The sequence below is a fragment of the Endozoicomonas sp. Mp262 genome (genome assembly GCF_025643335.1).
Taxonomy (GTDB): Bacteria; Pseudomonadota; Gammaproteobacteria; order Pseudomonadales; family Endozoicomonadaceae; genus Endonucleibacter.
Window position 1 is genome coordinate 4,144,417 of the sequence record NZ_CP092489.1, and the last position, 55,204, is coordinate 4,199,620.

General features: G+C 47.0%; 67 protein-coding genes and 4 tRNA genes (2 of these 71 running past the window's edge). 17 read left to right on the top strand and 54 right to left on the bottom strand.

Going from position 1 to position 55,204, the window contains the following annotated elements:
* The 4 genes from MJ595_RS18185 to MJ595_RS18200 form a co-directional block, all read left to right on the top strand.
* Positions 1-600, top strand: partial view of an IS630 family transposase gene (locus tag MJ595_RS18185; RefSeq protein WP_263322482.1) — the 3' portion only. The gene continues 228 nt to the left of window position 1, outside the view; 600 of the gene's 828 nt are visible here — the last part of the coding sequence; the start codon falls outside the window, past its left edge; its stop codon occupies positions 598-600.
* Positions 601-1,083: 483 nt separating this feature from the next.
* Positions 1,084-1,761 carry a hypothetical protein gene (locus MJ595_RS18190; RefSeq protein ID WP_263079462.1) on the top strand — a complete coding sequence of 226 codons (678 nt, stop codon included), beginning with the start codon at positions 1,084-1,086 and terminating at the stop codon, positions 1,759-1,761.
* A 58-nt stretch (positions 1,762-1,819) separates the two neighbouring features.
* Positions 1,820-2,887, top strand: a complete 1,068-nt coding sequence (locus MJ595_RS18195) for an IS4 family transposase (RefSeq protein WP_263079463.1) — start codon at positions 1,820-1,822, stop codon at positions 2,885-2,887.
* A 90-nt stretch (positions 2,888-2,977) separates the two neighbouring features.
* The gene (locus MJ595_RS18200; protein ID WP_263079465.1) at positions 2,978-3,286 is read left to right on the top strand and encodes an ETS domain-containing protein; all 309 of its coding nucleotides are present in this window, start codon (positions 2,978-2,980) and stop codon (positions 3,284-3,286) included.
* A gap of 121 nt (positions 3,287-3,407) precedes the next feature.
* On the opposite strand, the gene MJ595_RS18205 is transcribed toward MJ595_RS18200, so the two are convergent.
* The 45 genes from MJ595_RS18205 to MJ595_RS18425 form a co-directional block, all read right to left on the bottom strand.
* Positions 3,408-4,061, bottom strand: a complete 654-nt coding sequence (locus tag MJ595_RS18205) for a DUF2799 domain-containing protein (protein WP_263322540.1) — start codon at positions 4,059-4,061, stop codon at positions 3,408-3,410.
* Between the two features lie 559 nt (positions 4,062-4,620).
* Complete coding sequence (gene clpX, locus MJ595_RS18210; protein WP_263079466.1) at positions 4,621-5,913, bottom strand: ATP-dependent Clp protease ATP-binding subunit ClpX; 1,293 nt, start codon at positions 5,911-5,913, stop codon at positions 4,621-4,623.
* Between the two features lie 166 nt (positions 5,914-6,079).
* Positions 6,080-6,727: an ATP-dependent Clp endopeptidase proteolytic subunit ClpP gene (gene clpP / locus MJ595_RS18215; RefSeq protein WP_263079467.1), complete on the bottom strand. Its 648-nt coding sequence runs from the start codon at positions 6,725-6,727 to the stop codon at positions 6,080-6,082.
* A gap of 218 nt (positions 6,728-6,945) precedes the next feature.
* The gene (gene tig / locus MJ595_RS18220) at positions 6,946-8,316 is read right to left on the bottom strand and encodes a trigger factor (RefSeq protein ID WP_263079468.1); all 1,371 of its coding nucleotides are present in this window, start codon (positions 8,314-8,316) and stop codon (positions 6,946-6,948) included.
* Between the two features lie 638 nt (positions 8,317-8,954).
* Positions 8,955-9,377, bottom strand: a complete 423-nt coding sequence (locus MJ595_RS18225; protein WP_263079470.1) for a hypothetical protein — start codon at positions 9,375-9,377, stop codon at positions 8,955-8,957.
* 88 nt (positions 9,378-9,465) lie between these two features.
* Positions 9,466-10,374, bottom strand: a complete 909-nt coding sequence (locus tag MJ595_RS18230; RefSeq protein WP_263079471.1) for a hypothetical protein — start codon at positions 10,372-10,374, stop codon at positions 9,466-9,468.
* Positions 10,371-10,727: a hypothetical protein gene (locus tag MJ595_RS18235; protein WP_263079472.1), complete on the bottom strand. Its 357-nt coding sequence runs from the start codon at positions 10,725-10,727 to the stop codon at positions 10,371-10,373. Before MJ595_RS18235 ends, MJ595_RS18230 begins: the two co-directional genes overlap by 4 nt.
* On the bottom strand, positions 10,724-15,685 hold the full coding sequence (locus tag MJ595_RS18240) for a host specificity factor TipJ family phage tail protein (RefSeq protein WP_263079473.1): 4,962 nt from the start codon (positions 15,683-15,685) through the stop codon (positions 10,724-10,726). Before MJ595_RS18240 ends, MJ595_RS18235 begins: the two co-directional genes overlap by 4 nt.
* Positions 15,660-16,082: a hypothetical protein gene (locus tag MJ595_RS18245; protein ID WP_263079475.1), complete on the bottom strand. Its 423-nt coding sequence runs from the start codon at positions 16,080-16,082 to the stop codon at positions 15,660-15,662. Before MJ595_RS18245 ends, MJ595_RS18240 begins: the two co-directional genes overlap by 26 nt.
* A gap of 18 nt (positions 16,083-16,100) precedes the next feature.
* Complete coding sequence (locus MJ595_RS18250; protein WP_263079476.1) at positions 16,101-16,643, bottom strand: DUF1833 domain-containing protein; 543 nt, start codon at positions 16,641-16,643, stop codon at positions 16,101-16,103.
* Positions 16,644-16,775: 132 nt separating this feature from the next.
* The gene (locus MJ595_RS18255) at positions 16,776-17,363 is read right to left on the bottom strand and encodes a hypothetical protein (RefSeq protein ID WP_263079477.1); all 588 of its coding nucleotides are present in this window, start codon (positions 17,361-17,363) and stop codon (positions 16,776-16,778) included.
* 12 nt (positions 17,364-17,375) lie between these two features.
* Positions 17,376-18,947, bottom strand: a complete 1,572-nt coding sequence (locus MJ595_RS18260; RefSeq protein WP_263079478.1) for a LamG domain-containing protein — start codon at positions 18,945-18,947, stop codon at positions 17,376-17,378.
* Between the two features lie 9 nt (positions 18,948-18,956).
* Complete coding sequence (locus MJ595_RS18265; RefSeq protein ID WP_263079479.1) at positions 18,957-19,808, bottom strand: hypothetical protein; 852 nt, start codon at positions 19,806-19,808, stop codon at positions 18,957-18,959.
* A complete protein-coding gene (locus tag MJ595_RS18270; protein WP_263079481.1) occupies positions 19,805-20,287 on the bottom strand; it encodes a hypothetical protein in 483 nt (160 codons plus the stop codon). The genes MJ595_RS18265 and MJ595_RS18270 overlap by 4 nt, the downstream gene beginning before the upstream one ends.
* Complete coding sequence (locus MJ595_RS18275; RefSeq protein ID WP_263079483.1) at positions 20,280-20,642, bottom strand: hypothetical protein; 363 nt, start codon at positions 20,640-20,642, stop codon at positions 20,280-20,282. The genes MJ595_RS18270 and MJ595_RS18275 overlap by 8 nt, the downstream gene beginning before the upstream one ends.
* Positions 20,639-23,470: a hypothetical protein gene (locus tag MJ595_RS18280; RefSeq protein ID WP_263079484.1), complete on the bottom strand. Its 2,832-nt coding sequence runs from the start codon at positions 23,468-23,470 to the stop codon at positions 20,639-20,641. The genes MJ595_RS18275 and MJ595_RS18280 overlap by 4 nt, the downstream gene beginning before the upstream one ends.
* Entirely contained in the window at positions 23,460-23,705 is a 246-nt protein-coding gene (locus tag MJ595_RS18285; RefSeq protein ID WP_263079485.1) for a hypothetical protein, read from the bottom strand. Before MJ595_RS18285 ends, MJ595_RS18280 begins: the two co-directional genes overlap by 11 nt.
* A 65-nt stretch (positions 23,706-23,770) precedes the next feature.
* Positions 23,771-24,142 carry a hypothetical protein gene (locus tag MJ595_RS18290; protein ID WP_263079486.1) on the bottom strand — a complete coding sequence of 124 codons (372 nt, stop codon included), beginning with the start codon at positions 24,140-24,142 and terminating at the stop codon, positions 23,771-23,773.
* A gap of 41 nt (positions 24,143-24,183) precedes the next feature.
* Positions 24,184-24,603 carry a phage tail tube protein gene (locus MJ595_RS18295; RefSeq protein WP_263079488.1) on the bottom strand — a complete coding sequence of 140 codons (420 nt, stop codon included), beginning with the start codon at positions 24,601-24,603 and terminating at the stop codon, positions 24,184-24,186.
* A gap of 62 nt (positions 24,604-24,665) precedes the next feature.
* Positions 24,666-25,274: a hypothetical protein gene (locus tag MJ595_RS18300; protein ID WP_263079490.1), complete on the bottom strand. Its 609-nt coding sequence runs from the start codon at positions 25,272-25,274 to the stop codon at positions 24,666-24,668.
* A gap of 67 nt (positions 25,275-25,341) precedes the next feature.
* Positions 25,342-25,809, bottom strand: coding sequence for a hypothetical protein (locus MJ595_RS18305; RefSeq protein WP_263079491.1), 468 nt, complete (start codon positions 25,807-25,809; stop codon positions 25,342-25,344).
* Positions 25,806-26,372: a phage tail protein gene (locus tag MJ595_RS18310; RefSeq protein WP_263079492.1), complete on the bottom strand. Its 567-nt coding sequence runs from the start codon at positions 26,370-26,372 to the stop codon at positions 25,806-25,808. The genes MJ595_RS18305 and MJ595_RS18310 overlap by 4 nt, the downstream gene beginning before the upstream one ends.
* Before the next feature lie 9 nt (positions 26,373-26,381).
* Complete coding sequence (locus tag MJ595_RS18315; protein ID WP_263079493.1) at positions 26,382-26,693, bottom strand: hypothetical protein; 312 nt, start codon at positions 26,691-26,693, stop codon at positions 26,382-26,384.
* Complete coding sequence (locus tag MJ595_RS18320) at positions 26,686-26,901, bottom strand: hypothetical protein (protein ID WP_263079494.1); 216 nt, start codon at positions 26,899-26,901, stop codon at positions 26,686-26,688. The genes MJ595_RS18315 and MJ595_RS18320 overlap by 8 nt, the downstream gene beginning before the upstream one ends.
* Positions 26,902-26,937: 36 nt before the next feature.
* Positions 26,938-28,794, bottom strand: coding sequence for a phage major capsid protein (locus tag MJ595_RS18325; protein WP_263079496.1), 1,857 nt, complete (start codon positions 28,792-28,794; stop codon positions 26,938-26,940).
* A complete protein-coding gene (locus MJ595_RS18330) occupies positions 28,757-30,319 on the bottom strand; it encodes a phage portal protein (RefSeq protein ID WP_263079497.1) in 1,563 nt (520 codons plus the stop codon). Before MJ595_RS18330 ends, MJ595_RS18325 begins: the two co-directional genes overlap by 38 nt.
* Positions 30,319-30,567, bottom strand: coding sequence for a hypothetical protein (locus MJ595_RS18335; RefSeq protein ID WP_263079498.1), 249 nt, complete (start codon positions 30,565-30,567; stop codon positions 30,319-30,321). Before MJ595_RS18335 ends, MJ595_RS18330 begins: the two co-directional genes overlap by 1 nt.
* Positions 30,558-32,393 carry a phage terminase large subunit family protein gene (locus tag MJ595_RS18340; protein ID WP_263079499.1) on the bottom strand — a complete coding sequence of 612 codons (1,836 nt, stop codon included), beginning with the start codon at positions 32,391-32,393 and terminating at the stop codon, positions 30,558-30,560. The genes MJ595_RS18335 and MJ595_RS18340 overlap by 10 nt, the downstream gene beginning before the upstream one ends.
* Entirely contained in the window at positions 32,326-32,880 is a 555-nt protein-coding gene (locus MJ595_RS18345) for a terminase small subunit (protein WP_263079500.1), read from the bottom strand. Before MJ595_RS18345 ends, MJ595_RS18340 begins: the two co-directional genes overlap by 68 nt.
* 152 nt (positions 32,881-33,032) lie before the next feature.
* A complete protein-coding gene (locus MJ595_RS18350; RefSeq protein WP_263079502.1) occupies positions 33,033-33,326 on the bottom strand; it encodes a hypothetical protein in 294 nt (97 codons plus the stop codon).
* Positions 33,319-33,834, bottom strand: a complete 516-nt coding sequence (locus MJ595_RS18355) for a hypothetical protein (RefSeq protein ID WP_263079503.1) — start codon at positions 33,832-33,834, stop codon at positions 33,319-33,321. Before MJ595_RS18355 ends, MJ595_RS18350 begins: the two co-directional genes overlap by 8 nt.
* 1 nt (position 33,835) lies before the next feature.
* The gene (locus MJ595_RS18360; RefSeq protein WP_263079505.1) at positions 33,836-34,267 is read right to left on the bottom strand and encodes a glycoside hydrolase family protein; all 432 of its coding nucleotides are present in this window, start codon (positions 34,265-34,267) and stop codon (positions 33,836-33,838) included.
* A 178-nt stretch (positions 34,268-34,445) separates the two neighbouring features.
* Complete coding sequence (locus tag MJ595_RS18365; protein ID WP_263079506.1) at positions 34,446-35,291, bottom strand: hypothetical protein; 846 nt, start codon at positions 35,289-35,291, stop codon at positions 34,446-34,448.
* Positions 35,288-35,524 (bottom strand): hypothetical protein, encoded by a 237-nt coding sequence (locus tag MJ595_RS18370; RefSeq protein WP_263079507.1) that lies wholly within the window; start codon positions 35,522-35,524, stop codon positions 35,288-35,290. The genes MJ595_RS18365 and MJ595_RS18370 overlap by 4 nt, the downstream gene beginning before the upstream one ends.
* An 11-nt stretch (positions 35,525-35,535) precedes the next feature.
* The gene (locus MJ595_RS18375) at positions 35,536-35,757 is read right to left on the bottom strand and encodes a hypothetical protein (protein ID WP_263079508.1); all 222 of its coding nucleotides are present in this window, start codon (positions 35,755-35,757) and stop codon (positions 35,536-35,538) included.
* Positions 35,758-35,770: 13 nt separating this feature from the next.
* Entirely contained in the window at positions 35,771-36,562 is a 792-nt protein-coding gene (locus MJ595_RS18380; RefSeq protein WP_263079509.1) for a hypothetical protein, read from the bottom strand.
* A 324-nt stretch (positions 36,563-36,886) separates the two neighbouring features.
* A complete protein-coding gene (locus tag MJ595_RS18385; protein WP_263079510.1) occupies positions 36,887-38,092 on the bottom strand; it encodes a site-specific DNA-methyltransferase in 1,206 nt (401 codons plus the stop codon).
* Position 38,093: 1 nt separating this feature from the next.
* The gene (locus tag MJ595_RS18390; protein ID WP_263079511.1) at positions 38,094-38,777 is read right to left on the bottom strand and encodes a hypothetical protein; all 684 of its coding nucleotides are present in this window, start codon (positions 38,775-38,777) and stop codon (positions 38,094-38,096) included.
* Between the two features lie 7 nt (positions 38,778-38,784).
* Positions 38,785-39,045: a hypothetical protein gene (locus tag MJ595_RS18395; protein ID WP_263079513.1), complete on the bottom strand. Its 261-nt coding sequence runs from the start codon at positions 39,043-39,045 to the stop codon at positions 38,785-38,787.
* A gap of 7 nt (positions 39,046-39,052) precedes the next feature.
* Complete coding sequence (locus MJ595_RS18400; protein ID WP_263079514.1) at positions 39,053-39,229, bottom strand: hypothetical protein; 177 nt, start codon at positions 39,227-39,229, stop codon at positions 39,053-39,055.
* Entirely contained in the window at positions 39,226-39,651 is a 426-nt protein-coding gene (locus MJ595_RS18405) for a VRR-NUC domain-containing protein (RefSeq protein ID WP_263079516.1), read from the bottom strand. The genes MJ595_RS18400 and MJ595_RS18405 overlap by 4 nt, the downstream gene beginning before the upstream one ends.
* Positions 39,652-39,693: 42 nt before the next feature.
* A complete protein-coding gene (locus tag MJ595_RS18410; RefSeq protein WP_263079518.1) occupies positions 39,694-40,302 on the bottom strand; it encodes a replication protein P in 609 nt (202 codons plus the stop codon).
* Positions 40,256-41,224, bottom strand: coding sequence for a helix-turn-helix domain-containing protein (locus tag MJ595_RS18415; RefSeq protein ID WP_263079519.1), 969 nt, complete (start codon positions 41,222-41,224; stop codon positions 40,256-40,258). Before MJ595_RS18415 ends, MJ595_RS18410 begins: the two co-directional genes overlap by 47 nt.
* Positions 41,221-41,409, bottom strand: a complete 189-nt coding sequence (locus tag MJ595_RS18420) for a hypothetical protein (protein WP_263079520.1) — start codon at positions 41,407-41,409, stop codon at positions 41,221-41,223. The genes MJ595_RS18415 and MJ595_RS18420 overlap by 4 nt, the downstream gene beginning before the upstream one ends.
* Complete coding sequence (locus MJ595_RS18425; RefSeq protein WP_263079521.1) at positions 41,409-41,669, bottom strand: hypothetical protein; 261 nt, start codon at positions 41,667-41,669, stop codon at positions 41,409-41,411. Before MJ595_RS18425 ends, MJ595_RS18420 begins: the two co-directional genes overlap by 1 nt.
* Before the next feature lie 133 nt (positions 41,670-41,802).
* On the opposite strand from MJ595_RS18425, the gene MJ595_RS18430 reads away from it, so the two are divergent.
* The 10 genes from MJ595_RS18430 (at position 41,803) to MJ595_RS18475 (ending at position 46,212) form a co-directional block, all read left to right on the top strand.
* A complete protein-coding gene (locus MJ595_RS18430; protein ID WP_263079523.1) occupies positions 41,803-42,531 on the top strand; it encodes a helix-turn-helix domain-containing protein in 729 nt (242 codons plus the stop codon).
* 159 nt (positions 42,532-42,690) lie between these two features.
* On the top strand, positions 42,691-43,095 hold the full coding sequence (locus MJ595_RS18435) for a helix-turn-helix transcriptional regulator (RefSeq protein WP_263079524.1): 405 nt from the start codon (positions 42,691-42,693) through the stop codon (positions 43,093-43,095).
* Positions 43,092-43,304, top strand: coding sequence for a hypothetical protein (locus MJ595_RS18440; RefSeq protein ID WP_263079525.1), 213 nt, complete (start codon positions 43,092-43,094; stop codon positions 43,302-43,304). Before MJ595_RS18435 ends, MJ595_RS18440 begins: the two co-directional genes overlap by 4 nt.
* The gene (locus tag MJ595_RS18445) at positions 43,294-43,554 is read left to right on the top strand and encodes a hypothetical protein (RefSeq protein ID WP_263079526.1); all 261 of its coding nucleotides are present in this window, start codon (positions 43,294-43,296) and stop codon (positions 43,552-43,554) included. Before MJ595_RS18440 ends, MJ595_RS18445 begins: the two co-directional genes overlap by 11 nt.
* A 2-nt stretch (positions 43,555-43,556) precedes the next feature.
* A complete protein-coding gene (locus MJ595_RS18450) occupies positions 43,557-43,691 on the top strand; it encodes a hypothetical protein (protein ID WP_263079527.1) in 135 nt (44 codons plus the stop codon).
* A 2-nt stretch (positions 43,692-43,693) separates the two neighbouring features.
* On the top strand, positions 43,694-44,035 hold the full coding sequence (locus tag MJ595_RS18455; protein WP_263079528.1) for a hypothetical protein: 342 nt from the start codon (positions 43,694-43,696) through the stop codon (positions 44,033-44,035).
* A gap of 85 nt (positions 44,036-44,120) precedes the next feature.
* Entirely contained in the window at positions 44,121-44,294 is a 174-nt protein-coding gene (locus MJ595_RS18460) for a hypothetical protein (protein WP_263079529.1), read from the top strand.
* Positions 44,295-44,559: 265 nt separating this feature from the next.
* Positions 44,560-44,868 (top strand): hypothetical protein, encoded by a 309-nt coding sequence (locus MJ595_RS18465; protein WP_263079530.1) that lies wholly within the window; start codon positions 44,560-44,562, stop codon positions 44,866-44,868.
* Between the two features lie 88 nt (positions 44,869-44,956).
* Entirely contained in the window at positions 44,957-45,175 is a 219-nt protein-coding gene (locus MJ595_RS18470; RefSeq protein ID WP_263079531.1) for a DUF4224 domain-containing protein, read from the top strand.
* 2 nt (positions 45,176-45,177) lie between these two features.
* The gene (locus MJ595_RS18475; RefSeq protein WP_263079532.1) at positions 45,178-46,212 is read left to right on the top strand and encodes a tyrosine-type recombinase/integrase; all 1,035 of its coding nucleotides are present in this window, start codon (positions 45,178-45,180) and stop codon (positions 46,210-46,212) included.
* A 93-nt stretch (positions 46,213-46,305) separates the two neighbouring features.
* Here MJ595_RS18475 and MJ595_RS18480 read toward each other — a convergent pair.
* The 4 genes from MJ595_RS18480 to MJ595_RS18495 all read right to left on the bottom strand — a co-directional run bounded on the left by MJ595_RS18480 (position 46,306) and on the right by MJ595_RS18495 (position 46,748).
* Positions 46,306-46,390 (bottom strand) — tRNA-Leu (locus MJ595_RS18480).
* 50 nt (positions 46,391-46,440) lie between these two features.
* Positions 46,441-46,516: transfer RNA gene (locus tag MJ595_RS18485), tRNA-His, on the bottom strand.
* A gap of 65 nt (positions 46,517-46,581) precedes the next feature.
* Positions 46,582-46,658 (bottom strand) — tRNA-Arg (locus tag MJ595_RS18490).
* Between the two features lie 13 nt (positions 46,659-46,671).
* Positions 46,672-46,748 (bottom strand) — tRNA-Pro (locus tag MJ595_RS18495).
* 302 nt (positions 46,749-47,050) lie between these two features.
* Between MJ595_RS18495 and folD the strand changes: the two genes are divergently transcribed.
* Entirely contained in the window at positions 47,051-47,902 is an 852-nt protein-coding gene (folD, locus tag MJ595_RS18500) for a bifunctional methylenetetrahydrofolate dehydrogenase/methenyltetrahydrofolate cyclohydrolase FolD (RefSeq protein WP_263079533.1), read from the top strand.
* A gap of 265 nt (positions 47,903-48,167) precedes the next feature.
* Here folD and MJ595_RS18505 read toward each other — a convergent pair whose 3' ends face one another.
* The 4 genes from MJ595_RS18505 to MJ595_RS18520 all read right to left on the bottom strand — a co-directional run bounded on the left by MJ595_RS18505 (position 48,168) and on the right by MJ595_RS18520 (position 53,671).
* Positions 48,168-50,282 (bottom strand): Sip1-related alpha-galactosidase, encoded by a 2,115-nt coding sequence (locus tag MJ595_RS18505; protein ID WP_263079534.1) that lies wholly within the window; start codon positions 50,280-50,282, stop codon positions 48,168-48,170.
* A gap of 75 nt (positions 50,283-50,357) precedes the next feature.
* Positions 50,358-51,740 (bottom strand): cysteine--tRNA ligase, encoded by a 1,383-nt coding sequence (gene cysS / locus MJ595_RS18510; RefSeq protein ID WP_263079535.1) that lies wholly within the window; start codon positions 51,738-51,740, stop codon positions 50,358-50,360.
* Between the two features lie 14 nt (positions 51,741-51,754).
* Positions 51,755-53,428 carry a glutamine--tRNA ligase/YqeY domain fusion protein gene (locus MJ595_RS18515; RefSeq protein WP_263079537.1) on the bottom strand — a complete coding sequence of 558 codons (1,674 nt, stop codon included), beginning with the start codon at positions 53,426-53,428 and terminating at the stop codon, positions 51,755-51,757.
* Positions 53,429-53,473: 45 nt separating this feature from the next.
* Positions 53,474-53,671: a hypothetical protein gene (locus tag MJ595_RS18520; protein ID WP_263079538.1), complete on the bottom strand. Its 198-nt coding sequence runs from the start codon at positions 53,669-53,671 to the stop codon at positions 53,474-53,476.
* On the opposite strand from MJ595_RS18520, the gene MJ595_RS18525 reads away from it, so the two are divergent.
* Both MJ595_RS18525 and MJ595_RS18530 read left to right on the top strand, forming a co-directional pair.
* A complete protein-coding gene (locus tag MJ595_RS18525; RefSeq protein ID WP_263079539.1) occupies positions 53,657-54,148 on the top strand; it encodes a peptidylprolyl isomerase in 492 nt (163 codons plus the stop codon). The two genes, MJ595_RS18520 and MJ595_RS18525, sit on opposite strands and share 15 nt — an antisense overlap.
* Positions 54,148-54,888 (top strand): UDP-2,3-diacylglucosamine diphosphatase, encoded by a 741-nt coding sequence (locus tag MJ595_RS18530; protein WP_263079540.1) that lies wholly within the window; start codon positions 54,148-54,150, stop codon positions 54,886-54,888. Before MJ595_RS18525 ends, MJ595_RS18530 begins: the two co-directional genes overlap by 1 nt.
* Positions 54,889-55,023: 135 nt before the next feature.
* Here MJ595_RS18530 and MJ595_RS18535 read toward each other — a convergent pair whose 3' ends face one another.
* A protein-coding gene (locus MJ595_RS18535; RefSeq protein WP_263322541.1) for a tRNA isopentenyl-2-thiomethyl-A-37 hydroxylase MiaE crosses the window boundary here: on the bottom strand, positions 55,024-55,204 show its 3' end. Its footprint extends 431 nt past the window's final position; the window shows 181 of its 612 coding nt (coding positions 432-612); its start codon lies off the right edge, out of view; its stop codon occupies positions 55,024-55,026.

Here is a 55,204-nt window from a genome sequence, read left to right on the forward strand (position 1 = left end):
CCACTGCTATCGAAAGCCATGTTCCAGAAACGCCTACTGGTTTACATTGATGAGGCTCATATACATCAGGAGACGGACATTGGATATGGCTGGTCTCGCAAAGGCGAACGCTTCTGGGTCAGCTCTCACTCGCCAAAACTGGCTGATAAGATTACGTTCTATGGTATTTATTACTACAACCTGGGACAGGTTAGAATCTGGCCTTATCCCTGTGGACGAAAAGAGCACACAGTCAATGTACTGGAACGCATCAGGCAAGAACATCCTGACAGGGAGATTGATATTGTTTGGGATGGTGCCTCCTGGCACACCACTCATGTTGTGAGAGGTGCAGGGCTTCGCCTCAACCTGAATATTATCCAGATGCCGGCGTATAGCCCCGACTTTATGCCTGTGGAAGCACTGTGGCGCTGGTTACGAGAAGATATCACTTATCACCATTGCCACAAAACGGCAGAAGACTTACTTAAGGCAGTCAATAGCTTCACTCACCGTATCAATCAGAACCCTGAAGAAATTGCTGATAGATTATGGGTCAAAGACAGCCTGAATGATGAGGAGGAGTCCATGAGGTCAGTCAGGCTGTCAGCCATTCCATAAAAGTCCGGTTTTCTAAATGGTTGGGGTTTAGTATTTGAATTATTGCTATTTTCATCCATTACTTTTACTGAAAAATCATCAAGAGACTTTTGAAAATGCCTTTTTAATTTTGGTATTTTATTTTTTTCATCAACATCCTGTTGTTTACTCTCGTCACTAAATTTAAAACACCCATAACTGTCTGCAAAATCAGAAATAGTTGTATTCATAATCGCCCTTTAAAAAAGTAGATACCCTATATATTTCAAATAACTATTTTCATAAGACTATTTCATAGAAAAAAAGTTGCACTTAATAAAAAAGGCTTTGGCAAATATTTTACCCGCGCATTATTTATTAACCCTAACAAACCAGCAAGTAAAAACAACAATATTTACTTTATGGATAAAAACCATAAAATTCAAAGCAGCAATTTCACAAATCAAGGAACTTTTCATTAAAAAAACAAACAAAAGATTAAAATTAAAATAGAGAATCAAAAAAATGACCCCTATACAGCAACAATCAGATCAATATCTACAAAATCAGAACAGCCTTCCAATCAGTGTTGATCCCGCATATTATTTATCCCTTCCAGTCACTCCAGTGACTTATCAAGAGACAACGATACCTCCTGCATTTAACCAACACGCCCCTGCAAATAATAAACTATCATCTCACAGTATTTCCAATTACAGCATAGTCCCTTATCTATCCCAGTCACATAGTGAAATTGATCAGGGTGATTCAGAGGATACTCTCCTCAGCGAAGTTCTTGAAGTGATAGCGTCAGCAGAGTGGGATCAATCAGCGAAAAATAAAGAATGGACACAACCAGGTGAAAATATAGAGGGTCTATCGCAATACTTTGAACAACCCTCCCTTACGTATCTCAATACAAACGAGCAAAGCCAGGATCAACTCCAAAAAAGTGACCACTACCATTTAGAAACCAGCACTAATCAAAATAAAATTCCCGCAACGGTCACTGACTTAATAGACTCAGATGATTCCGTAGAAATACCCCTTGATATTAGCAAGCTAAGCCAGGATCGAGCAGTTAGTAGCCATACATTCACAGGACTGAACCAATTTACAAACGCACAGTTTACTCCAGCCACAAGCACGCTGTGTACGGGACAAAAATCAGGAAAGCTAGAAAAACCAAGGGGTATGAGCTGACGCCCATGTAGAGTAACCTGTATGGTCTCTAACCTCCGTACAGTTACCGTAGTCGTACATGGAAGACGTCAGCTCATTAGCCCAAGAGCTTAAAGCTCATCTCCCCTGGCATCAAGCCCGGATTATATTTCTTGCCCAGTTCATACTTGCTCTCATAAGGGCACGCTCCTGCAACCTTTGCCGTGTGGCAGAAGAGTTCCAGAGCAAAGCGCTGGAAGACTCCAGCTATCGGCGCATAAAACGATTTTTTTCAGGCTACACATATTGCTATGAGCAGCTCGGACGGTTGATTTTACATTGGCTGAGTCTCACCACCTACACACTCTGCATGGATAGAACTAACTGGAAATTTGGCTCTCATCACGTCAACTATCTGGTGGTTTCAATTGCCTGGCAGGGTGCTGCCATTCCTATCGCCTGGGTATGTCTGGATAAGTCAGGCGGCAACTCTAATACCGCCGAGCGCATAGCCATCATGAAGAGAGTGCTGGCGTTGATCCCGGCAGACAAGATTGATGAACTGCTCGCCGACCGGGAGTTTGTTGGCCGTGATTGGTTTAAGTGGCTGGATGAGCAAGGCATTATCTGTCGGCTTCGAATAAAGGAAGACACTCCTGTTCTTGGTAGCTGTGGTAAAGACATTAATGCCAAACAACTATTCAGGAATGTAAAACTCAATCAGACAGAAACTTGGTTCACCAAGCGTAAAGTATCTGGTGTCTGTTTATATATCGCTGCCAGACGCACGATAAAAGGTCTTTTGATTGTAGTGGCAACGAAGAAACCTGAAACTATGATCGAAGACTATTATAAGCGCTGGTCTATTGAGACTCTGTTTGGCTGCCTTAAAAGCAGGGGATTTGACCTTGAATCGACTCATATGACTGAGCTTGACCGTATGGATAAGCTGATGGGGGTTCTTGCACTGGCATTTGCCTGGTGTCTGATAGCAGGGCATTGGAAATACGGGGAAGCGGAAGGGCTGCCTCTCAATAAGCACTGGCGACCAGCCAAAAGCCTGTTCCGACTGGGGTTGGATATGCTCCGAAGAGTTTTGAAGAATGGATGTTCAAAAAGCGATCAGATTGATTTTCAGATTTTACTTAAAGTTTTGTCCCGTACATAGACAAGCACGTACACCACCGACTTAGCTCAAAGATATATTTCAGAGATAGACACTGAAACAACGGGTTATTTTTGCAATAGCAATATTCCTATGACCACCAAACCTCTGAGGAGAAAAAGGTCTGGAGGAATAATTGACTTTATTCGAACAGCATTAAATGATCATAATTGCCATTACTTAAAATGGGTTGATAAAGATACCGGTTTATTTGAAATCACTAATTCAGGAGCCTTTTCGCAGGCATGGTCTAAAGCAAAAAGACGCAGAGGAAATAATATTATCTCCTACGAGAATATTGCCAGAGCCTTTAGACAGCACTATAGTACGGGTGAAATGACTCACTTGGATCCACAAGGTAAACAATTAGAAAGATTGCACTACAGAATCCTAAATGCTTAGTGAAGCAATCATAACTTTCCGGGCATATTAAGCAGGAGACCTTAAGTTATAGTAAACTCCAAGCCAGAATACGACGGCTGCATTGTTAACCAGCCCCCTTGAGCTGGTTAACACTACTCATCTAATAACTGATCGCACTATTTAGATGATCCCTGGCCTTTTCATTTTGCCTTTCTAACTGATGAATCTCTCTTCTAAGCTGTGCAGCTTCGCTTCGCCATATATCCAAATCATACTTATCGTAATGCGAGTCATTAAGGCGAGGCTCCAGATCATTGAGCCTATTTCTTTTAAAGCTTAAACTCATGTCATTGAAAAAAATCTTATCTTTCAGACTGCTTATTTGCATTTTTATATCTCTTTCACGCCTTTGTTCTTTGTCCTGCTGTAATTTATGCTCTTCCTCCCGACGTTTTTGTTCTTTTTCCTGTTGGTTATAGGATAATCCCAGCTGGTACTGCTCAAGAAAAGCTGGCTCACTGCTTGCCGGGCAAACACTCTTGTAATTATGGCCAGCCCGGCCTTCAGTAAACCCCTTTCCCGGCGTACAATATCTGGAAAGACCTGCCCTGTAACCCTCTTCATAACGGTTATAGTCAGGATAAACCCCATACCCGGAGCACCCCCTGCCATGCTTCGCGGGTTGTGGCGACACCCCATTGGCTCCATCCTTATACCCAACACTTTGCCAGTTGATAGCAGTACACTGCTCTACCGTTAAACTTGAGCAACCAGATATCAATAAGACACCAATTAACCCTACAAACCTAATCATCACCAGTAACCTCAAACACATCCATTTTCAGCTATTTCATTTGAGGTCAACTATGCTGGTTAGACCAATAAAAGGCTATAAGTAACTATTCACAGAGCAGCACATGCTTGATATTAGATAATGGTATGAAAAGTTTTGGAAGCGTACATGAACAGGTTTCACCCTGTTCCCAGGAATCCCCCCAGTCCCCTTTATCCCTTTGAGCTGTAGATGCAATTCCCTCCTCCAAAATAAGAACAACGTATACCTCTCCATTGGTCGCTGAATTTTTTTCCGCAGAGGTATGAATATCAACCTGAAAAACATCAGAAACAGATATATCACCCCGCTCGCTGTTATTAATTTCGATAAGTACCCAGCCTGATGAAATCCTATATTTCTGGCTGATTGATTAGGTGTGATGCAAGGCGCAACGACGGGCGCATAGTTGGCCTATGTAACCAGAGTTGCAACGAAGCAGCGCATCTGAGCAAGTAGTCAGAAATATAGGATTTCATCAGGCTGGGTACTTAGCATAAAAAAAGACCCTACAGGGCCTTTTTTATCAACAAGGAAAATATCAACCTTTGTCAGGTAGCGCTTTGGGCGCATCGGTATTTTCATAAATCAGCAGCGGATCAGCATCACCGTTGATGACAGAGCCATCCACAACAATCTTGGAGACTTCCTTCTGTGATGGGATTTCATACATTGAATTCAGAAGCACTGATTCAAGGATAGACCTCAACCCACGAGCCCCGGTCTTGCGATCCATTGCTTTCTTGGCAACAGCCTGTAGGGCGTCATCACGGAAGTCCACATCAACCCCTTCCATCTCAAACAGTTTATGGTACTGTTTGGTCAGGGCATTCTTGGGTTCTGTGAGTATGCGAACCAGCGCTTCTTCATCAAGTTCTTCCAGAGTAGCCAGAACAGGCAGTCGCCCAACAAACTCAGGAATAAGTCCAAACTTGACCAGATCCTCAGGTTCTACCTCTTTAAAGGTCTCACCCAGATCCTTGCTGCTTTCTTTACTCTTAACTTCAGCAGAGAAACCAATGCCGGATTTGTCGGTTCGATCCCGTATTACCTTATCAAGACCAGCAAACGCACCACCACAAATAAAGAGAATATTGGAGGTATCAACCTGCAAAAACTCCTGTTGTGGATGCTTACGGCCACCCTGGGGAGGCACAGAGGCTACCGTTCCCTCGATCAGTTTCAGCAGCGCTTGCTGTACGCCTTCGCCGGATACATCACGGGTAATGGATGGGTTATCCGATTTACGGGATATCTTGTCAATCTCGTCAATATAGACAATCCCTACCTGAGCCTTCTCAACATCGTAATCACATTTCTGAAGCAGTTTCTGGATGATGTTCTCAACATCCTCACCCACATAACCCGCTTCAGTGAGTGTTGTGGCATCAGCAATGGTAAAGGGAACGTTCAGCAGCCGTGCCAGTGTCTCTGCCAGGAGTGTCTTGCCACTGCCAGTGGGGCCGATTAGCAGGATGTTACTCTTGCCAAGCTCAACATCATCCTTCTTCTTGCCACCATGACGAAGACGCTTGTAGTGATTATATACCGCCACAGACAATACTTTTTTCGCCCTTGGCTGGCCAATCACATATTCATCAAGAATCTTTTTGATTTCCAGGGGGGTTGGTAGCTTGTCAGATGACTCTTCTGTATCACTATCCTGAATTTCCTCACGAATGATATCGTTACACAGGTCGACACATTCATCACAAATAAAAACGGAGGGGCCTGCAATCAGTTTTCGAACCTCATGCTGACTTTTTCCACAGAAAGAGCAATACAGCAGCAATTTGCTGTTATCTTCACCCTTACCGCTTGTTTCGTCGGTCATTCGATTATCCCGTTATCTAGGACAACACCTGAACTGAGCAAGATGCAGGCATTGGAACGCGTTTTCAAGTGTTATATCTAAAACAAGTCTGGCTGCCTGCATACCATCTAACCTAGCATGAGGCGACCCTTTTTGCAGCCTTCATTTGCCGCAAGATTATGACTGTTTATTTTTTAGTTGCCTTACCGGAAGGCCGACGGTCCATAACCTGATCTACCAGGCCATACTTCACCGCTTCTTCTGCATCCATGAAGTTATCACGATCAGTGTCGCGCTCAATAACTTCAAGGGGCTGCCCGGTATGATGAGCCAAAACGTTGTTTAGCTTATGCTTAATGGTCAGAATTTCCTTGGCATGGATCTCTATATCAGAGGCCTGTCCCTGGAAACCACCCAGAGGCTGATGAATCATCACCCTGGAATGGGGAAGAATATAACGTTTACCCGCAGCACCACCTGCCAGCAAAAGTGCTCCCATACTGGCGGCCTGACCAATGCACATAGTGGACACATCAGGCTTGATAAACTGCATGGTATCATAGATTGACATGCCCGCTGTTACTGATCCACCAGGGGAGTTAATATAGAGATGAATATCCTTGTCAGGATTTTCAGACTCAAGGAACAGCAGCTGGGCAACCACCAGGTTCGCCATGTGGTCTTCAACCTGGCCAATCATAAAAATGACCCGCTCTTTTAAAAGGCGAGAATAAATATCGTACGAGCGCTCACCTCGGGCTGATTGCTCAACCACTATAGGCACCAGCCCAGAGTTAGTTATCGCCACAGCCTGTGCATCTGTCAGTATGGACATATCCTGTCTTAACTCCTTGCCTAGTCGAAGAGTAGCAGCCTCTAACTTATCAAACTTACGATAATCAGAACCTGAAATCCAGAGGATAACGCTTTAAATTAGCAGACCTCCATCAAACTCCAGGAAAGACCAGGCAAGTGAAATATATATAGACTGCCTTGCACGCAACGATCCGGTAGCTTCAGGCTACCGGATTCCCGGGAGCAAGCTTCTTATACTCAGGCTTGCTCAGCGTTTTTGTCAGCTTCATCAGCTTCTGTTGATGCAACGTCCTGCTGTTCAGGTGCTTCTGGCTTGATAGCATCCTGATAGCTGCAAGATTTTTCACTGACTTTTGCAGACTCAAGAATAGTATCTACCACCTGCTCTTCAAGAACAACATACTTCACCTGGGAAAGCTGCTGCTCATTGTTGTAGTACCAGTCGATAACGTGCTGTGGCTCTTGGTAGGCAGAGGCCATTTCCTCAACCATAACACGAACGCGGTCATCATCAACCTTGACTTCGCGCTGCTTAACCACTTCACCCACCAGAAGGCCCAGGGCAACACGCTTCTTGGCATCCGCTTCGAACAGCTCGGCAGGCAGCTGCTTTGGATCGAAACCGCTTTGGGCACCACCCCAGCTCTGTACCGCCTGCTCACGCATACGGTCAATTTCCTGGGCAACCAGGGCAGAAGGCACTTCAAGTTCATGCGTGTTCAGCAGACCTTCCATAACCTGATTCTTGATCTTGCCTTTCACCGCCTGACGCAGTTCACGATCCATATTCTTGCTGACTTCTGAACGGAACGCATCGAGACCGCCTTCTTTCACACCAAAGCGTTCAAAGAAGCTGTCATCCAGCTCTGGCAATTTAGCTTCACTCACCTGATGTAACTTGCAGGCAAACTCAACAGCCTTACCAGCCAGTTCTTTGGCGTGGTAATCTTCAGGGAAAGTCAGCTCAAGTACTTTTTCTTCACCGGCAGACAGGCCAACCAGGCCGTCTTCAAAGCCAGGAATCATTCGACCGGAACCCAGCTCCAGCTTGGCGTTTTCGGCAGAACCACCATCAAAGGCTTCACCGTCAAGGGTTCCCTTATAATCAAAGGTCACCTGATCTCCCTCGGCCGCTGCACGCTCAACGTCTTCAAACGCCTTGCTCTGCTGACGCAGGGTGCTGATCATTTCATCAACATCCGCATCACTGACATCTGCAATCGGGCGCTCTACTTCAATACCAGAGAAGTCATCAGACAGTTTGATTTCGGGATACACTTCGAAAGTGGCCACAAAACTGAAGTCCTTGCCTTCTTCTTCAGCTTTAGGCTCGACACTTGGCGCACCCGCCGGGTTCAGTTTTTCCTGACCAATGGCTTCAATAAAAGAAGCCTGCATCATTTCACCCAGCACTTCCTGGCGGGCACCGGCACCGTAACGGCGCTTCACCACCTTCATAGGCACCTTGCCTGGACGGAAGCCATCAAGGCGAACGCGGCGGGACAGATCCTGCAGGCGCTTGTTGATCTCTCCTTCAATTTTTTCAGAAGGAATAGTGATGGTCAGGCGACGCTCCAGACCAGAAGCCGTTTCAAGTTCGACTTGCATTTTTGTTCCTCAATATAAGCCTGGGTTACCCATAGGCAGAAAGGCGCATAGCCTAACAAATGTTGTTACCACTTTCATACTCCCCACTCTCACTCCCCTCCAGGATGTAAACAGCCTGAGTGAAGGACTAGCAGGGAGGACAGGCAACTCCAGGTATTTTTCCCATACAAAAACGGGGATAAGCATGCTTATCCCCGTGAACAAAATGGTGCGGAAGGAGAGACTCGAACTCTCACGCCTTTCGGCACTGGAACCTAAATCTAGGAAAAAATCGTTATTTTTCATCTAGTTAGGCTCTTATTTCCTAATATACGAGAAAATAAATCTTCCGCTAAATCAACTGCTTATAAGCGACCGAGGACTGTATATTAGGAAGTAAATATAGTCAAGGATAGCTGATTTAGCGGGCAGGAACGGCAAGAAATGACAATATTTTTAAGGAGGGTATGATTGAATCGTGTAACACGTTTTGTGTTACACTGGTGCCCGTCTTACTGATCACCGCTTAAACACGGTTACCAGGGGGCACCATTTTTCATGTCAATGATCAATGAGCTAATCAGGACAGACGGATCTATGCCGGGTGTCCTGGGAAATAATCTTCGGAGAATACTCAGGGGGCCGCTTGGTAGGTCTGTTTAAGCACCCGGCACCCTTCTCCGACTTTCTTCATCTTCCAACCTTCCAATCAGCTCTTTCACATCATTTTTTATACTATCAATATCCTTAACGATCAACGCATGGCCTTTAGCTGTACTATCACCGCTGCCACGTTTGATATCTGAGATAAAATTCAGATAGGCATCCAGCGACTTCAGGAATGTAAAACACACCTCCTGTGCATCCACCAGACTAAACTGCTGGTCATCCTTTAACGCGGCATAGGTCATGTTACTAACCCTCGCCACATTGATCGTGAGCTGATTAATCTCTTTCTTAACTCTTGGCCACACATCACGTATTTCAGAGTCGCTACTGCCTTTTGTATGCAACTTCTCAACCAGATAATAGCTTCGCACTGCCGCCTGTATCTTGCCCGATAATGATAGGATTTCATCCAACTATCGTTCCTGTTCACTAATAAAATCATTAATAGTAGACCAAACAGGCAGGCAGGCAGGCAGGCAGGCAGGCAGGCAGGAGTAGAGCTTAATCTTTTACTAAAAGCACAGTACCTTTTAATCCTAAATTAAATCCACCTGCCCCAGCCATCATCATCGGTTCAGAAGGAATATATAAAGGATAATGGGCATATTTAGAATATTTTATTAAAGCAAAATGATAACCTGTGATTATGGTATTACCACTAATACCTATTAACGGGGTTCCCCTTGTCCTACCACGCGGAGGTGGATAGTCACCCCGGCCTTTTAACCCGCCATAACAACCAACGCCTGGGAATTCAAGAGCATAACTGGGCTTATTCCTTATTTTATCAAGAGTATATGCCCCATTAACTATTGCCCAGCAACCATTAACTAATGCTTTTTCATTGTATTCGACTATATCAGCGCGTAGTCCTGTTAAGCCGTGATAGTAGAATCTTTGATCGTTATACCCTACTTTAAATTTAGTGGGTTTTGGGAAGTTCTTGGTGTAATAGATAACCATCACTGTACTTTGAACATAAGCAAAGCCAAGACTAACAGCATCATCTAATTCTATTGTTTGTGTTAGATTTAAAACCGGATATTGAGAATCATATTTTAATTCGCCTTGCTCATTGTATATAGCCAGCCCCCACTTTGATTTATCTGGAATCCAACCTGCCGTATAGATTCTATAAGATACTTTAGAAAAACCTTCACTTAGATCAGCACGTACAGCTATTTCTATTTCAGTATAAATATCACCTGTTTTTTTAACATCAACTATGGCTCCAGTCCCATTCTTTACGGCCAAAAGCGGGTAATAACGACTAGATATAGCGTGAACAATAGTATTTTTCGGGTCATCGTCCACTTCTCTCTCAATAGTAGCAAGGTATGAATATTCCCCAATATCGGTATCCAATTGTATTGACGAATCATCCTTATAAAAACGAACACCTATACTCATGTTGTTATAAGCCTAACGGAAAACTTCAAATAATAATCTACAGGGTATCTATGCCATTCAGGGGGATTAACCCATTTTACTATTAAGTATGGGTGTTCATATCTTAAAGTTAATGGTGAATTCCATTGTTCACGCGAAATATAAGATGAATTTTTTAAAATAATATCCATGTCTATTATTTCAAACAAAGCGCCTACGGTTAAATTGCCAGACGGGATATGACTGGACATATTTATACGCTCGTCTGGCGAGGTTAACTCATAAACGGCTTCATAAATACTGGTAGCAACTGAGGTTGTTGAATCGAGCAAAATTTTACCTGATTCACTATAAACCTTTATTCCATTACTCATGTTAGCTCACCAATTTCTACACGCAGTCTATTGCTTTCGTCATACACTCTTATATAGTCATTTCTTATTTCCAATCTGCCCCCTGTTTTAGCTGATTTAATATCCAACTGCCCTTTGTAGGTTAATGACTTATCACGCTTGTCATAGTAAAGCAGACCGTTTGTATCATTAACCGCCCCCTCCCCGATCCAGATCGGATAGTAACCCTGACTGGTCATCACAACCCTTGGGCCAACAAAGGCATCCGTTTCAAATGTACCGGCTACAGCATGACCAAGGTTTGCAGAAATCGAGGTAAGATTATCAACATTCATTTTTTCAGCAATGATGCTGCCATCCTGAATACTGACACCAGGCATCACAACTTTTCCGTCCTGCACGGCAAAACTTAAAGTAGATTTACCCGGCGCACCCACACCAAAGGTATCAACACGGAATAAGGCATCAGCCCTTTTTCCGTCATTGTTCATTGCCAGCCCGGAGCAATAGCCGTCCACATCCATTGTGACACTCCACTGGGTTTGCAGTTTTTCAACGCCTCCCTCAACAGTGGCTATGGCTGTGGCGTTTTGCTGTATGGATGACTTGGTGCCATTCAGATCGGCTTGAACAGTTGATATTTGCTCACTCAGCGCCTTTTCAGTATCAGCAATGGTTTGATTGGTCGTTTGTATTGCTGACTTGTTATTGCCCACCTCGCTGGTTAATGTGGTGATTTTCTGAGTAAGACTCTCATCCTTTTCAGCACTCACCTTTTCTACATTGTCAATATGCGCCTTATTGCCATCAACTTCGGCTTTCAGATTAGTAATTCTTAAACTAAGAACCTGATCTTCATCAGCAGACGTCTTTTTAACATCCTGTATGGTTGCCTTATTGCCATCAACTTCAGACTGGACGGTTGTTATTCTCTGGCTTAACGTCTTTTCAGTATCAGCTATTGTGTCATTGGCTACCTGAATTGCGGATTTATTACCAGCCACTTCAGCATTCAGGGTAATAAGTTGCTTACTAAACGCTTCATCCGCTTCAGCACCGGTCTTCTCAACCTTTTCTATTTCTGCCTTGTTATCATCAACCTCCGCTTTCAGATTAGTAATTCTTAAACTCAGCGCCTGGTCTTCTTCAGCCGTGGTCTTTTTAACATCCTGTATGGTTGCCTTATTACCATCAACTTCAGATTGAACAGTTGTTATTCTCTGGCTTAACGTCTTTTCAGTATCAGCTATTGTGTCATTGGCTACCTGAATCGCTGATTTATTACCATCCACTTCAGATTTAATGGTGGTGAGCTGCTTGCTAAACGCTGCATCCGCTTCAGCACTGGTTTTTGCAACGTCCTGAATGGCTGCCTGGTTAACCCTGTCCGCTTCTTTGTAATCAGAAACGACAGTTTCCAGCTTTTGTGCTGTTGTCTTATTGGCATCCGATACCGTTTCAATCTCTATTGAAACCTTACTTTCCAGCGCCTTGTCAGCATCTTTATAGCCTGCCTCTACTTCCTTAATCCAGATAGAATGGCTTCTGTCATTGGTTGACTGTGCGGTTTCAAGTACCTTGATACCCGATAAAAGCAAACTATCACCAGACTCTGCTTCTGAAATGGCCTCTTGCCTGAAATTCTCAACATCAACCTTGATATTATCTGTTTTTATATCCAGATCAGATAAATCACTGCTGACTTTGTTTAATTCATCCTTGGTTTCCTTCTCTAAATTATCCAGCGATGTATTAACACCAGACAAACCGCTATCAACTTTGCTATCGACACCTGATAAATCATTGCTGATTTTATCCAGCTCATCCCTGGTATCTTTCTCTAACTCATCCAGTTTCTGGTTTGTAGAGCCAACATTTTTATTGACCTCATCAATACCGCTATTGATTTTGTCATCAAGATCCTTGATATCCTTTTCAATATCGCTCATATCCACTGATGCAGTCTTGCCTGACACTTCACCGGATAAATTAACCTCAGCCACACCCCAGACATCCACCCAGGCTAAACGGAAATACCACTGGCCTTTCAGGTTCAGGTCAAAACGGTTGGTAGTGGTGATTTGCAGAAGATTATCAGCACTGGCAGTAAAGCCTGTTGTCTGGCTTCCCCATACCCGTAAGTCCCTTAAATCCGGGTCATGCCGTCCATTACAGGTGATAATAAAGGCATCCACCAGGGGAGCCACGTTGATATTGTCCGGCACGGCTGGCGGTTCATTACGAACCCCTAATTCAGCAGGTACACCCGGCACACCTCGGGCATTGACGGGTGTTACCCTGACAGTGAAGGCACGGCCAGAGCCATGATTATTCCCCTGTTCAGCAGAGTATTCCCACTGGGTATCCGGGTATTGCTTCACCTGATATAAGACAGTGCTGTTCTTTACTACCTCAACGGTATAGTACTCAGCACTTAACACCGTATCCCATTTAACTTTCAGCACAGGGCCATTAAAAGGCTCTACCAGCTTAATGACGGTTGCCGGGGGCTTTTCAAAGTCCTTGCCGGTCAGTTCAATATGGCCGTATTCCCAATCCCCCTGAGTATCAGCGACGCCTGCAATCCGAAACCAGTTGTTGCCGTTATATAAACGGGTAGACCAGGTGTTCATAGTGACAATAGCAACCCTGGCCCACTCTTTATTATCAATACTGTGTTCCACAACAAATTCACGGACACCGGCTGATGACTGCCAGCTTAATGTTGCGGCCTGCGGATCGGTAACGTCCTGCACAATCACCAGCTTGGAGATAACAGGCTTGACCGGCCTTGGCAGAACATCACCCCCTTCACTGGGGGGAGGCGCAGGGAGAGACTCAAAGGTATAGACGGTCGGGTTATCCCAGACAGCCGTCACATTGACATCATTACCGGATGAGCCAGATATCTCTGTTACCAGGAAGTCTTTGCAAAACGCACCATCGGTTCCCACCTGGTAAAGCGTCCGCTGCCGACGGTCACCGGTATAAGGCTCGAAATCCAGCTTATCCGATATCAGTACCCGGTCCGGGCCTGCACTTTCGATTTTGTAGGGGCCAGCAAACGTGCCATCTTCCCGGCACAGGGCAATAAAATTCTGTTTGCTTGGGTGCAGCTCTACGTCATCACTCAGTGTTGCCCTGAGTCCATCCCATTCAAGCAGTTCCCCACTCTGTCCCCAGCCTCTCAGCCAATAGGAGACACCGACCTTATCACCCCAGATTGAGTTAAGGGCCTGCATTTCTGTTGTGAAAGAAATCTGCATCCTGCGATAGAGCATTTTGGCGCATTCAAAAATACCGATACGCCACGCATGGTCACGGCTTGGGACACCTCTCAGGGTGATTCGCTTAGGATTTTCCGCTGGATGGTTGGGCAACTGGCACAGGATTTCATCATTGTCCCAAATGGCCTGGTTGTAATACTCAATAATGATTGAGTCGTGCTCATCAGACTGGATAAAAGACCGCTCTACCGTAGGGGCAGATTGCATCATAAACGGGTGATACATATGGCGGCGAATCATCCGCTGCATATCCCGCACCACCATAAACTTGCCATTGTGCGGAATCACCGTACCACGACCACAGGCAACAATTTCCTGTAGCGCACCTAAAAGTGTGCCTCTTGTATCAAAAATCCGGCAAACTGTTTCACCATGTAGCTGCCACTGTTGGTGCAGGGACAGAATATTATCCAGGTCAATCAGGTCTTCAGATAACCGGCCACCGTGAGCACTCCGGATAGCATTGCAAAATGCCCAGGCAATATCTCGAGTTTTTTGTGGGGCTGACCACTGCTTGCCATTCCATACCGGCACCAGGGCAGTACCCTTGATATTAAATTGTGTTTCAGACTGCTGTGATAGATTGTTAGATGCCCTGACCCTGACCGCCAGCTTCGTTATACCGGGGTAGTCCTGCTTGCTTGGGTAGTATGCCTTGGCCCCTTCCCAGTGCATGCTGTCTTTTGTGCGAGTATCGGTTCCGGCATTGTTGACCCGCTTCACCCGTACCTGATACCGGCCTTCTTTCACTTCCCAGCGATGTGACCAGCGTTGCGGGGTTGTGGTGGCTCCTGAATAGTTCAGGGGAATAGGGATAAAAGCACTGACCGGGTTATCTTCTTCATCAATCTCCTGGTATTGAATTTCGATGGCGGCTGTACGGCCATACAGATCACCATCATCATCCATGCCATAAATGCCAGCTCTGGCGGCAAAGTCACAGGCAAGATAATTGGCTTTCTGTTGCCGTTTTACCAGCACATAGGGGCCTGTCCAGCCGTCGTGCTCTTCTTCATTTGGGCCAAACAGTTCAATACCCGCTACCTCATCGCTGGTATCAACATTATCCGGAAACAGTGTTACCCGGTCATCAGGGCCATAAACCTCATACTCAATATCCTGATAGGAGCTGTAGACCGTCTCCCCGATTTGGAGCGGTTCAAGATCAATAGCCCCATAACAGATTGAAAAAAGCTGGTACAGGTACTGATCATTGCCCACATACTCCCGCCAAGGCTCGGTCAGCATATCCATCCAGTGTCTGTTATAGCCACAGGCAAACGGGATAGGATTCATTAACCGGGCCTGGTTCCCTCTGGCAGTGGCATCATAAGCAGGGCTGGCATTGGGCAGTACGGACTCAGACGGGGGAGGAGGCATGGCACTAATGGCAACAGCCGCTGCTACCAGTGCTACAGCCGCATAAGCCAGCATTTCCCAGCCAAAGGGACGCACAGCAAGCACAACGGTTAAGCCTTCCCTGAGTTCTAGTGACGGCCATCGCTCAGGTTCAATCACCTTGCCATTAACCAGGCATTCCACCGGCTGGCTTTTGCGTTGCTGGCTGTAACCCGGAACATTGGCCGTCATCCATTCATGGAGTGTCTGCCCTGCCTCAACCTGATTAATAACTTCATTTTCCCTTGGGCGTAAGATGTTCGGCCACTCAATGATCCAGGCTACTTTGTTCATAGAATTCTATTTTCGGAAATTTACGCTGAAGGGTTGCAAGATGATCGAAACGGACACCGGCAAAGTCACGGCTATGGAGCACACCACCGCCATCACAGGAAAGATAAAGACCCACATGGCGGACTAATAACTGGCCGTCCTGCTCTATCCAGCAGACAACCACTGACCCATGCTTGGCCGATGGCGACTGTTGCCAGCGACCGGCCCTGATCTCGTCATAAAACGCCTGGGTGATTTCCTCCCGATTATCGGTTGTGACCTCATCATGGGAGTCAATAGGCTGGCTGTTAAAGTGATTTTTCAGGACGCTAATCACCAGCCCCCAGCAGTCATAGGCATGGGGGCCACGGGCATAGGCTACCCAGGGTTTATTCAGATAGTTATTAATCCAGTCCATTGTTGTAAATGCTCTGTGTTAACGCACCAGACCCGGTGCAAATGCGGGGGTATACAAAAAATACGGGAAGGGTTTATTGGCAATATCCACCAGGGTTGCGGTTGCCGTCATAACACCGTCTTCACAGCTTGCACCCTGTAAGCTCCATTCAAAGGGGACGTTTTCAGGGCCTGTGATAGTGCCGGTATCCACATCCAGCACATACAACCGGTAAAAGGTTTTCATCTGCCCTGGTGAATTCACGGCATTATCAAGCTGTTCTTCTACTTCCATCGTGACATCAGCCAGCGTTATCTGCAGGTCAGAGTAACCGTTATCCGTTTTTGACGGGGGAGTAATAGCAAAAGGCCCTGGCTCAAACGTCACGGTTTTACCGGCATCAATGGGGGCTGTGGCTTCCAATGGACAATCAACAGGGGTTATGGAGGAATTACTGGAAACAAACCGGAACGGCTTATTAAGGCCCTGCTGATCGACAAATGCCGGGTGGTGAAACTCGATGGTTTCCAGAATGATGTTGTTAACCGGGTTACTGGCATAGGCTGCCTGAAGAATTTGCATAGTATAGAAATGAAAAAGCCGCTCAATGGCGGCTATGGTTTGGGTGGGTAGTCAGGATAGAGTGGCTTCATCCAGTCAGGCATTTCCGGCCACTCATAATCTATATCTTTACTCATAACACACCTCAGTTGATTATGATCCTGCTTTAAACGACTCAGGCATATCACGCAGGCTTTGCCGCCATATCAGAGTCGATTTAAAATCATCATCGGAAAGGTTGGTGGATATCCCCAGTTCTTTTTGTTCAAGATGCCGCTGAATTGTCCAGTCTGTCTGGTATAGCATCTTGGTTCTGTACGCTATCATATCGTTATAATCCTGCTGTGGGTCTTTAGCAGGCAAAGCAAACTCAGCAAAACGGTCTGGTGGCGTGTACTTGTGCTTCTCTCCGGTTTCAGGGTCTGTCCATGACTGTTCAGATCGGTCATAGACGCTGTCGTAAATTGCCAGCTTTGACGGATCAGCAAAGATTTCCTCATAAGTCCCCAGCACAGACAAACAGGCAATAGTATTAACTTGCTTTTCCTGCTCATCCGTCAGCAAAACACAGATTAAACTTTTACCGTTTTTTTCTACTGTCTGGCCTTCAGCCTCAACAGGCAGCAATGGGGTTTTAACTTCTTGCTGGTTTTCGTCAGTGTCTGACGCAAAATAACCAGCATTAATTAATTGCTCTGATAACTGTGTTGTATCACTGCAATGGATGATTTTCTGTTTCATATTTAATTCTCCTTACAGTGCGGATATTTGCGATCCAGTTAGTACTTTATTCCATATTCTTAAGTTTTTAATATGCCCATTAATGTATGCTCTACCATCTCCAGAACCAACACTCAAATACTTACGTATGTCACCAACCACAGAAAGAACTGATGAGCTTTCTCCCCACAATTGACCGTTATAGTAAAAGTTAGTTTTATTTTTGCTAAGAGAGATAGCAATCTTTCCTTTTAAATCTGTTAAAGGTTTTACCAACTCAGCAGACATCCATGTTCCATCAAGATTATGAACTTTATACGCTCCTGTTTTACTCCCTGATCTAAGATAAAAATAAGTTCTTGGTTCATCTATAAAATGCGTATATGGCTCTACAGGCTTGGCGTCGAAATCAAGAACGATAGTAGTTTCATGCTGCCTGCTATATGGAGAGTTTATTTTTAAACTATCAGCACCTCGCGTCATCGAACTTCCATCAGTAAGAATATAGCTCGATGAAAATGGCAGCTCTTCTATTTGTATCCGGTCAATATAAGTTGTATTTAAATCTGTTGACCCATACCCTTTTGCATATATTGCATTAAAAACATAGCCAATATCAGATTTGTCTTTGTTTGGCATGTAATAAGAAACTCGCCACCAACCATTAGAAATATATTCTGACCGAGAAACCCAATCAGGCTGGGAGTTTCCAGTTGTGATTAGAGACGGCTCATTATCATTCCAGGTTAAAACAATATCCGATCCCTGATTTCCAATACTGCCATCGCCCAAAACCTGTCTTGTGCTTATTTGTATATTAAATCCAGTACCTTTTTTTACAAAAAGTGAAATAGTGGGATTGCTGGCTTTAACGCTACCTAAACCGACGTTACTATTTACATTGGGATCTGCCGATGATCTTATAGTCATTGCATTGGTAATGCTATCTGGCGAAATCATAGGATCATCTGAAACAATCGCACTCCCGGTTAGATTTCTGCTTTTTGCAAGCAGATTAGTACTTCCCCCCTCAATCAAAATCCCATCTTTTTCAAACCGAGGCTCATTAGTCCCTGCCGTTCGCAAAACCCCGCTTTTATCAATATAGGTTGCTGTTGTTGCCCGACTAAACTCTGCCGACTTGGTAGGCAGATCAATCATCTTAGAGCCATCTTGTGCCGTACTGACATCTATCTGGTCATGTTTACCCTCACCGGCCAGTATTTGCAGTGAATCATTCAATGGGAGCCAGAAGTCTGGAAATGGAATGCTCTGATCTGGGAGCCAGCCATGATGAATCTTTCCTTCAGCATCAGCCAGTGGGATTTTTCCACCTTCTGGGTCAAGCGTAGCTGTGCCGCCCGTAACAACTTTCGCTGCGTTGTCTGCTGATTTCTTTGCATTCTGTTCGCTGGTCTTGGCTTCTGCTGCTTTTGTTGTGGCTGTTGCTGCATCGGTCTTGGCGCTGGCCGCTGATTCAGTGGCGGTTTTCTCGGCATTATCCAGTTTGGTCTTACTGACATTGACCTCACCCAACAACTCAGTAGTAGCGCTGGTTAAGTCTCCGACCTTCTCGACCAGATCACTAATATCTTGTTCTGCCATGTTAGTTCCTTATTTAAAAGCGTGGTGTTGGGTAAAGAGGGTTTGGGTTTTGATCAGGTTGGTTGATAACGGAATGATGGTTTCTGCTACCTGGTTCAGGGCATTAACGGATTCATCCCGTGCCTGTTCTGATTTGCCCTGGGCATCAATCGCCTGTGTTTTTGCTGTAACGGCTGTTTCTCTGGCTGATTCTGCCCCGGCTTGTGCGGTAACGGCCTGATTCTTGGCTGTAACGCTGGCATCCCTTGCCGATTCTGCCCCGGTTCGGGCATTAACGGCCTGTGTTTTTGCTGTAACGGCTTCATCCCTGGCTGTTTTGGTTTTGCCAAGGGCATCTTCTGCCTGCTTTTGGGCGTCAATACTGGCATCCATAGCCGATTCTGACTGCCCCATAGCGGCTACTGACTGCTGCTTTGCGGCTTCAGATTCATTCTTTGCCGTTATACTGGCATCTCTGGCCTGTTCTGATTTGGCCTGCGCTGTCTCAGAAAGGTTTTTAGCGGATACGCTCTGATTCTTTGCGGCTTCTGAGTCATTCTTTGCCGTTATGCTGGCGTCTCTGGCCTGCTCTGACTTGGCCTGTGCTGCTTCTGATGCCTGCCTTGATGACTCTGACTTGTCAGCCTCCGCCTTTGACCGGTCACTTTGTTGTTTTGAAAAGTCATTGGCTGTTTTCAGATCGTGGATGGTGGGATCAACCTTATTCCACATCTGCTTTTGCACTTTACGGACAGACGGGATTGACCCGCCGTCTACGGGTACATCAGTGTTTTCATCACCGTCCAGCACCTGCTTGTGCTTGTTTGCTGATTGTTCGGCCAGTGTTGCGGCCTGCTCTAATTGTTGTGATACCGTACTCATTGCAAGATCCGTGGTAATCGGGTGTTGATAGTGGCGTGATAACGGCTGGCCGCCTTCACAATGGCAGCGATTTCAAGACCACCCCAGTTCATAATGATGCTGGCTGTATCATCATCAATTACAAAGCGGTTCGGGCATTCCAGTTTCAGGGTGACTTTCCAGTAAATGCCCTCCCTGTTGGCTTGCTGGACTTCAAACAGCCTCACGGTTTGTTCTACCCGGTCAGCCCCCAGCTTCAGTGATTGCTTAAACCATGACTGCATATAGTGGGTATCTGTGACACAAAACCTTTGGAACCGGGCCAGTTGCTGGTCAGTCCAGAGATAGCTGCAACTAAACAGGGTATTGTGCTTTGATCGCTGGTTACGGCTTCGGGAAGGCCCAACCACTGCACTGGAATTTTCGGCACTGCCCAGGGTGTAGCTGTAACCAGACCTTAACGGCTTACCCAGGGACTCGGGCCAGATAATATCAGTCATACAATTCAAGCTTTGCTGTCACTGGCCAGTGCAAACCTGACAGAGCATTGACCGTTAGATTGATGATTCTGATACGCTTCTGTTCAAGCGCCTCAGCTCGCTTGACCGGTCCCTGAAACCACAGTGCCCCGTGATACAACTTTCTGATATAGAACCAGTCAAATAGAGACTTGCTCACCTCATCTAGCAGCAGTTTTCCATTCACCAGCTCAGGTGGCTTTTTCTGTCGTATACGAACACCGGGGGAATAACCAAGGTTTTCATCTGGCCTGACCAGTTTAAGGTTCTGGTCATACTGATAGCCTGACAGCTGCCAGACCGGAAACACATCTGGCCAGGTAACAATGTCAGTCATCGTGAAGGATTCCTTTGCCAGTTAAGGTGCTGCTGGCCAGCTTTGGTGATAGGCCCACCCCGCCGGATCTGGTTAATTGTGTTTTCTTCAGATTTTTTTACGGCAATGGTTATGATTTGGTTGGCTTCATCAATGGTGGCAGTTGTTCCTGGTGGAGCCTCATTCACATTGATAATCCACTGTGGCTGGTTGCTGGCCGAACCATTGGCATTTTCAAAGAGCCTTTCTGTTTTTGCCCTGCTAGTCACCCTTGCCGGACCTTCTACAAGTTCCAAACCAGCCTCACCGACAATACCAAACTTTCCAGCGGGGATAGTGCCACCTACATCAAACGCACCGGCAAAGGTACTGGTTGCCGCTGTTGTAGCTGCCGCTACCATGGGAGCGGTTGCCATTTCTGCCGCTGCTGCCGCACCAGGTGCCAGACCGGGGCCTATAACCGGAATAGCTGCTGTGGATGCAAAAGCGTTAATAGCTGCCAGCTGCTGACCCGCTATTGCCTGCCCTGAAACCTGGGCAACATATCCCGCATTGGCTGATGCCCCCAGTGTCTTTTCCAGTGTCCAGAGCACCAGCCGCTGGGCTCCAATCTCAACCAGGGCAGATATCATAGATTTAGCCAGTCCATTGGCCACTTGCCCCATCACATCACCAAAGTTTTCACCATCAACCACAGCATCGGCTACGGCATTACCGAAACTTGAAGAGAATCGGTTGAAAGAGTTGCCCCACATGGTATCAAAATCATTGGTTGACTCTTTGATGTGATCGGCCATTTTTTGCCAGTGGGTTTTATTTTTTTCTTCCTCTTCTTCCTGCTGCTGTCGTTTTAATTCTGCCCGTTCTTCATCATAGAATTGTTCTATGGCTTTCTTGGCATCAAGAAACTCCTGATAATTTTCAAGCTCTCTTTGAGCTCGTTCTATCTCCTGTTCCTCTTTTGAATTAAGCAGCTCTTCATCAGTCATCAGACGTTGCTGTAAAGACAACACCATCTGGGCATCACGGTCCTTTGCGGCCTGTACCTCTTCCGCCTGCCGATCTTTTATTTTTTGCAGTGATTCTTTGTATTGCTGGTCATTTTTGGCATTGAGCTGCTTAACCAGATCGGCCTGTGTGTTATATCCAGCCTTTTTAATTTCTGTTTCGGTCAATGACAGCTGGGCGATTTGCTCCCGTCGATCATTGTAGGATTTTTTTAACATCTCCTGCTCAGAGAACAGTGCCTGCTGGAGACTATCCAGCGCTTTCTGGGACTCTTCTGCATTCAGGAAGGAAGGTTTTTTTTCTTCGTTATCCTTGGGTTTGTTGAGGTTATCCAGTGCTTCATCTATATCAGCAATCAGGCTTTTCTGTACGTCCAGTTTTTGATTAAAGGTATCAATATCAGCCTGTGCCTTAATGGCCGCTTTTCTGTTTTCCTCGCTGTATATTTCTATTGGTTCGCCGCCAGTCGCATAAGGACTGATGGTGATTGTTGATTTTTTATTAAGTTCCTTCTGTTTATCCGCTATCTGCTGCTCAAGATCCCTGACGGCATCCGTGGCATCTATTTTTTTTGATCTTAGCTGTGATTCTGTAAGTTCTGATAGTTTTTTATTCAGCAGGTCTGCCGATTCTGTAGCGCTATCTGATTTAGTAACAAAGTAGGCCAAGGCCCCTGCCGCCATCATTATCAAGCCAGCAGGTCCGCCTGCAATAGACATAACGCCGTTAAGCGCTCTCCCTGCAACTGCCAGCCTGCCGGTTGCAGCGGTTAACGCTGTTCTTGCTGCTGTCAGTCGCTCGGTTGCTCTGCGGAGGTCAAGCCCGGTTAATGCAGTGGCCTTCTGTGCTGTTGCCAGCCTGATTTCAGCCTGTGCCTGTTTGACTGCCGCTACTGCTGCCGCGCGTGATGCAATCGCCCCCTTCACCTGGGCAGATACATGCTTCCATGCGGCAACACTGGCACGACCAAAGGCAGCATACAGCGATATACCCACCGCCTGAGCCACGGTATCCATATTCTCGGTCAGGGTTTTGGCTGTAGCGGTAATGGCAGGTGCCAGTTCAGCGGTAAACTTTGTCGCTGTGCCGCTAATAACTGCATACACAAGGTCTAGCTCGGCACTCATCTCCTTGAGTGCTTTGGTATCTGTTTCTGTCAGCGAGATATTGAGCCGGTCGAATGCATTCGCCATCCTGTCCAGCTCAATACTGTTGTCCCTGAACAAGGGAATCAACTTGGTGGCATCACTCCCCACGGACTCCAGATAAAACGACATCTGGTTGGCATCCAGCCCGGCCTTTTCCATTGCCCTGACCATTTTACCCAGGGCATCCGGCCCTGATAAATGCCTGAGTTCATCGGCGGTGATGCCTATTTTGGGTGCAACTTCAGTAAAAAAATCCTTAAAACCGCCACCGGCAACATCAACAAACTCACCGATCTTTTCCCGCACATCCTTTGATATATCAGCCAACTGATCGGCTTCTATGCCAAACTGCCTGGAAGCATAGGCCGCTGCCTGGAACTCACTGACTGACATGCCCGCCACCCGGGCCATGTTATCCAGTTCCCGGGCATGGTTGCCAATAGCGGTGAGGGTTGCCAGGCTAAAGGCTCCCCCAATCACCGCTGGCAAGGTTGACAGCTTTTCAGAAAAACTATCAACGGCAATGGCTGTCAGCCGGAATGATTTGGAAACACTCTCGTTTTTATCAACAACATCCTTGGCAACGGAGGCACCAAAGCTTTTGTTCTTGCTGATAACGGAGGAGAGTACCTTTTCATAGGCGTTGGCATCGGCCAGTAATTTGACCTGTATTCTACTGTCATTACGTGCCATGTTGAGCTGCCATTAATGATTTCATAATATTTTTCTGGTCTGCTGCGGTTTGTTCCTGAGGTTTGCCCGGCATAAAATCAGCGGGTTTCAGGCTGCTTTTGTAGCGGCCTGAGCTGTTGGCTATCACGGCACATAACCGGGCAATATTCAGTTGTTCCACCTCGGCTCCCCAGGGGCTGGCTTCATAGTGCCGATACCATTCACACCATTCGCTTACGGCCAACTGCTTCATCATCCGCCTGGGGGATAGCTGCCCGATCCGCTCCGCCAGCAACGGTGCGAACCAGCCGCCGGGGCAGATTATTTTTTTTTGTTTCGGCGCTTGTCAGGCTCACTATTAGATTCACTATCAGACTCACTATCAGACAGCGGGATATGATTAACTTCAGCCGCCGCTATCCATAGCTTTGTCAGCAATTCATCGGGTAGTTTTTTCAATGCCTGTTTAATCTCATCCTCAGTCTTGTCCGGGTAAGCCGGTTTAAATGCCAGCGCCAGCAGCGATTCAGTCAACTGGTAGTTATTGATCTGTACCTGCTTCGGGTCATCGGTTGCCGCTGGCGGGGTCATGCTGTAAACCCGGTCATAAGCACTCATTTCATACACAGTAAACTCACGGTTTTTGTAAGTGACTGTCTTTGACTCAAGAATATCCGTATCAAATAAACTCATTGATGCTTCAGCCCTGTTTCTGCTTTTCTTTATTCAGTTCTTTATTCAGTCCATGTGCCTTCAGTCAGTGGCCCCGTAATTTTTACGGTGACTGACCGGGTGATCTCTTCTTCAAGAGGGATGGCGACACCAAAGCTGGTGACAATGCCCTGGAAGGAAAAGGAGGATTTATCATCATCAGAGAGTTCTATTTTGTAATCGTGGGCTTCATTTTTGTTATAGTCTCCCTGCAGCGCCACCTGCCCGGCATCGGTCTTTTTAAAGATCATCACCAGACTCAGCTCACCACCATCCCTCAGGCCCGGGGCAAATTCACGGTAACCCCCGGTTGAATCAAAACAGGTGACATCCTGTGTATCACGGGTATTGCTGATTTCCCCCATTTCCTTGATTTTGGCGATAGCAACATAGGTATCATCACTGTCGCCCTTGCGTAAAAATTTTGAACCAATACCGGCCATTGCCTTTTCTCCTGGTATAAAAAAACCCGCCGGGTGGCGGGCTTTGATTGCATGGTTAACTGTTAAATTACTTTTTTACCGTCAAGGTAATAGCTGACTACCTTGCCATCACGTACGGCACAGGATGATTTGTTCCTGACATCCTGACTCAGCTTGTTTTTTGCCGTCCAGTACAGCTCTACAATCGTAGTGTCATCAACCGATCCAGCTGCTGTGTCGATAAACTTTACCGTGTCAGGGTAAGCTGCCATTGACTGGCTAACCTTCTGGCATTCCCACTTTGCATCGCTGATTGTCTTTCTGGCCATTTCTTCAGGAGTCAGTTTCAGACTTTCAATCTGAATATGGCTGACTTCATTGCCGTCCATCAAGCACTGGGCCTGATCGTCACGATAAAAGCCATGGGGATTGGTCATTGCATAATTAATGGTAACTGTCTGGTTTTCCACAACTGAATCATAAACCCATATCGACTTCGGGTAACCCATACCGCTCCAGACTTTATTCAAGCATTGTTTTTCAGGCTCGCTCGCCTGACGCTCAAAAATATATTGTGAATCCCCGTTAATAAAAGGCGGTAACATAAAATACACCGCTACCAATCCCACTAATGCCAAGCCAGCCCCGGCAATCAGCCAATCACGTTTTGTATACTGCTTTTTCTCAGACATAGTATGACCCTATTATAAAATCCGGATCATAGCCGCCAGCCGATCGCAACGTAAGTGTCAGAACTGACTATTTCGGCGGGTGCCATTGCTCAGGCAGCATGTAATTAATCGCCTCATGGTACAAGGCTGCTGCGGAAATCTGCGCCAGGGTTTCGTCATTAAACTCTGCCCGGTAGCTCATTAGCAGGCTGGGCAGTTCACCGGGCACCTGTGGTGTATATTCGCCGCCGGTTACGTAGAAGTAACGGACATATCCCTGCAATGTGGTGTCGTAATCCAGTACTGACCGCACCTTTTCCGATAATTCCTCAAGACGGGCATCACCGGCCTTGCTGAATATTTCCACCTGAATCTCACCCGTAGTAATGTTATCAACGGCCTCCATAGTTTCCGGCTGGGTTGTCCATTCACCGAAATAGATGGTGGCAAACTCAGGCTTGCTGGTTTTACAGTAGCGGTCGCTGTAACCGGTAATACCGACACTGGCGAGGCGGCCCCGGATGATTTCCTTTACTTTCTGTCTGGCAGAGGTCATTGGTTAAGCCTGCGGCTGATTTCACGGTTGGCTATGCGGGGGTATTCGTTTTGCATGATACGCTGGCACACCCTCGGGGTGATAGACTGCACTGTATCATTAATTTCTATCTTAACAACTTCCAGCGGGTATCTCTTGTCGGTTGTGCGCTGTAATACCTGGTATTTTTTCAGCTTGGTCTGCTGATAGCCCTGGCCTTTGATGTATTTGCCATATCCTTTCTCACCAGATGCATAAAATGCACTGGGAAAACTGTGCTTACCTGCCCTTACCTGTCCGGTTTTCTTCATTACCCGAACATTGCCAAGGCTGATAGCTGGTACTGGCTGGCCATAACCGGTAATTTTCGCCACCATCTTATCAGCAGCGGCCTTGCCAATATAAACCCGTTTTTTAACGACTTTATTCTGCAGTTTATGCTGCCTTGCCACTCCACGAATAATTCGGGTCTTTGCCATAGTTGCCGCCCGGTTTAACGACCACCGTACAGCTCCTTTTACCACCTTATCTTTTTTGGCCAGCGACCTGTTAAGGGCTTTAATTTGCTGATCAATGGTTGCCATAGCAGATTCTCAAGAAGATATGACAGCGACTTGCACCAGATGTCTGTCATTATTCACTGGCCTGTCAACAATCCACTGTTGATTATCCGCATTCTGAATAGTGTCGCCCCGATCAGGTGTACCCACTTCCTTAACCAGCAAGGTAATCATGGTTTCCGTTTCCTGCACCTGGGCATACTCACCGTTCATAATCACGTCATAATCAACAATACCCATGGTTTCTAATGGCTCTGCACCCTGTTTGGTATATAGCAATGGCTCACCAAACGTTCTAACAACATCTTCATCCATATTTTCCAGAGCCTGGTTGAAATTACTCATCTTTCTTATTCCTGGCCTTGCTGGTTGCGGTGTTTTTGGTGGTCATTCCTGAAGGTTCCATCATTCGGTCGGTATAGGTTGCCCGGCCTATGCTGGTTAGCGTGTGGGCATCTTCCTTATTGACCATTATTTTATCGCCTTTTTTAACCAGTTTTCCGTCATTGGCGATAGTGTCTCTGGTGATAGTAACTTCAACAGTGTCTGACATTGGGAAACCTCAATGGGGGCAAAGCCCCCAGTTACGTTATGCAGTAACAGCCTTAGCAAAGGATTTAGGCTGCTTGACGACAATATCAAGGTCTTGAAATACCCGCATAACCAGTCCACCGCTGGCAGCTTTAGTCGCTTTGTCGGGCATTACATCCAGCACTCCCCACATGCCAATGGCTACATCAGCAAAGTTACCAAACAGAATATCAGTGGCAGCAATACCATTTTTGCGGTGAGCGGCATAGCCATTGATAGTGCCGCCTTCCATCAGCATCAGTCCTGATCCGGCATCACGGGGAGTGCTTTTGCAATGACCAATCACGCCAGAGTGAGCCACATACGCCATATTGCCTGCCAGAGCATTGTCAGACGCTATTGCTGTTTCAAAGGCCACAACCTCTGCCCAGGTTGGGGCACCGGCTTTTGCCAGTGTCACAGTACCAATGCCGGTGGTTTTTAAAATGCCTTTTGGACCTTTCGCAACACCGGCAAAGCCTGCATTATCAATAGCTACCGCTGCCCCAAGCTGCAACTGACGCATGATCATTGATTCAACACTCGGATCAGACTGTTTCAGCAAACGTCGGGTGACGGGTACAGCACCGGCAACGGTTTTAGGTGTGAGTGAGACTGTACGGGTTGGAATATCACTGTCTGTAGCGTCTTCATCCTCATTGAGCCAGTAGAAAGTACCATCACCATCTGAGCCCGGAATATCTACATTACCAACAAGGCCTGTTAACACATCGGCCCCGAGGTTCATAAGCAACGTGTAATCACGCAAGGCATCAATAAATGAGCCCCCTAAGTGATCAGTGCCGACCAGTTCGGCCCCTGTACCTGCCCCGCCAGTGGTCATATCCCGCTGCTGGACATCATAAGGAATATAAAAACCACGGGCATCTTTGCCCAGCTTGTCTGCAACAGCCAGAGACACATCACGCTCAAGACCTGCCTTGCTCCAGTCCCCACTTTCTGCTGCCCTGAGCGCCTTCATAATGCTGTAGCGCTTCACTTCCTGACTGGTCATATCAATCTGGGTAACGGGCTTGGCTTCCGTGCGTTTATCCGTATTCAGTTTATCCAACACAACGCCCCGGAAATCAGCAAGGCTGGTGCCTTCGTTGATTGCGGTTTCTGCTTCTGACACCAGCTGGTATTTCCGGCCAAGATCATTGATTTTGTTGATACGCTGACGCTCTGCTTTTAACAGTTCTTTGCTGTCAGTGTGTACCGCCGGGGATTTTGATTTCGTTTGTTCTTCAGGCATTGCCTTTTCCTTTAAATCGTCTTGTATTATTGAAACGCAGTCATCAACAACGGCTTTTGCAAATTTCTCTATGGCATTTGTTTCTTTTTTGGCACTGCGCTCATTAATGATGATTTCATTTTTATCACCACCATCAGCTCTCGCAATACCCACTGAAGCATCAGCCGGAACCGCTACAAATGAAATTTCAAACGGCTCCCAGTCCGTTGCCCGGTAATCATCACTGCCTTCATTTCTTTCCAGTTCATGAATGCGATAACCCACGGAAATATGCCGAATGATGCCGTCTTTCACGTCGTTAAATATTTCGTCAGCGCGTGGACTTGTCCCCAGCCTCACCTTTGCCCGCCCCCGGCGGTCACTGTCGATAGATACGGACTCAACCACGCCGACGTGATCACGATGGTCATGCCCTACCAAAACCGCCCCGCCATTCTGCAGCCTGCCCAGACGTATAGAAGTTGGCGAGTGGTCAAGGATTTCGTTACCAAACCAGCGTTCAACAGGCTCCTCAGATGAAAATGCCACATCTACTGTACGGGCATTTTCGTCGATAGCCTCACGCTGAAGCGTTATTGACCGCTCAAGCGGCCCCGCTTTCATCTTGCGGGTTATTGGCATCGTCGTTGTTCTCCTGTGATTTTGGTTCGGTTTCCTGTTCTGTGGTCATGGCGTTAAAAATCCCCAGTTCTTTCAGGCGTCTCTCTTCTTCAGCAATTTCATTGAATACCTGGTCAGGGTCACCGCCCTGTTCCCTGATAATCTGTGAACGGGTAGTGATTTTCAGACCAATACCCTTTTCGTGGGCTGTCATTTCTTTTGCCGGATCAACCCATTTCCAGCGCCTGCCCTGAAAAACTGCTGGCTTGTAATAGGCAAGTTCTCTGTTTAGTGGTGCGGGTGGTTTGTTCTTTCTTGGGATATTTATTGTTCCCAGGTCATGCTGCCTTTCCAGCCATTCATCAAAGATGGGCCTGATTACATTTCTGATTAACCAGCCCTGTAAACCAATCCATACTTCACGGGTTTCAAGCATTCCCACACGGGCAGAGGAATAATTCACATCCGACATATCATTGGCAAAAGTGTTGTAATCAACACCCAGACCAGAGCTGATACCACGCAGGCACTGCTTCATGAAATCGGAAAACTCACCTTTTGGGTAATCCGGGTTAAATGACTGAAAATCAAGATTGCCTATATTTCTGAACATGCCTGGTTCTGCTTCCATTTCAAAACCATCATCATTTTCTTCATCACCTTCAAACTGATCATTGCTTGATGATTTGAAGAAACCCATTTGGCTTGCGCCGATCCGTGCTGCAACCAGGCTGGCATCTTCATAGGCTCCAAGCATTTTTAACCGCTGCAGACCTGTAGCAATCCACGGAATACCCCGTTTCTGATCTACAAACTCACAAAGATAGGCATGGATAATTTCTGAAGCGGGAACCCTTAAATAGTGCTTATTGTTGTAGTAATTAAGATAAGTCTGCTGGTTGGCTTCTGGCTGACTCAAATGATAGGCAACGGGCCTGCCGGTATTATCCAGCTCAATACCATGAACAATCCTGTTATTGCCATGCTCGCCAATATAAGTGACATCCAATAACTCTGGATCAATCAGTTCCAAGGTATAGCCGTACTGTGACCCTCCATGTTTACGTATCAGTATTTCACCATCACCGGCCACAGCTGCCATCAGTACATTCTGGAAATCAATCCAATGTAACCGGCCTTTGAAGTCACAAACCTGATGCCAGTCCCGCCAGGTGTTTTCTATAGCCGTTCTTACTACTGAGTCAGGGTTATTGCTGTAATCCATTACTTTTGATTGCAATACCACCCCTTCAGCACCAACAACATTGGTTTTCACCATGCCAATAAACTTTCTGGCATAGTCATTGTTGTAGCGCTGTTCCCTGCTTCGGGCCCTGAGTATTTTCAAGTTATGAAAAATCAGGTTGTCAGGGGTTTGGCTAACACTGGTCCAGCTGGAATTTAACCTGTCACCCAGGGAAGCGTTAAAGTTTCGCTCCATTAACTGGCCGTTCTTGCTATGCCTTGGTAACAAGGGTTTTCTATTACTGATTACAGGATCAGACCGGGCTGGCCGTTGTTTCTCTTTTTTACGAAATGGCCACATCAGAAGCGCACTCTAACCGGTTGATACTTTGATCTGCCCTGCTCTTTTGCTTCAAGACCGGTCAGTTCGTTTTCAAACTTACTCCTGAGAGTATCCAGCTCGGCCAGACTGTATCTCTGTAAATTACGCCCGTTATAGCTCATTGCACTGGCCCCCGAGGTAATATCACCACTAATACGGGCATCAATGGCATCAAGCATATCTTCAAGCCAAACTTTCCGTTTTTGTTGTCTTGTTGTTAACGCCATGAATTTGCAAAGCCTCCGGCTCGGCGTCTTGGCCTTCTTGCCGCTCGCCGTTCCTGGTTAATCTGTTGGGTGACTGTTGGTTCTGGTATTTCTTCAGGCTCTTCTGGTTCCAGCCGTGTGGCCAGTGCCTGAAAGTTTGGATTCAAGATATAAAGGGCTGCGGTGTTATATACCGCTAAGTCAAAAGCTTCATTTCTAGCCCTGGTCTTTTTCCATTTGCGTACGGGCCTGCCATTAACAAATGATGTTATGCACTGCTCTGCAGTGAGCTGCATAAAATATTCTTCGTCAAAGCAGTCTTTTACCGGGAAATGAGCATAACCGGCACCAGGATCTGTTACCTTTAATCTGGCCAGCACAATCTCTTTTGCGGTATCAACACCGACAGTGAATAACTGCACTTTGCCCAGATTAGAGCGTGAGGGTCTGTTAACAATGGGCATCCCTGCCCCTGATTTCCCTTTGATTGCATACACCCGCCGCCCTTCTCTTGGTTTTACAAACTTGTAAACTTCCTGAGTGAAATGGCCACCTGTGTCTATAACCGAGCAACTGATATTCAGGCTGGTGCCACTGGCATGGGTGTATTTAGTCTCAAGAAATTCTGCCAACTCTCGCCAGATTTCCGGCCTTGACGGATCACCGCGCATGATCCGTAATTCAATACGCCAGTTTTCTTCACCCACTCCCCAGCCATTAACCTCACATTCAAGCCGGTCATCCTGAACATCCACGGCACAAGTCAGCACTACGGCACCCGCTGGCACTTCATGCTGATAATGCTCTCTGCGCTGATACAGCAAGTGGTGCTCTATACCATCGCCTTCTTCTTCCCAGGTTTCACCCAGTGAGGTATTCACCCATACCTTCAGGGTATCGGGTGTTTTCTTGGCTTCCCTGAAATCAGCAATAATCTGTTCCCAGCGTCGCCAGGGTGAAACCAGTTCATTCAGGTGAAAACCACGAGTTGTGCTGTGTTCTGCCTGAGCTATCCATAACCCAGTGCCATTGAGCCACTGATACTGGCCAGAGATAACCCCGCAGCGATTACAGGCATGACCACATTCATCAAAACTGATTTGAGCCCATACCAGCGGTTGATAGTGCCCACACTCGGGGCATGGAAGCTGGTATTGCTCCTGGGTGCTGTCTGCGTATAACGCCTCAATCCTTGAGGCTCCCTTTACAGTTGGAGTGGATACAGCAAGGATCTTTTTGTTCCAGAAAGTTGTGGTTCTTTTTTTCGCAAGATTGAACGGGTCACCTTCGGTTCCTGCACTGGGAGGAAACCGGTCCACTTCATCCGCCAGCAATATTCTAATTGGGCGAGACGCAAGTGAAGCGGGTGAATTAGCCCCGGCCATGGTGATATGACCGCCCGGAAACGATTTATGAAGTATTGTATTTCCACTGTCCCTTGCCTTACTGTCTGCAATTTTACCCCGTAGTGGTGGCGTATCACGCACCATGGGAGCCATCCGGTCTTTACTGAATGCCTGGGCCATTTCAAGCGTCGGTTGCAGCAACAATATGGGTGCCGGGTCATAGTCGGCGAAATAACCGATGGTATTCAGCAATAATTCTGTTTTTCCAACCTGTGCCGATGACATAACCACTACCATTTCACAAGAAGGGTCATTGACGGCATCAAGGATTTCACGCTGATAAGGTGCCCTGCTGGTTTTCCAGCGTCCGGGCTCTGCACTGGCCTCGCTGCTTAGTCTTCTAAATTCATCGGCCCATTGTGATACGGTCAGGTCAGGCGGCGGCGCTGCCATCAATGCTGCACGGTGCAGCAGATTGGATACCGTAGTGTTCAGGGTCATAGTCTGCGAGTTCTGCCAGTGCTTCAAACAGATGTTCTTTCAAACAATCCTGTATCTGGGCCAGATCGGTCAGGTTAAGAAACTGGTGGGCGGCTTTTGTTGGTATGCCCAGTATTTTTGCCCGGAATGCTGCGACAAAATCAACCCAGGCTGCTTCAACAACATCAGCCGGAATCAACTTTCCTTCTTTGACTTGTTCATCCAGTGCGGCAATGTTTGCTTTGTGGTGAGTCAGTCTTGCGTTTTCAACATCGTAATCAAAAACTTCCGTACCATTTCCTACCCCGCTACTGGCAGAAAAATACTTTTCAATTTCAGTTTGAATCAACCAGTCAATCACATCGGATGTGTTGTATATATTGGCTGTACCCCTTGTACCTTCTGACTGAATGGGCAAGCCGTTCTTTTGAAAAGTGGTAATGGTTCGTTCTGATTTACCGATGATCTCTGCCAGCTGCTTTTTATTGACTAATTGACCTTTTGACATACCGAGGAAGGAAAACCCTATACAGTTCTGTGACTAAAAAAACCTCGCGCGTCCGTAAACCCGCAAGGGACGAGGTCCAGAAGGACCCGCACACCCCAGATAAGTATTTATGCTTAAGTGGAAATACGTATACAAAAAAAAGGTAATAATAATTAGTCAGGTAGCCTGCCCAAGACTTTCAGAACATTCTCATTAACGCTTTTAACTTCGTCTCGGACATCCTTGATATCTTCCCGCACCTGGTCTTTAAGCCTGACAATATCCTCATCAATTCTTTGCTTACTGACCTTGAGCGCCTCAATATCCTTGGTGTTACTATTGATCTGTAACTGAGTAGCTGTATAGCCACCGATAATGGCAGCAGCCAACACAACGGCCTGAAAGATATCACCCAGTTTTATGGTGGGGTCATAACGGCTTATTTTTTGGTGTTGTACTTCATTCATGTTTGTCCTGCTGCTTCAGCATTGATCCATAAAAAAACTGCAGGATGGTGGCAATGATTGTACCCAGGACAAACCCAAGCACGGTATCTGCAAACCGTATGTTCTGTTGTGGTATGGGATACAACACAGTCAGAAAAATAAAAGCCGCTGCAATGGTCGACCAAAACCAGGCAAAGTTATAGATAAACCGCCTGGTCTTCAGATCGCTCTGGTTCATTGCTGCCTTCTGCATGGCCCGAGCACTGGACTTATCCTGAAGCGCCAGCTGATATAACACTTCTTTGTGTTCCAGTAATCGCTCCTGAACATCAGCCACCAGTTCAGGATCTTTATTTAGCTTTGATAAAGCCTGCTTTGGGTCATTAGTGCCCGTTACAGCCTGGGCAACATTGATCACCTTATTGACCACCGCTTTATTCTTGCTGCTGATCAGATCACCCAACCAATCAGAAAACCCGGTAATATCAGCAATTCCCTTGGCGACTCCAACCATCGTTAACGGGTCCATGCTAAAGATCCTCTGGCCATTGCCCTGTATCCATCATCAGTGCTAACCGCACTGCCCTTATTTTCACCTGATCAGCCCAGCGGCTATCCAGCATTTCAGCAGCCGCTTCTGAATAGTTTTCATCGTTAAGGGCAGCAAAAAACCGTTTAAATTTGCTCAGTGTTGGCCAGCCCATGTTATAGGACATATCAATCAGTACGGCCTTTCTGACCTGACACAAAGACTGGTAGCAAGGCACATTAGCGGCCAGTTCATGCTCTGCTGCGTCGATATCATTAGCCATCATGAGATCGGCTTCTGATTTTAAAATACCGTTGTCTTCCAGATTACGACCATAACCGATGGTTAGCTTATTGGACGGACAGCGGTAAGGGGTCAGTTTTAGCCCTTCATGCAGAGCGATTAACTGTTTTAGTTTTTTTCGGTTGGCCATAATCTGTTAATCAGAAAAAGCGTCTGGCAGCGTAACTAACGAGGATTTGGAAGTAATGAGTATTACGCCGACAGACGCAAAAGAGAAAGGTATACGATAGACACAAAAAAACCGCCTTGATTGCTCAGGGCGGTCTTTCTGCGAGTATGGGAATTTTACCCCTAATATTGGTAAATGGTCAAATATTGCCGCTCATAGCTATCATTCTGTCATCCAGCTGCAGCTTCAGTTGTTTACAAATCTGGCTGACTTCCTGTGCCTTTTTCTGACCACAACTTAATAATTCCCTGACTTCCTTCACAGTCAGTTTTTTAATTTCACCCGCATTCAGGGCAGATAAGACTGTTTCAACTTCTGACCGAAACTCTAACATCACAGGTTCAGGCTCTTTCCTTTCATCAACCATAAGCGGGTCTGGCTCCTGGTCAATAACAGGCTGTTCATTGACTGTTTGTTTATAGGCCCGTTCAATCCCTGGCTGTTTCTGCTGAATACCCAGAATAATCACAAAGGCATCCAGTAACAGCGCCAGAGTCACAATAAAACCGCTGATTACACTGTTACCATTCCAGCCAGTCACGTTACTCACCCGTTCAGCGGCTGACTGTAACGCTGTTTTCTCTACTACTGGTAATTTATCCAGTTGTTTTTTAACTGCCAGCCCCTTGGTAATGAATCCCTCCGCCATATAACCATCAACAGCAGCCTGAAGTGTTGCCCGTTCTTGTTGGGCCACCAGCTGCTTATCTTCTGAATGTGACAGAGTCGCTACACTGGCAGTCACACTGGTAAGCAATACCAGGGCAACAGCTACCCCATAAATCACAGCGGGAATTATCTGTTCATCCTTCCATGCCTGGTGAGCCATTGCCGGAACATAGAGCAATGCCCCGGCCTGAAGTGCCACCAGCGTTACAGCAAAAAGAATGGCAGCAATACCTGTGGCCAGTGACCAGCCAAACATGCCGGTCATAACCAGGGTTACAGTCAGTAATACCAGTTGCAGTTCTTTCTGACCTTTCATGCTGCATCCTCCCTGTTTTCCAGTGCTTTAATCAGCTCTTCAGTCTGAGTCATGGCCTTACCAGTAGACTTCATTGACTGAATCAGGGTGTGGTAGATCAGAAATTCAATACTGCCTTCCCTTGCATAGCGGGAAGCAGATAACAGGGAAATCAGACTACCCTGCAGTTTTTTAGCCAGCCCCAGTTCAAAGAACAGGTCATTGACTTGTTGTTCAGTATTCTTGGTTGTCATGGCCTGCCCCCTTATACGTGGATTTCGTGAATGCTAACGCCGTGCCCCTTCTTGGGGATCACTTGAAACACACGGAAAAGTGAATTCAGGCAGTAAGCAGCCAATACCTGATGACTACGCTGATAAAACTCGGGTACTTCCAGTTCAAAGCACTCTTCACGGAACCAGAAAACAACAGCATTGTTAGTTTTTGGGCAGAGGTTCAGTTGCAGTTGGTGTTCTTCTGTTTTCATTGCCTGATTCCCCCTATGCCTGAATAGTGTGGCTAACAGATCGGGCCTGCTTAATCAGCAATGCTGTCCTGAATCCTCCGTTTTCGTTCTGGGCATCAGCCACCAGTAGGAAGACAGCAGGACCATACTGATCAATCAACCGTTCTTCTACAGCACCACCCCACTGCCCAAGGAAGTTCTTGTATGCCTTCTGAACATAGTTGGAGGTAAAACCGTAGCGGCTGAAAAATGAATGGAGAGTGCCAGCGCTTTTGCTGCTGTCTTTGTTGAAGGTTAACCAGTCAATGAAGTGAATGGTGAATGGGCTGCACTCGGCAAAGTGTTCAACCGTGTAAGTTATGTTATGAGCTGCCTGTGGCTTGGCTTCGTTCTGGCCTGTAAAGTTTTTGCCCATTTCTACAGCCTTATCAAACCCTTTACGGATAACCTGCTTGGCTTTTTTGGCAACCTTGCGAACTTTATTGACGGCCTTGCCGGTATTTTCTGCCACCAGCTCTTTCACACGGTCAATATCCACCTTGTACCAGGTGCGGATACCTCCCACTATGCGAGAGTAATCACGCTCGGACCATACCGTTAAAACACCCAGGCTAACCAGATTCTTGGAGTGATTGCGTACTGCAGTACGGCTAAAACCACCGCCGTCAACGTTAGACCACTCTCTCTGGGATTTCCAGAAAGCGCCTTCACGTTTTTGTGCAGTCTTGGATTGAGAACAGGCGATGAGGTGAACAAGAAAATCACGTCCAGCTCTTGCCCCAGCGATTTGGGTGGCCTGACTAGCTGTCAGTTTGAATGTTGTCATGGTATGGGCCTTGAGTCTCTAGCCCTTCTTCACGGTTGGTGGAGAAGCGGCCAGGGTGTTAACAACACATGCTCAAGAATCATGTGCGCTATAGCCTCTACAGCTATAGCCACCGCTGACCACTTCGCCATAACTCTGTATGCGCTGAAGCAAATCGGCAGGAATTCGTTTTCGGGAATTCTTGAGTATGTGAGTACTGCCTTCCAGTTGTTAAGCCAGAAAACATTGAAACGAATCATAAAACAAAAACACCCACCAGTGCAAGTGCCACACGGGCATCAGTAAATAGGAGGTTTTTGTATTTTACTGAGTATCTTACTGTGGTTAGGACAGAAATACAGGGGGGTAGGTTTTTAGCTCACTATTCAGAACTATCAAACAAACAAGGTTGGTTGGTTGGTTGGTTGGTTGGTTGGTTGGTTGGTTGAAAATATCAGACTGCCTTGACACCTTTGATAGCCTCTCATGCATATTTTTAAAATAATTATGATCACACTCTGACCCAATACAGCGTCGTCCCATCATAATACATGCTTGAGCTGTACTCCCAGACCCAAGAAAAGGGTCCAATACCAACTCATTAACCCTTGTACTTGCCTTGATCATCTGAATCATTAAATCGACTGGTTTCTCGCATGGGTGCTTACCAGGGTAGCTTGATATAGGCTCAAACTCCCAAACATCCGTCCACATATCACGTCTAGTAACCGTAAATGGTCGACGCAAACTTTCATACTCTTGTTTAAGGTCTTCATAATTTCTCTTTAAGTCAGTGTACTCCATGTTCAATATGGAATAACGTGACCGAACCACCTCATATCGATCAGACAAAGACACCCCATTACCAAGCTCTTTAAAGCATTGCTGCAATGCCTGATAATTTTCTTTTGTAGGAAATTGCCACTGATTTCTTGTAAATGTATGACGGGCCGTCATGAATTTTGGCAACCCATGATCCGAAAACCATTCGGATATCTGACTTGGAGTAATTCCCAGCTTTATACGTTCATCGTTAAAGTATTTTATCAGAGGGTCAAATACCGAAGCTCTTAACTCTTCACATGCTTGGTTATAACTGCCCATGTTTTTTGCATACCCATCACTATCGTAGTGTTCCGCAAATAAAATACGTTCAGTCTCAGGAAAGTAAGATCGCAGCTTTTCTTTTTCTGCCTTATTGCCTGGTATTGATGGCCTTAATCCTCTTTTACACTTTCTCCAGACTATATGGTTAAGGTTGTTAAAGTATCTTGATATTGATACCTCAATTCGAGAAGCCATCTTAGAAGAAGCAAAAAAATACAAACTACCATTTTTGCGTAGAATCCTTTTAAACTCCCTCAATAATGCACATACCCACTCAATGAAATCATCGGCACATTTCCACTGGTTATCCCAATCATCCGCTTTAATCCCAAAATATGGAGGATCAGTGATAATGGCAGATACACTTTGATCATCTATTTTTTTCATCAAGTCAAAACAATCACAACAGTGCAGCTCTGCGCCACCAATAACCACCTTATTCATATCAACACGCCCTCAGTGCTTCACCAATCTGGTGATCAATACGACTAAATAACTGCTGGCTTAAATGTTTGAATGCATGCTGCTCCCAGATCGCAAGCATTGGGTAAAGATCACGATAAACCGGTTCGTACTTTTCCGCCCAGGTGGGATGAGTCACACCCAAAAAACGTGCGTTACTCCTGTTACTCGGCCTTACTCTTGTTGACCCACCACAGCGGGTACAGGGTTTGTAAGCAAAGTCACGCCCTACCGGGTAGCGTTTACCGTTACCGGTTCCGTTACACTTTGGGCAACGGTGATCAATCACAGCATGATCCACCAGCAATCTGACCAATTGGTGCCAGACCTTGCACTTCTGCCGGTCAATATCCGTGATTCGGTAGGGCTCCACATTTCGCACCAGGCAGTGGGTGTAATGGTGCAGTGCTGCATACTCACCATCGGATAACAGTTTCTTGTTTTTGATATGGTCACCCAGGTAACACATGACAGTGGTTTCAAGGGCAAGTCTCGCTGGCAAGTCACCTGTGTACTTGGCCAGTGCCAGATAGTACGGCCCCGTTTCTGTACCAGCCAGTGCTGCTGCCACATCTTCAGCCGTGAATTTAGGCTTGCACCCAAGACCGGTATCAAACCGGATATTCTTGACCTTGAGTTTTGCCAGTGCCATTGCCGCCCGATCCATTGCCCTGTTACCTGTGTCTGATGAAATTATCCAGTTGTTGCTGCAGGTGGTCGGTATGCTTGCGGGTTTCCCTGATTACATATTGCAGATAGCGGTTTTTAGCCCTTAAACCATCAATGATCTGCTCATCTGTCAGTGCTTCGCCCGTTTCCAATACCTCACCCAGCCCTTTACACGTCATGCAAACCAGCCAGTCAAAGACGCCTCTTTCTTCTCCCAGCCCATTGCATGACTCACATTTTTTTAATTGCTTTGTCTTTCCCTTCATAAACCTGTCAGTACGGCACCCCTTGTGCCGGAAAGTAGCGATACCCTAAAAATTCCCCTGATCGTGAATGATTCAGTGCATAAACCGCTGCCTGTGTGTAACGGTTACTACGGGCAAAGGTATTTATGACTTCGCTATCACTTTCCATAGCTCTGGCCAGAATCCTTACCCGTCGGTAACTCATGCGGAAATGGTTTCTTGCACTGGTAACTTCAGGTAGTTTGTGAACTCGTCCTTGATCGCTGCCAGTCCCTTGCAGACACTGGCCTTGTATCCCTGCTGGCTTAACCGTGTTATCCATTCCTTCTGGTAGGGGCTGACTTCCGCATCGTTTGGTGGTGTCGCCTTGTACTCGACCACCAGCCCGTGATAACCACCCCTGGGTAACATACAGAACACGTCCGGCACTCCCGGCTTGACGCCCATGGCTTTCAGTTTGCCTGCCGTTGCCTTGTCCCTTTTGCCGCCATTGGGTGGATGAAACACATAGACAAACACGCCGGGATGCATGGTATGTAGCCAGCGCATAAACATTCTTAGTTCCCGGTCCTCGTTTTCCCTTGGCTTCCGTCTTGGTTTTTTGGCTGCCAGCCTGATTACTGCCATAAATATTTCCCTGGTATCTCCTGGTAACACCGTGTTTAGCGGTCATAACATCGCCCTCAGTTTTTTAAGTGCATCACTGCCACTCATTGTTCTGGGAATACCCAGTTCACTCAGGGTCTGATCCATTTGTTGCTTGCCATAATTAATGGCTTTTTCGGCTTCACTGTCTTTGCTGTGGTCTTCGAGTGCCTTAACTGACCGGTCTTTTAACGGCTGGCCACTGGCTACCCATTCCACTTGCTTCTGGTAATGTTCGTTAAACTGCCTCTGCAGCTGGTCAAGTGCCTTATGACCACTGACTGTCTTGAGAAAATGCCAGCCTGTTTTCTTACCGGCTTCGTACACTGCCCGATGTGACCAGCGATGGGTCAGGACTTCATGACTGTGATTGCAGCATTCCAGCCAAGCGTCAGCAGGTGACGGCAATCCCAGTTGTCCAGCTGTCGGCCAGCAGTACTCCATGACAAACTCAACCGGATCGGGAAGGTATTTAAGGGGATAGCGGTTTCTTAACTGCTCAATTCCCCGTTTAACCATGCTGACTGACAACCCGGCCTTGATAATCTGCTCTGCAAATTCAAGCCTTGCCGATGCCACCAGTTCCTCAGTCGGATAAGCAGAATTCAGTAGATGGGGTTTCCTCAATTGCATGATCTTGAACAGGTCGTTCACCAAAGAGCTCTGAGTACTGTTCAGCTGGGAGACTTTCTGCGCCTGGTGCACTCCAGATGGCATTGATGGTGTTGAGTCTTTGGTTTTGATAGCTCTGCTGATAATGCTGGTTGCCTGCTCCATAGTGATTTCCTCCCCCTTTGTTCTGTTCCTTGCTCATCCAGTTATTGAGAAAACGACTCATGCCGTTGCTGGTTTTTCGTTTGCTTGGGTTAGATACCAGCCACATTCTGGCTTGCAGTAATTGCTGCTTAACATCAACGGCTGGATAGGACTCCTGAAGTCCCTGATAGAAATCTTCAGTCAGTAACCAGGACTGCCCTTTTTTGTTGGTAGGAAAATCGAGAAGAACTTGACCTTGTGACTGATTAGCTGGCTCTGAGGTTTTTAGCTCAGAGCAAGAAACTGTATTAATAACTGTATTATTCATTGTATTAATACCTCTGCCATTTTCGGGGGGAGGTTCTTGCCGTTTCTGGGGGGAGCGTCCCCCTGATTCTGGGGGGAGGGTTTCGACCTCCGGGGGGAGGTGTCCCCCTGAATTTAGGGGGAGGGTTTGACCGTCCTTTTCATGGGTGTCATTGGCTGCTACCTCCACCTGATATCCGGCAAAAAGCGATGCGGTTTTACTGGTTGGCGACAAAACACGTTTGATAACCACTTTTTTCTCATCACGGTAAACAACCGAGTTAACCCAGCCGTCTTTCTTCAGTTCGGATATCAGGGTTTCGATTCTTGATTTAGACAGTCCGGCAAATGAGGCAAAGTGAGCATTAGAGGCATGGCAGCCACCAGCAGAATGGAGGGTATTGATCTCAATAATCAGGACTTTCTTTTGCCAGCTCAGTTCCTTGCTTTCCCAAACCGTAGACGGAATCCATACACCTTTACGACAACTCATGATGATTTACCGCCATACTGGACAAACATACAGTAGTGAGCCAAACTAGCTACTGCTGGCGAAACTCCAAATCCATGGTCAGCAAGAACGAAAAAGGCCCTATTCCATATAGGGCTTTTTTTATGTCCCCGTTTGGGTACATGACCGGCCACCAGCAGCCGGTTACCATAGATATGCCTGATCATTACGCCGCCTCGCTATCTGATCGGTGCTGATGAGCAAATTCCCGGATCTCATCAGCGGTTACTTCTCCGTTGGTTATCGCCTCAATCCGACCAGCGGCATTGCATGGAATAATTCGGTCATAATTACTACCCGGCACCTTACGCCAGGTAATACAGATTGATTGCTTCCACATGCCAAGCCTGCTGGCCAGTCGTGTCATGGTTCCCCGTTTGGGCTTTTCGCCCAGCAACGTCACTGTTAATTTTTGGTATGGGGTCATAATTACACCTGCGTCTGATGTTCCATATATTAAACATCGGTTAGCGATAAGTTAAGTATTATAAACTTATTGGCGCAAGACATGCATGAACGACTGGACAACTACAATAAAACCCATGGATTTGGAGGTTACGATGCGTAATATTGAAAACAGCAGCCTGGGGCAGCGACTGAACTATGCCCGACTGACTGCCCATGAACGAAGGCGGGAGCACACCAAGATAACCCAGAGTGAACTTGCTGAAGCAATGGGTGATTTATCAAAAAGCTACATTTCGCAAATTGAGACTGGAAAATACGAAACTCCTGATTTGAAATTTTCCCATATCATCAATGCGGCTAAATATCTGATGTGTGATCCAATCTGGCTGGCCTATGGCAAAGGGGAGCTGGAAGACTGTGATAAGGATTTGGAGCTTACATACAAAATACCGCTGTTCCGGCCGCTGGCTCTTATGGATGAAAACCCGAAACCAGCAGACCACCTTTACCTCAGAAAAAGCCTGTATGAACAACTTGGTAAGAATCCTTATGCCACAGTGGTCACTGATAACTGCATGAAAGGAGACGCCAGCCAGGGTGACGTTGTTATTATTGATCCTGATCGACAAATGCAGGCAAAGAATCTGGTACTGGTCAAAGCACCAGGTGAATCACAACCATTACTGCGACGATACAGATTTAACCATAGTTCCGGGAATTTGGTTTTAGCTTCAAACGATGAAGAGCTGCCATGGTTAAACCCTGACGACTGCAAGATATTGGGTGTAGCAGTACAAATCCAGAGAGAATTAATTGCTCCACTCACACACCTGGTAACCCCTAATAACGTCATACCGCTACATCCTCAAAAAGCCAGCTAATCCATTACTACCAAGCCGCTGACCATCAGCGGTTTTTTTTGCAGTCCACCACCAGTGTCACAAAAACAAGCATAAGTTTAATTTATTAACTTTAACTTGCTGAAAAAGTTAATATATCTTAACATTCAACCATGAGGCGATAACCACGGAGAAATAACCGTGACTGGTGAATACACAACAGCAAGATTGGCAGCCCGGTATAACAGCATACTCCGCAACCGGGAAACAGAAGCTTTAGCATTGGCGGCTGAAGGCAAAACCCGTGAAGAGACAGCCATTATCATGGGCATCAGCCCTGAAACGGTTAAGGCCCACTGGTCACGGGCAATGAAAGCAATGGATGCAACCAACCGGGCAAACCTGATTGCTCTGGCTTTTTGCAACAACATCCTCCGGCCTCTGCTTGTGCTACTGATGATTACCCAGGCTGCAGGCTTTGAACATATGCCTACACGTCCAGTACGAACACGCACAGTGCCTCGCACTATGCGAATCAGCAGACGGGGCCGCTCCATCAGAGAAATGACCGTCATAAAGGCAACCCAGATTAGCGTGACAGCATGAGCAATAAAAAAATGACCATCAAGGCACCCAGAATCATTGAGTCCACCAAACCGCAAATGGTTGTAGACCAGATCCGTGAGCTCAGGGAATTAGGCATTCATTGCATTTACAGCATGAAATTTGTTGATAAGGCTTGCGGCAAGAAAGTTTTTCAGGCGGTTCTGGAAAGAACCACACCTGATCTTGAGGTAATTTCCAATGAAGTCTGACACCAGCCTTAGCAAGCTTATTGAAAAGCTGCCAAAAGAGCACAAACCAGCCCCCTATGAGGTAGAAGTCAGGAAAGGCTATCAAACCATAGCCACCCGCTATGTACGAGCCACCAGCCCACAAAGGGCTGTTATAGCCGGTATTTACTGGAACAACATGATCTGCAGGGAAAAAGCAGATACCGGCACAGCCAAGCCTGTAATGCCTGTTACCCCGATATCCGGCCAGACTTCCGGAATGGCTGTTTAATCATGATCAAGGATTTTGAAAAACTCAGGCAAAAACTGGGCATTGTCTGCAAAAACGCCCACCGGCCAGTCAGAAAAAACAACCCTGAAAAACAGATTAACCGTATCAATCAACTGTTAACGATGCGATGGAAATAATAATGGACGATTATAAAGATCAATTAATTGAAGAACTGAAAAACAGGGAACTCATAATAAAAAGGCTAAAAGATGCTGCCGATACGGCTGCATTCTGGATGGAATATTGGTTAGAAGAGCGCGAATGCGAAGACGCACTTCACTATTGCTTTCTAAATGAAAGAAAAGAAGAACTAGCACATATAAAAAATATTTTGTACTTGATATGTTCAGACTCAAATGACAAAGATATTGATGCCAGATTTGACCAAATCGACAGTACTCACCATAAGACATGGGATATAGATCAAATGGCCAGAACTCTAACCGGCGAGCGCAGCTGTGGGCAAAAAATGAAGTCATAAAACACAAAAAAAAGTTTTAAAACGTAAAAAAAAGTTCTGAAACAAACTGCTGCATACTTGGAGGAAAGAATCAGTGGAGACAAAGATGGAAAATCAAGACTATCCAGATTATGCAGACGATCCGGTGAAGCAGGAAGCTGATAAATTACTGTCTAGCGGTGAGGCCGAGTCAGAAGAAGAGGCATTAACGATTGCTGAGTATATGGACTGTATTATGACTGACGAAGAGGCCGAATTAGTCGAAAAAAGAACAGATTGATTGATTCGTTTTATAACTCTATTTTTTGCCCACAGCAGCGAACGAAGTTGAATGATTTGTTATGCGGCAATAACTCTGGAGCTTAATTATGAAAAAAAATCTCGAAAGAGGTGAACAGCTTATAGTGCAGTTGGAAAGTTGGCTAAAGCGTAATTCTGAATTTAGCTCAGTAATCGTAGTAACACATAACCCCGAGCTGACCAGCCGCCGTAGGCGGTCTGGACGGGCGACTTGTTAGGTGCATGGCACGAACTAAGGAATAAGCATGTTTGACTGGATAGTTAAAAAACATAAAACTAATCCAACGTGGCTGATGGATATGTATATCAAATTCTTAGCCCCCTCAATAATAGTCATCCAGCTATCTCAAAAAATGTGGATACCCGCATTGGGATTGCTGGCTGTCGTTTGTTTTATGATACCAATGCGTCAGGTTGCCAGACTGCAAGGCAGGGTATCAATGCAGGATGCAGAAAAAATAGCCCGTGGTTTTTCTGCATGGCTGGAACATCAACCAGCTCGTGAAATGCACGAACAGTTTAAATTGTGGTGGAAAGAGTATGACCAGAAGTAGCACCTAACACAGGGATATACCGCCCGAGCAATATATTATCATTAACAACCGTACCATTTAGCAAAGAAACCGCTACCAGGAGGCATTCATGCAAGCAGCAGAGCAAATGCTAACCGAAGAACAAATAATAGAGCTGACCGGGGCAACACTAAAAAGCAAACAACGCCAGATACTGAGAAGTCACGGCATATTTTTTGTGGAAAGACTGGATGGCACAGTAAGAACCACATGGCATCATGTTAACCACCCGGCCAATAAGCCGCTGGGCAATGAAACAGATACACCCAATTTTGCAGCCATGGAATAACGATGCCAAGAAAGCGTAAGTCGGCAAAAGATGCCTGGATACCGCCCCGTGTTTATCGGGGCAAATCTGCTTATGAATTTCACCCAAAAGGAGGAGGAGCGGTAAGGCTCTGCGACCTTGACGCAAACCCCGCCCTGGTCATAAAGCGATGGGAACAGGAAAGGGAGCGGATAGATCGGGAGCGACAAAGCTCACTCAATGCACTATGTGCTGAATTCCAGCAATCAGAAGCCTGGTTTAAACTGGCTACAGGCACTCGCTCTGATTATGGATTCTGCCATGACCAACTGATGCCCGTTTTTGGCAAGATGAACCCGGACAAAATCAAGCCGGAACATATCAGAAAATACATGGACACCCGAGGGCGACACTCCCCGGTCCGAGCCAACCGGGAAAAAGCCTACCTCTCCAAAGTCTACAGCTGGGCCTATGAGCGAGGCAAAGTGATTATCAACCCGGTCAAAGGGGTTAAAAAATTCACTGAAACCGCCCGTGACCGCTATATCACCGATGATGAATACCACCGTACCTATTCTGCTGCCAGTGTTGCACTGAAGGTTGCCATGGAAATCTCCTACCTGTGTGCTGCCAGACGTGGCGACGTGCTAAAGCTGGAACGCAGCCAGATACTGGAAGAAGGTATTTTTATTCAGCAAGGCAAAACAGGCAAAAAGCAAATCAAAGCCTGGACTGACAGACTCAGGGCCGCAGTGAAACTGGCCAGCAAAATACCAGGGGCCACCAGCAGCAAATATCTCATCCACAATAAATTTGGCAGCACTTATACACCTGCCGGATTCAGAAGCATCTGGAACAAAGCGAAGGAGAAAGCAAAAAAAGAAGCAGAAAAGGAAAATATTGATCTGGATACCAGCTTTACCTTTCACGATATCAAGGCAAAAGGTATCTCTGATTTTGAGGGAAATCTGGCAGAAAAGCAGCAGTTCAGCGGACACAAAACCCAGAGTCAGGTAAACACCTACGACCGGAAAACAGCCGTTGTCAGGTCACTTGATAAGCCACTGCCAGCCAAGTAACCAAACTACTGTATATTAGGAAATCGTATTAGGAAAATATTAGGAAAGCATAAAAAAAAGAGGCTACATTACTGTAACCCCTTGATTTTAATATGGTGCGGAAGGAGAGACTCGAACTCTCACGCCTTTCGGCACTGGAACCTAAATCCAGCGTGTCTACCAATTCCACCACTTCCGCTTACAGATCAATGCAGTAACTACAAACCGATCATTAACCTGATTTTAAATTGGGGTGGGCGAAGGGGCTCGAACCCTCGACCGCCGGAATCACAATCCGGAGCTCTACCAACTGAGCTACGCCCACCACAGTCAAACTCACTCTAACACCTCAAAAGAGCGTGTCAAATCAAAGCAATCCGCTCTGAAAAATGGCGCACCCGGCAGGATTCGAACCTGCGACCCACGGCTTAGAAGGCCGTTGCTCTATCCAACTGAGCTACGGGCGCACAACAAATAAACTGGTCGGGGTAGAGAGATTCGAACTCCCGACATCCTGCTCCCAAAGCAGGCGCGCTACCAGACTGCGCTATACCCCGAAAACCTCAACACCCTGTGCAAGGCGCCGATGCATATTACCACAACAATGCATTTCGTCAATGCCTTGATATTATTCATCAAAACAGGAAACGCCTGTGGTTTGGACGGACATAAATCTACCACAATCATTGAGAAGTGCAATATCCCGCCTCAATATTCTGTAATTGATCTAACGCAGCCAATAGCCACAATTCCATACAACCCATAAAACAGGACTGTTAAACTAGAAGCCTGTCAATATTCAGCATATGCTGCAAAGACAGGCTTTTTTGCGCTTCCACCATAGGCAACAATCACAATCATGACAGCCAGAATTATTGACGGCAAAACCATTGCCTTACACCTTACCGAGTCCATTGCAGAAAAAGTACACCACAGAACCCGCCAGGGACTAAGGCCCCCCGGGCTTGCGGTCATATTGATTGGGGACGACCCTGCATCAAAAGTTTATGTGGGCAAAAAAAGGAAAGATTGCGAAAAGGTCGGATTCACGTCGGTATCCCATGACCTGCCCCTTTCAACCAGTGAAAAGGATCTGCTGGGACTTATTGACACCCTGAATGAAGACTCAAGCATTGATGGTATTCTTGTGCAGCTGCCGCTGCCTGCCCATATCAACGCAGAGCACGTCATAGAACGTATCCGTCCCGATAAAGATGTGGATGGCTTCCACCCCTATAATGTTGGACGACTGATCCAGCGCATCCCCATTCTAAGGCCCTGCACCCCCAAGGGAGTGATGACCTTACTGGAAAGCACCGGAGAACCCATAAGGGGCAAAAATGCCGTCATCGTCGGAGCCTCCAACATTGTCGGTCGCCCCATGACCATGGAATTACTGCTGGCAGGCTGCACCACAACCACAGCCCACCGTTTTACCGAGGATCTGGCTGCGGAAGTTAGACGGGCCGATATTCTGGTGGTGGGTACGGGCATACCCGGACTGGTAAAAGGTGACTGGATCAAGCCCGGTGCCATTGTGATTGATATCGGTATTAACCGCATGCCCAATGGCAAACTGGTGGGTGATATTGAGTTTGAAACCGCCAAAGAACGAGCCAGCTGGATCACTCCGGTACCCGGCGGCGTGGGTCCAATGACAGTGGCCACATTACTGGAAAACACCCTGTACGCGGCTGAACACCTGCATTAAAAACCTGAACAAGAAAGCCTGATAACCGAAAGTCAGGCTCCCCCCCCCCAATTCAGTTGATCATTGCTATATAAAACTTTATAAAGAGCACCATTCTGGAAAATGATCTATAAAACCATGAGTCTTTTTATTCGGTTTGCCTCCGTAGGCCTTGCTCTTGTCTTATTTGGCTGTAAAAATTTAATGGCCAGTCCCTTCCCTTTTCAGGCCACCAAAAAAGCGCTCCATAACCGGGTTGCACCCATCGCACTTTCTAAGCCACTGCTCAAACAACAACCTCCACCACCACCTCAGAAGCTGAGGCATAAAAGAACTCAGTCAAAACACCTTTATTAATCCAGTCCACACTTTGCCCATTAGCTGTGATGGTTAAAATAGGCTTACGGCTATAAAGCCAAACTCTCCCGCCTTCATATAGCTGGATAACCAATCTGCCATCCACTAGCTGCTGGGATCTGATGGCAAAAGAAGGCAAATACTTATCAGCCAGACCAATACAAAACAGTGGCCGGTCAGGATAGAACAGTACCAACTCGGCCTGTGCTGCGGGTAACGATAGATTAATCGCCTGCTCTCTTTCTACCACTGAACACAGTTCCCGTCCGGGAACAACAGCAACAAAGGATAAAGCCTCCTCTTCCAACTCAAGATCACCAGCCGCCACTAACGCATTAATCTGCTGCCCGGAATTATTCAGGTTAAACAAGCCTGCCACAGCCACATCACCCAGCGAGTTCCAGATAATCAATGTTTCACCACTATCCAGCGGACTATTAAACAGGCATCGTCTGACAGGCTTACCCTGCCGGTCACAGCGAATAACACGTCCATCCCTTAGCACTAACGGCATTAGGGGTTCTATCAGGGTTTTACCGCAAGGGTCACTGGTATAGACCGGCCCGCCACTAAGCACCCTGAGTAGCGCATGACTTCTGGCATCCTTATGATCCGACCACCACATATCCCAGTCACCCTGATAGAAGCCATCGTGGTAAAGTGCGTTATAGGCATTTTGCAGGGCGTGCTCCCGCAGGTTACCCGGCTGGCGAGGGAAAAAGTCATCACTGTTTCTGGAAAGAAGAGAAGATGGCCGCCCCCATAATTGCTCGGGAGCCATCCCCATGCAGTTAATCAGCGCGCCATTGAAATGGATATGGGCTGATGCCTCCAGCGCTTCATGCACATTGTTAGATAACTCACCGGGAAACGCCCGGTAACGGTAATGATTGGCAAGATTTCCCTGCACATCCACCTTAACGAAATCTATTCCCTGACGACTCAGGTAGCTATGCCAGCTACACCAGAAGCGGAGGGCACCCGCACTATCAGAGGGCGGCAATGCCCTTAGCTCGTCAATGGATTCCAGCGATGCTCCAATACCTTCGGGAAGCGAAGCGCGATGATCTACCCCTTCCCATTGCCCCGTCAGCGCATGCCATGCACCCAGCCAGGGGATTCCATAATCTTCCCTGAGTTGTTGCTTTAACCCTTTAAACCCTGAGGGAAATTTGTCACGGTTTTCCCGAAAAGACATTAATCGCCGGTCACACTCCTCGGACCAGCCATCATCCACCAGCATCCATTTAACAGGCACCTTCTTTTCCCTGAACTCGGCGGCCTTTGCCAATACCGCCTCTTCGCTTACATCCAGATAGCAGGCATCCCAGCTGCACCAACCCAGATAATCAAACATCCCGGGAAATAGCCTGCCCTCTTTCGGTTTGCAGGGGTAAGGCAATAGCCGACGGCCCACAGCTATAGACTGATTCATCAACTCATAGGGATCAGAACCAAAACCAAGCATAGCCACAACCCCGGACACCCGACGCAACCCTGCTTTCTGGGGTGATGCCAAAAGCACCATACCATCCGCATCGCCCCTCAGCTCTCCCTTAACACGGGCATCACAAAACGTCAGAATATGGGTAAATTGTCCTTCCTGCTTCCCTGTTAATAGAGACTGGGTACGCGCAGGCAACGCCCTCAGGTCAGGATCAAAGTGAGGGCGAGTCCACCAGCTGTTATATAAATAGTGGGCACATAAACCACTGTGCCCACCCAGCCCTTTCACTTTCAGTCTGACAGCTTCCAGAGGATAAAAGGTAGCATAGGGCCAACTGATACCCTTCTGGATACTGGCTGCCAGATGGATCACCAGATGCTTTTCTTTCCTTGTCAGGAATAGCTCTACAGCCACTTCATCACCGGATACATAACGAAGGCGGAACTCTCCATCCTTTTTACGAATACTCTCTGCATCAGGTGTAAGGGAAAGCATCCGGCCATCATCCAGCACCACCTCAACACCCAGCGCTTCCAACAGAAGCACTTTTTCGCAGAAGACAGAAAACCCCTGATCACCCAAGGCAACAGAATACATAACAGCCCCTTAAGAAGCAGCCTTAAAAAAAAGGCGCTAAAACAGCGCCTTTTTTTTAATCTTAACAATGGATACCTATCGCTCAATCCGCCAGGTTGTCCCTTCCCGACTGTCCTGCAAGATAATACCCTGATCCGCCAGCTCTTCACGAATACGATCCGCTTCGGCAAAGTCACGGGCTTTTTTCGCCGCCACCCGCCGGTCAATCATATCCTGAATCCAGGCTTCATCCACATCGCTACCAGATTGCAGGAAGGTTTCGGCCTGTCCCTGAAGAATGCCCAGAATAGCACCCAGCTTCACCAGCAACGCCGCCAGCGGCAATGCCTCCTGCTCATTAGCGCTGCGTACCCGGTTCAGTTCACGCACCAGATCAAACAGCACCGCCAACGCCACCGGCGTATTAAAGTCATCATCCATGGCTTTAAAGAAGCGCTGCTCAAATTCACTGTCTTCAGGAGCTACAACACCGGTCAGATCCAATCCTTTTAAGGCGGTATACAGTCGCTCAAGACGCACACCCGCTTCTTTCAGACTGTCTTCGGAGTAGTTCACCGGGCTGCGGTACTGACTGGAGATCAGGAAGTAGCGAACGGTTTCTTCATGATACTTATCCAGCACTTCACGAATGGTAAAGAAGTTACCCAGGCTCTTGGACATCTTAACATTGTCCACCCGGATAGGTCCGGAATGCATCCAGGTATTAACGAAGGTCTGACCATTGGCCGCCTCGCTCTGGGCAATCTCATTTTCATGGTGGGGAAACTTGAGGTCAGAACCACCGCCATGAATATCAAAGGTCTTACCCAGGCAGCATTTACCCATCACTGAGCATTCAATGTGCCAGCCAGGACGACCTTCACCCCAGGGAGAAGTCCAGGAAGGCTCTTCCGGCTTGGCTCCTTTCCAGAGGACAAAGTCCAGGGGATCTTCCTTCATCTCATCAATTTCAATCCGGGCACCCGACTCCAGCTCTTCCAGCACCTTGCCGGATAATTTACCGTAGCCTTCAAAGCGGCGAACCCGGTAATAAACATCACCATTGCCCGGTGCATAGGCAAAACCTTTTTCCACCAGATCATTGATCATGTCAATCATGCCTTCCACATAGGCCGTGGCCCGGGGTTCATCATCCGGCTCAAAATTACCCAGACGCTTGAAATCCTCCCGCATGGCGGCAATCATGCGGTCCGTCAGCTGATCAATGGGTTCATTATTCTCAATGGCCCGACGGATAATTTTGTCATCAATATCGGTGACATTGCGCACATAGGTCAGGTCATAACCTTTAGCCCGAAGATAACGAGCCACCACATCAAAAGCGGTAACGGTACGGGCATGCCCTATATGACAAAGGTCGTATACCGTCATACCACAGACGTACATGCGCACCTGGTTCTCAACCAGTGGCTTGAAGGGTTCTTTTTGTCGGGTCAGGGTATTATAAATTTGCAGCACGTGTGACTTCCTTACTATACCTTTTTAGCCCAGTTGTCTTTCAGCCCAATGGTCAGGTTAAAGACCGGTGCCCCGGCAGTGTGGTCATGGCGATCCGCCACAAAATAGCCTTCCCGCTCGAACTGGAAGTTCTGCTCAGGGTCAGCCTCTGCCAGCCCAGGCTCAATCCAGGCCTGACGAACCTCCAGGGAATGCCCGTTAACATGACTCATAAAGTCTTCATCACCCTTGTCAGGTGCCGGGTGACTAAACAGGCGGTCATACATTCTCAATTCCGCCTGCTTGCCATGACTGGCAGACACCCAGTGAATCACACCACGGGGACGAATGCCTTCCGGTGGATTCTCACCCACGGTACCCGGAACATAACTGGCCCGTATTTCAATGATTTCACCCTGATCATCCTTAACCACTTCATCAGCCTTGATCACATAGGCGCTTCGGAGACGGACGTACTCACCCAAAACCAGTCGCTTGAACTTCTTCCGGGACAAGGTGGTATCTTCGGTAAAGTCAGCCCGGTCAATATAGATTTCACGGGTGAAAGGCAGGGTTCGCTCGCCCAGCTCCGGCTTATTGGGATGAGCTGCAGCTGTCATGGACTGAACCTCATCCTCTGGCAGATTAGTAATCACCAGCTTTAACGGGTTCAGAACGGCCATAGCCCTGGCTGCATGATTATTCAGGTCATCACGAATAGCATGTTCCAACATGGCTATATCCGCAATACCATCAGAACGACTGATACCCACCATTTCACAGAACGTACGAATGGCTGCGGCGGTATAGCCCCGACGACGCAAACCGGAAACCGTTGGCATCCGCGGGTCATCCCAACTACCAACCACACCCTCGTCCACCAGTCTTTTCAGTTTACGCTTACTAGTTACGGTATAGTTCAGGTTAGTACGGGCAAACTCATATTGTTTAGGCTGATGGGGAACCGGCAGGTTCTCCAGGAACCATTCATATAATGGGCGATGATCCTGAAACTCCAGGGTACAAATGGAGTGGGTAATCCCTTCAATGGCATCTTCCTGACCGTGGGCAAAATCATAGCTTGGATAAATGCACCACTTATCGCCGGTCTGGTGATGGGACTGCTTGCGAATCCGGTACAGAATCGGGTCACGAAGATTCATATTGGCATGCTGCATATCAATTTTCGCCCTGAGGCTACAGCTGCCCTCTTCGTACTCACCGGCCCGCATTTTTTCAAATTCAGCCAGGTTGTCTTCCACCGACTGGTTACGGTAGGGGCTTTCTACACCCGGAGTGGTAAAGTCACCCCGGTTTTTCGCCATGGTTCCGGCATCCTGATGATCCACATAGGCTTTGCCTTCACGGATCAGATGCAGCGCCCATTCATAGAAGGTATCAAAGTAATCAGAGGCATACTTCACCTCACCGGACCACTTGAATCCTAACCAGCGAACATCCTCCATGATGGCATTCACATAGGCCTGTTCTTCTTTTTCAGGATTGGTGTCATCAAAGCGCAGATTACACTGTCCCTGATACTTTTCCGCCAAGCCAAAGTTCAGGCAGATGGAAGAGGCATGCCCTATATGCAGGAACCCATTAGGTTCCGGGGGGAAACGGGTATAAATAGAACTAACCCGACCTTCAGCCAGATCATTGTCTATGATCTGCTCGATAAAATTACTGGATTTTTCTGTGCTGCTCATTTTTGCTGAAGCATCTGTGAAGGGGTTGGCAGAGATTTCCGGTCATCAACCGACCAGAACCCAGGACAACCTGGCCGTAGTGTAAACGGCAGAGGGTAACACCATCCCGTTGTCAGGTAAAACACGACACCCGTAAAGAAAATGCGCGATTGTTTTTACACCGGCGTCAGAAACACCTAGAATTGCCCCTTTATCCGCCTTCGGGCACCCCACATAAATGGTAGCTTCATGGTTGTACTTCATACCAATTTTGGTGATATCAAACTGGATCTTGATGCCGAAAAGGCCCCTGAAACCGTGGCCAACTTTATTGAGTATATAAAAAGCGGCCATTTCAATGGCACAATTTTTCACCGCATCATTGATGGCTTTATGATCCAGGGCGGTGGTTTCGAACCCGGCATGGTTCAGAAGAAAACCAACAGCCCTATCAAAAACGAGGCCAATAACGGCCTGAAAAACGAGATTGGCACCATTGCCATGGCCCGTACCATGGACCCCCACTCTGCCACTGCCCAATTCTTTATTAACGTCGCCAATAACAGCTTCCTGGATCACACTTCCGAGACTCCCGATGGCTGGGGCTATGCCGTATTTGGCAAGGTCACTGAAGGCATGGACGTGGTCAATAAAATCAAGGGAGCCAAAACCACCTTCCGTGCAGGCCATCAGGATGTGCCTGTGGAAGATGTCATCATCGAGTCTGCGGAAGTGGCTTGATGGAAGCATTGCTGATATCAGACCTCCATCTGACACCAGCGCGCCCGGCTATTGCCCGGGCGTTTCTGTCTTTTATGGAGGAAACCGCCCCGAAAGCCGGACAGCTTTTCATCCTGGGTGATTTCTTCGAGTACTGGGTGGGAGACGATGCCATGGAACCCTTCCACGAAGACATCGCCTTAGCACTGAAACACTACACTGATGCCGGCCATAAACTGTATATCATGCCCGGTAACAGGGATTTTGCCCTGGGCCGGCAGTTTTTAAAAAAATCCGGGGCCCAATGGCTAAAAGACCCTTCATTAGTGAGCATTAATGGTGAGAAGGTGTTATTAATGCACGGCGACTCACTATGTACTGAAGATAAACAATACCTGCTTTATCGAAAGATCATTCGCAATCCGCTGGTAATGGGACTGCTTCGGCTCACCCCATTAAGCTACCGGAAAAAGCTGGGACGGAAAATCCGGGAAAACAGCCTCAAGTCAAAAGTCCATAAAACCCGGGAGATTATGGATGTTACACCGGCAGAGGTGTCCCGCGTTATCGAAAAATTCCGGGTCAAAACCTTGATACATGGCCACACTCATCGGCCAGCCATTCATGATGTGCCATTAGCCAACCTGACAACAGCCAAACGTTATGTATTGGGCGATTGGGAAACCCATGGTTGGATGATTAGCACAGAAGACAATCAGCTTTTGCTGGAAAGTTTTAAAATTCCAGCATCCACCAGGTGATAGAATACTTAATACAGGCAATGTGAAAAACGGGCTAACCCGGCGCCCCGTTAGAAAACCCCTGTTTGATGGTTCTGCGAAGGGCGCGCTTTAAGGGCAAATCAGTTACTGAAATCCAAGACTATCGTTTTAAAACTATGCACTCACCGGAACACCGCTGTGAAAACGGAACTCCGGGTCTGGAGACTCAATAGCCTCCTTCTCAACCGCCGCAATAACAGCAACCCGCTCATCAATGGGTTCATCACTAACTCTTTTAGCCAATGTCAGGTAATCCTTAAAATGGCGACTCTCTGACTTAAGAAGCGAGCCATAA

Bases quoted from the DNA above. Each gene is read 5' to 3' on its own strand.
- MJ595_RS18420 (WP_263079520.1), bottom strand. From the start codon at position 41,409: ATGATCAGGCATATCTATGGTAACCGGCTGCTGGTGGCCGGTCATGTA.
- MJ595_RS18530 (WP_263079540.1), top strand. From the start codon at position 54,148: ATGGAAGCATTGCTGATATCAGACCTCCATCTGACACCAGCGCGCCCG.
- MJ595_RS18415 (WP_263079519.1), bottom strand. From the start codon at position 41,224: ATGAGTTGTCGTAAAGGTGTATGGATTCCGTCTACGGTTTGGGAAAGC.
- MJ595_RS18300 (WP_263079490.1), bottom strand. From the start codon at position 25,274: ATGTCTGAGAAAAAGCAGTATACAAAACGTGATTGGCTGATTGCCGGG.
- MJ595_RS18465 (WP_263079530.1), top strand. From the start codon at position 44,560: ATGTTTGACTGGATAGTTAAAAAACATAAAACTAATCCAACGTGGCTG.
- MJ595_RS18400 (WP_263079514.1), bottom strand. From the start codon at position 39,229: ATGAGTTACCGACGGGTAAGGATTCTGGCCAGAGCTATGGAAAGTGAT.
- MJ595_RS18425 (WP_263079521.1), bottom strand. From the start codon at position 41,669: ATGACCCCATACCAAAAATTAACAGTGACGTTGCTGGGCGAAAAGCCC.
- MJ595_RS18475 (WP_263079532.1), top strand. From the start codon at position 45,178: ATGCCAAGAAAGCGTAAGTCGGCAAAAGATGCCTGGATACCGCCCCGT.
- MJ595_RS18525 (WP_263079539.1), top strand. From the start codon at position 53,657: ATGGTTGTACTTCATACCAATTTTGGTGATATCAAACTGGATCTTGAT.
- MJ595_RS18395 (WP_263079513.1), bottom strand. From the start codon at position 39,045: ATGAAGGGAAAGACAAAGCAATTAAAAAAATGTGAGTCATGCAATGGG.
- MJ595_RS18430 (WP_263079523.1), top strand. From the start codon at position 41,803: ATGCGTAATATTGAAAACAGCAGCCTGGGGCAGCGACTGAACTATGCC.
- clpP (WP_263079467.1), bottom strand. From the start codon at position 6,727: ATGTCCATACTGACAGATGCACAGGCTGTGGCGATAACTAACTCTGGG.
- MJ595_RS18205 (WP_263322540.1), bottom strand. From the start codon at position 4,061: ATGATTAGGTTTGTAGGGTTAATTGGTGTCTTATTGATATCTGGTTGC.
- MJ595_RS18350 (WP_263079502.1), bottom strand. From the start codon at position 33,326: ATGAATGAAGTACAACACCAAAAAATAAGCCGTTATGACCCCACCATA.
- MJ595_RS18235 (WP_263079472.1), bottom strand. From the start codon at position 10,727: ATGAGTAATGGAATAAAGGTTTATAGTGAATCAGGTAAAATTTTGCTC.
- folD (WP_263079533.1), top strand. From the start codon at position 47,051: ATGACAGCCAGAATTATTGACGGCAAAACCATTGCCTTACACCTTACC.
- MJ595_RS18190 (WP_263079462.1), top strand. From the start codon at position 1,084: ATGACCCCTATACAGCAACAATCAGATCAATATCTACAAAATCAGAAC.
- MJ595_RS18390 (WP_263079511.1), bottom strand. From the start codon at position 38,777: ATGGATCGGGCGGCAATGGCACTGGCAAAACTCAAGGTCAAGAATATC.
- MJ595_RS18290 (WP_263079486.1), bottom strand. From the start codon at position 24,142: ATGAGTTTATTTGATACGGATATTCTTGAGTCAAAGACAGTCACTTAC.
- MJ595_RS18505 (WP_263079534.1), bottom strand. From the start codon at position 50,282: ATGTATTCTGTTGCCTTGGGTGATCAGGGGTTTTCTGTCTTCTGCGAA.
- MJ595_RS18250 (WP_263079476.1), bottom strand. From the start codon at position 16,643: ATGCAAATTCTTCAGGCAGCCTATGCCAGTAACCCGGTTAACAACATC.
- MJ595_RS18275 (WP_263079483.1), bottom strand. From the start codon at position 20,642: ATGACTGACATTGTTACCTGGCCAGATGTGTTTCCGGTCTGGCAGCTG.
- MJ595_RS18345 (WP_263079500.1), bottom strand. From the start codon at position 32,880: ATGTCAAAAGGTCAATTAGTCAATAAAAAGCAGCTGGCAGAGATCATC.
- MJ595_RS18330 (WP_263079497.1), bottom strand. From the start codon at position 30,319: ATGTGGCCATTTCGTAAAAAAGAGAAACAACGGCCAGCCCGGTCTGAT.
- MJ595_RS18335 (WP_263079498.1), bottom strand. From the start codon at position 30,567: ATGGCGTTAACAACAAGACAACAAAAACGGAAAGTTTGGCTTGAAGAT.
- MJ595_RS18405 (WP_263079516.1), bottom strand. From the start codon at position 39,651: ATGGCAGTAATCAGGCTGGCAGCCAAAAAACCAAGACGGAAGCCAAGG.
- MJ595_RS18445 (WP_263079526.1), top strand. From the start codon at position 43,294: ATGAAGTCTGACACCAGCCTTAGCAAGCTTATTGAAAAGCTGCCAAAA.
- MJ595_RS18270 (WP_263079481.1), bottom strand. From the start codon at position 20,287: ATGACTGATATTATCTGGCCCGAGTCCCTGGGTAAGCCGTTAAGGTCT.
- MJ595_RS18195 (WP_263079463.1), top strand. From the start codon at position 1,820: ATGGAAGACGTCAGCTCATTAGCCCAAGAGCTTAAAGCTCATCTCCCC.
- MJ595_RS18455 (WP_263079528.1), top strand. From the start codon at position 43,694: ATGGACGATTATAAAGATCAATTAATTGAAGAACTGAAAAACAGGGAA.
- MJ595_RS18340 (WP_263079499.1), bottom strand. From the start codon at position 32,393: ATGACCCTGAACACTACGGTATCCAATCTGCTGCACCGTGCAGCATTG.
- MJ595_RS18375 (WP_263079508.1), bottom strand. From the start codon at position 35,757: ATGAAAACAGAAGAACACCAACTGCAACTGAACCTCTGCCCAAAAACT.
- MJ595_RS18385 (WP_263079510.1), bottom strand. From the start codon at position 38,092: ATGAATAAGGTGGTTATTGGTGGCGCAGAGCTGCACTGTTGTGATTGT.
- MJ595_RS18355 (WP_263079503.1), bottom strand. From the start codon at position 33,834: ATGGACCCGTTAACGATGGTTGGAGTCGCCAAGGGAATTGCTGATATT.
- MJ595_RS18360 (WP_263079505.1), bottom strand. From the start codon at position 34,267: ATGGCCAACCGAAAAAAACTAAAACAGTTAATCGCTCTGCATGAAGGG.
- MJ595_RS18200 (WP_263079465.1), top strand. From the start codon at position 2,978: ATGACCACCAAACCTCTGAGGAGAAAAAGGTCTGGAGGAATAATTGAC.
- MJ595_RS18305 (WP_263079491.1), bottom strand. From the start codon at position 25,809: ATGACCTCTGCCAGACAGAAAGTAAAGGAAATCATCCGGGGCCGCCTC.
- MJ595_RS18310 (WP_263079492.1), bottom strand. From the start codon at position 26,372: ATGGCAACCATTGATCAGCAAATTAAAGCCCTTAACAGGTCGCTGGCC.
- MJ595_RS18255 (WP_263079477.1), bottom strand. From the start codon at position 17,363: ATGAAACAGAAAATCATCCATTGCAGTGATACAACACAGTTATCAGAG.
- MJ595_RS18470 (WP_263079531.1), top strand. From the start codon at position 44,957: ATGCAAGCAGCAGAGCAAATGCTAACCGAAGAACAAATAATAGAGCTG.
- MJ595_RS18440 (WP_263079525.1), top strand. From the start codon at position 43,092: ATGAGCAATAAAAAAATGACCATCAAGGCACCCAGAATCATTGAGTCC.
- MJ595_RS18280 (WP_263079484.1), bottom strand. From the start codon at position 23,470: ATGGCACGTAATGACAGTAGAATACAGGTCAAATTACTGGCCGATGCC.
- tig (WP_263079468.1), bottom strand. From the start codon at position 8,316: ATGCAAGTCGAACTTGAAACGGCTTCTGGTCTGGAGCGTCGCCTGACC.
- MJ595_RS18450 (WP_263079527.1), top strand. From the start codon at position 43,557: ATGATCAAGGATTTTGAAAAACTCAGGCAAAAACTGGGCATTGTCTGC.
- MJ595_RS18460 (WP_263079529.1), top strand. From the start codon at position 44,121: ATGGAAAATCAAGACTATCCAGATTATGCAGACGATCCGGTGAAGCAG.
- MJ595_RS18285 (WP_263079485.1), bottom strand. From the start codon at position 23,705: ATGATGAAGCAGTTGGCCGTAAGCGAATGGTGTGAATGGTATCGGCAC.
- MJ595_RS18230 (WP_263079471.1), bottom strand. From the start codon at position 10,374: ATGAGTATAGGTGTTCGTTTTTATAAGGATGATTCGTCAATACAATTG.
- MJ595_RS18365 (WP_263079506.1), bottom strand. From the start codon at position 35,291: ATGAAAGGTCAGAAAGAACTGCAACTGGTATTACTGACTGTAACCCTG.
- MJ595_RS18265 (WP_263079479.1), bottom strand. From the start codon at position 19,808: ATGAGTACGGTATCACAACAATTAGAGCAGGCCGCAACACTGGCCGAA.
- MJ595_RS18315 (WP_263079493.1), bottom strand. From the start codon at position 26,693: ATGAGTAATTTCAACCAGGCTCTGGAAAATATGGATGAAGATGTTGTT.
- MJ595_RS18245 (WP_263079475.1), bottom strand. From the start codon at position 16,082: ATGGACTGGATTAATAACTATCTGAATAAACCCTGGGTAGCCTATGCC.
- MJ595_RS18240 (WP_263079473.1), bottom strand. From the start codon at position 15,685: ATGAACAAAGTAGCCTGGATCATTGAGTGGCCGAACATCTTACGCCCA.
- MJ595_RS18515 (WP_263079537.1), bottom strand. From the start codon at position 53,428: ATGAGCAGCACAGAAAAATCCAGTAATTTTATCGAGCAGATCATAGAC.
- clpX (WP_263079466.1), bottom strand. From the start codon at position 5,913: ATGACCGACGAAACAAGCGGTAAGGGTGAAGATAACAGCAAATTGCTG.
- MJ595_RS18295 (WP_263079488.1), bottom strand. From the start codon at position 24,603: ATGGCCGGTATTGGTTCAAAATTTTTACGCAAGGGCGACAGTGATGAT.
- MJ595_RS18410 (WP_263079518.1), bottom strand. From the start codon at position 40,302: ATGCAATTGAGGAAACCCCATCTACTGAATTCTGCTTATCCGACTGAG.
- MJ595_RS18520 (WP_263079538.1), bottom strand. From the start codon at position 53,671: ATGAAGTACAACCATGAAGCTACCATTTATGTGGGGTGCCCGAAGGCG.
- MJ595_RS18320 (WP_263079494.1), bottom strand. From the start codon at position 26,901: ATGTCAGACACTGTTGAAGTTACTATCACCAGAGACACTATCGCCAAT.
- MJ595_RS18370 (WP_263079507.1), bottom strand. From the start codon at position 35,524: ATGACAACCAAGAATACTGAACAACAAGTCAATGACCTGTTCTTTGAA.
- MJ595_RS18325 (WP_263079496.1), bottom strand. From the start codon at position 28,794: ATGCCAATAACCCGCAAGATGAAAGCGGGGCCGCTTGAGCGGTCAATA.
- MJ595_RS18260 (WP_263079478.1), bottom strand. From the start codon at position 18,947: ATGGCAGAACAAGATATTAGTGATCTGGTCGAGAAGGTCGGAGACTTA.
- MJ595_RS18380 (WP_263079509.1), bottom strand. From the start codon at position 36,562: ATGACAACATTCAAACTGACAGCTAGTCAGGCCACCCAAATCGCTGGG.